Origin of the sequence: Microbacterium kribbense, from assembly GCF_039537285.1 — a bacterium.
Lineage (GTDB): Bacteria > Actinomycetota > Actinomycetes > Actinomycetales > Microbacteriaceae > Microbacterium > Microbacterium kribbense.
Window position 1 is genome coordinate 169,856 of sequence record NZ_BAABAF010000003.1, and the last position, 56,536, is coordinate 226,391.

The 56,536-nt window shown below is 70.6% G+C and carries 54 protein-coding genes and 1 tRNA gene (2 of these 55 cut by a window edge); 19 read left to right on the forward strand and 36 right to left on the reverse strand.

Annotated features, from left to right (window positions below; all coding sequences use genetic code 11):
* The 9 genes from ABD705_RS05335 to ABD705_RS05375 form a co-directional block, all read right to left on the reverse strand.
* Window positions 1-2,023, reverse strand: partial view of a bifunctional polysaccharide deacetylase/glycosyltransferase family 2 protein gene (locus tag ABD705_RS05335; protein ID WP_344781301.1) — the 5' portion only. Its footprint begins 74 nt before the window's first position; the window shows 2,023 of its 2,097 coding nt (coding positions 1-2,023); it begins with the start codon at window positions 2,021-2,023; the stop codon falls past the left edge of the window.
* Between the two features lie 50 nt (window positions 2,024-2,073).
* Window positions 2,074-2,601: a hypothetical protein gene (locus tag ABD705_RS05340; protein WP_344781303.1), complete on the reverse strand. Its 528-nt coding sequence runs from the start codon at window positions 2,599-2,601 to the stop codon at window positions 2,074-2,076.
* Window positions 2,598-4,667: an oxidoreductase gene (locus ABD705_RS05345; RefSeq protein WP_344781305.1), complete on the reverse strand. Its 2,070-nt coding sequence runs from the start codon at window positions 4,665-4,667 to the stop codon at window positions 2,598-2,600. Before ABD705_RS05345 ends, ABD705_RS05340 begins: the two co-directional genes overlap by 4 nt.
* A gap of 4 nt (window positions 4,668-4,671) precedes the next feature.
* On the reverse strand, window positions 4,672-5,517 hold the full coding sequence (locus ABD705_RS05350; RefSeq protein ID WP_344781307.1) for an SDR family oxidoreductase: 846 nt from the start codon (window positions 5,515-5,517) through the stop codon (window positions 4,672-4,674).
* Window positions 5,514-6,710: an acyl-CoA dehydrogenase family protein gene (locus tag ABD705_RS05355; protein WP_344781309.1), complete on the reverse strand. Its 1,197-nt coding sequence runs from the start codon at window positions 6,708-6,710 to the stop codon at window positions 5,514-5,516. The genes ABD705_RS05350 and ABD705_RS05355 overlap by 4 nt, the downstream gene beginning before the upstream one ends.
* Entirely contained in the window at window positions 6,655-9,726 is a 3,072-nt protein-coding gene (gene aroA / locus ABD705_RS05360; protein WP_344781311.1) for a 3-phosphoshikimate 1-carboxyvinyltransferase, read from the reverse strand. Before aroA ends, ABD705_RS05355 begins: the two co-directional genes overlap by 56 nt.
* A 143-nt stretch (window positions 9,727-9,869) precedes the next feature.
* On the reverse strand, window positions 9,870-10,367 hold the full coding sequence (locus tag ABD705_RS05365; RefSeq protein ID WP_344781313.1) for an HNH endonuclease: 498 nt from the start codon (window positions 10,365-10,367) through the stop codon (window positions 9,870-9,872).
* 295 nt (window positions 10,368-10,662) lie between these two features.
* A complete protein-coding gene (locus tag ABD705_RS05370; RefSeq protein WP_344781315.1) occupies window positions 10,663-11,547 on the reverse strand; it encodes a M23 family metallopeptidase in 885 nt (294 codons plus the stop codon).
* A gap of 221 nt (window positions 11,548-11,768) precedes the next feature.
* Window positions 11,769-12,470: an iron-dependent transcriptional repressor DtxR gene (locus ABD705_RS05375; RefSeq protein ID WP_344781317.1), complete on the reverse strand. Its 702-nt coding sequence runs from the start codon at window positions 12,468-12,470 to the stop codon at window positions 11,769-11,771.
* A gap of 116 nt (window positions 12,471-12,586) precedes the next feature.
* Here ABD705_RS05375 and serC point away from each other — a divergent pair, with 116 nt between their 5' ends.
* Window positions 12,587-13,705 carry a phosphoserine transaminase gene (serC, locus tag ABD705_RS05380; RefSeq protein ID WP_344781319.1) on the forward strand — a complete coding sequence of 373 codons (1,119 nt, stop codon included), beginning with the start codon at window positions 12,587-12,589 and terminating at the stop codon, window positions 13,703-13,705.
* Between the two features lie 9 nt (window positions 13,706-13,714).
* On the opposite strand, the gene ABD705_RS05385 is transcribed toward serC, so the two are convergent.
* Together ABD705_RS05385 and ABD705_RS05390 are read right to left on the reverse strand one after the other, a co-directional pair.
* The gene (locus ABD705_RS05385; RefSeq protein ID WP_344781321.1) at window positions 13,715-14,440 is read right to left on the reverse strand and encodes a DUF3027 domain-containing protein; all 726 of its coding nucleotides are present in this window, start codon (window positions 14,438-14,440) and stop codon (window positions 13,715-13,717) included.
* The gene (locus tag ABD705_RS05390) at window positions 14,424-14,804 is read right to left on the reverse strand and encodes a cold-shock protein (RefSeq protein WP_344781323.1); all 381 of its coding nucleotides are present in this window, start codon (window positions 14,802-14,804) and stop codon (window positions 14,424-14,426) included. Before ABD705_RS05390 ends, ABD705_RS05385 begins: the two co-directional genes overlap by 17 nt.
* 109 nt (window positions 14,805-14,913) lie before the next feature.
* Between ABD705_RS05390 and ABD705_RS05395 the strand changes: the two genes are divergently transcribed.
* From ABD705_RS05395 to ABD705_RS05405, 3 genes are read left to right on the forward strand one after another with little or no spacing between them, the layout of a single operon-like run.
* Complete coding sequence (locus ABD705_RS05395; protein WP_344781325.1) at window positions 14,914-15,180, forward strand: multidrug ABC transporter ATPase; 267 nt, start codon at window positions 14,914-14,916, stop codon at window positions 15,178-15,180.
* On the forward strand, window positions 15,181-16,953 hold the full coding sequence (locus tag ABD705_RS05400; protein ID WP_344781327.1) for a helicase-associated domain-containing protein: 1,773 nt from the start codon (window positions 15,181-15,183) through the stop codon (window positions 16,951-16,953).
* 11 nt (window positions 16,954-16,964) lie between these two features.
* Window positions 16,965-18,605, forward strand: a complete 1,641-nt coding sequence (locus ABD705_RS05405; RefSeq protein ID WP_344781329.1) for a DNA repair helicase XPB — start codon at window positions 16,965-16,967, stop codon at window positions 18,603-18,605.
* 21 nt (window positions 18,606-18,626) lie between these two features.
* On the opposite strand, the gene ABD705_RS05410 is transcribed toward ABD705_RS05405, so the two are convergent.
* Window positions 18,627-19,043 (reverse strand): hypothetical protein, encoded by a 417-nt coding sequence (locus ABD705_RS05410; protein ID WP_344781331.1) that lies wholly within the window; start codon window positions 19,041-19,043, stop codon window positions 18,627-18,629.
* A gap of 70 nt (window positions 19,044-19,113) precedes the next feature.
* Between ABD705_RS05410 and ABD705_RS05415 the strand changes: the two genes are divergently transcribed.
* On the forward strand, window positions 19,114-19,662 hold the full coding sequence (locus ABD705_RS05415; protein WP_344781333.1) for a TetR/AcrR family transcriptional regulator: 549 nt from the start codon (window positions 19,114-19,116) through the stop codon (window positions 19,660-19,662).
* Window positions 19,663-19,719: 57 nt separating this feature from the next.
* Here ABD705_RS05415 and ABD705_RS05420 read toward each other — a convergent pair whose 3' ends face one another.
* From ABD705_RS05420 to folE, 5 genes are all read right to left on the reverse strand, one after another.
* The gene (locus tag ABD705_RS05420; protein WP_344781335.1) at window positions 19,720-21,558 is read right to left on the reverse strand and encodes a bifunctional metallophosphatase/5'-nucleotidase; all 1,839 of its coding nucleotides are present in this window, start codon (window positions 21,556-21,558) and stop codon (window positions 19,720-19,722) included.
* Between the two features lie 144 nt (window positions 21,559-21,702).
* Window positions 21,703-22,410, reverse strand: coding sequence for a pyrimidine reductase family protein (locus tag ABD705_RS05425; RefSeq protein WP_344781337.1), 708 nt, complete (start codon window positions 22,408-22,410; stop codon window positions 21,703-21,705).
* Window positions 22,407-23,300, reverse strand: a complete 894-nt coding sequence (gene folP, locus ABD705_RS05430) for a dihydropteroate synthase (protein ID WP_425562035.1) — start codon at window positions 23,298-23,300, stop codon at window positions 22,407-22,409. The genes ABD705_RS05425 and folP overlap by 4 nt, the downstream gene beginning before the upstream one ends.
* On the reverse strand, window positions 23,300-24,523 hold the full coding sequence (locus ABD705_RS05435) for an NAD(P)/FAD-dependent oxidoreductase (RefSeq protein ID WP_344781339.1): 1,224 nt from the start codon (window positions 24,521-24,523) through the stop codon (window positions 23,300-23,302). The genes folP and ABD705_RS05435 overlap by 1 nt, the downstream gene beginning before the upstream one ends.
* A 60-nt stretch (window positions 24,524-24,583) precedes the next feature.
* Window positions 24,584-25,219 carry a GTP cyclohydrolase I gene (gene folE / locus ABD705_RS05440; protein ID WP_344781341.1) on the reverse strand — a complete coding sequence of 212 codons (636 nt, stop codon included), beginning with the start codon at window positions 25,217-25,219 and terminating at the stop codon, window positions 24,584-24,586.
* A gap of 103 nt (window positions 25,220-25,322) precedes the next feature.
* Here folE and ABD705_RS05445 point away from each other — a divergent pair, with 103 nt between their 5' ends.
* From ABD705_RS05445 to ABD705_RS05455, 3 genes are all read left to right on the forward strand, one after another.
* A complete protein-coding gene (locus ABD705_RS05445; protein WP_344781343.1) occupies window positions 25,323-26,027 on the forward strand; it encodes a helix-turn-helix transcriptional regulator in 705 nt (234 codons plus the stop codon).
* A 22-nt stretch (window positions 26,028-26,049) separates the two neighbouring features.
* A complete protein-coding gene (locus ABD705_RS05450) occupies window positions 26,050-26,742 on the forward strand; it encodes a response regulator transcription factor (protein WP_344781345.1) in 693 nt (230 codons plus the stop codon).
* Window positions 26,743-26,838: 96 nt separating this feature from the next.
* Window positions 26,839-28,515: a sensor histidine kinase gene (locus ABD705_RS05455; RefSeq protein WP_344781347.1), complete on the forward strand. Its 1,677-nt coding sequence runs from the start codon at window positions 26,839-26,841 to the stop codon at window positions 28,513-28,515.
* A gap of 55 nt (window positions 28,516-28,570) precedes the next feature.
* On the opposite strand, the gene ABD705_RS05460 is transcribed toward ABD705_RS05455, so the two are convergent.
* Window positions 28,571-29,449 (reverse strand): phosphosulfolactate synthase, encoded by an 879-nt coding sequence (locus ABD705_RS05460; protein WP_344781349.1) that lies wholly within the window; start codon window positions 29,447-29,449, stop codon window positions 28,571-28,573.
* 34 nt (window positions 29,450-29,483) lie between these two features.
* The gene (locus tag ABD705_RS05465) at window positions 29,484-30,866 is read right to left on the reverse strand and encodes an MmgE/PrpD family protein (RefSeq protein WP_344781351.1); all 1,383 of its coding nucleotides are present in this window, start codon (window positions 30,864-30,866) and stop codon (window positions 29,484-29,486) included.
* Between the two features lie 246 nt (window positions 30,867-31,112).
* Between ABD705_RS05465 and ABD705_RS05470 the strand changes: the two genes are divergently transcribed.
* A complete protein-coding gene (locus ABD705_RS05470) occupies window positions 31,113-31,400 on the forward strand; it encodes a WXG100 family type VII secretion target (RefSeq protein WP_344781354.1) in 288 nt (95 codons plus the stop codon).
* Window positions 31,401-31,462: 62 nt separating this feature from the next.
* On the opposite strand, the gene groL is transcribed toward ABD705_RS05470, so the two are convergent.
* The 4 genes from groL to ABD705_RS05490 form a co-directional block, all read right to left on the reverse strand.
* Window positions 31,463-33,082 (reverse strand): chaperonin GroEL, encoded by a 1,620-nt coding sequence (gene groL / locus ABD705_RS05475; RefSeq protein WP_344781356.1) that lies wholly within the window; start codon window positions 33,080-33,082, stop codon window positions 31,463-31,465.
* Between the two features lie 125 nt (window positions 33,083-33,207).
* On the reverse strand, window positions 33,208-33,777 hold the full coding sequence (locus tag ABD705_RS05480; protein WP_344781358.1) for a LytR C-terminal domain-containing protein: 570 nt from the start codon (window positions 33,775-33,777) through the stop codon (window positions 33,208-33,210).
* A 66-nt stretch (window positions 33,778-33,843) separates the two neighbouring features.
* Window positions 33,844-34,092 (reverse strand): DUF3263 domain-containing protein, encoded by a 249-nt coding sequence (locus ABD705_RS05485; RefSeq protein ID WP_344781360.1) that lies wholly within the window; start codon window positions 34,090-34,092, stop codon window positions 33,844-33,846.
* Window positions 34,093-34,101: 9 nt separating this feature from the next.
* Window positions 34,102-35,145, reverse strand: a complete 1,044-nt coding sequence (locus tag ABD705_RS05490; RefSeq protein ID WP_344781362.1) for a DUF2332 family protein — start codon at window positions 35,143-35,145, stop codon at window positions 34,102-34,104.
* Between the two features lie 73 nt (window positions 35,146-35,218).
* Between ABD705_RS05490 and msrB the strand changes: the two genes are divergently transcribed.
* Both msrB and ABD705_RS05500 read left to right on the forward strand, forming a co-directional pair.
* Window positions 35,219-35,626, forward strand: a complete 408-nt coding sequence (gene msrB / locus ABD705_RS05495; RefSeq protein ID WP_344781364.1) for a peptide-methionine (R)-S-oxide reductase MsrB — start codon at window positions 35,219-35,221, stop codon at window positions 35,624-35,626.
* Complete coding sequence (locus tag ABD705_RS05500; RefSeq protein ID WP_344781366.1) at window positions 35,623-36,159, forward strand: nitroreductase family protein; 537 nt, start codon at window positions 35,623-35,625, stop codon at window positions 36,157-36,159. Before msrB ends, ABD705_RS05500 begins: the two co-directional genes overlap by 4 nt.
* Before the next feature lie 162 nt (window positions 36,160-36,321).
* On the opposite strand, the gene ABD705_RS05505 is transcribed toward ABD705_RS05500, so the two are convergent.
* A tRNA-Thr gene (locus ABD705_RS05505) sits at window positions 36,322-36,394 on the reverse strand.
* 95 nt (window positions 36,395-36,489) lie between these two features.
* Window positions 36,490-37,455, reverse strand: coding sequence for a DsbA family protein (locus tag ABD705_RS05510; protein WP_344781369.1), 966 nt, complete (start codon window positions 37,453-37,455; stop codon window positions 36,490-36,492).
* A gap of 263 nt (window positions 37,456-37,718) precedes the next feature.
* Here ABD705_RS05510 and ABD705_RS05515 point away from each other — a divergent pair, with 263 nt between their 5' ends.
* Window positions 37,719-38,822, forward strand: a complete 1,104-nt coding sequence (locus ABD705_RS05515; protein WP_344781371.1) for an ABC transporter ATP-binding protein — start codon at window positions 37,719-37,721, stop codon at window positions 38,820-38,822.
* Window positions 38,823-38,894: 72 nt separating this feature from the next.
* Window positions 38,895-40,241 (forward strand): DUF4032 domain-containing protein, encoded by a 1,347-nt coding sequence (locus tag ABD705_RS05520; protein WP_344781373.1) that lies wholly within the window; start codon window positions 38,895-38,897, stop codon window positions 40,239-40,241.
* 35 nt (window positions 40,242-40,276) lie between these two features.
* On the opposite strand, the gene ABD705_RS05525 is transcribed toward ABD705_RS05520, so the two are convergent.
* From ABD705_RS05525 to ABD705_RS05545, 5 genes are all read right to left on the reverse strand, one after another.
* A complete protein-coding gene (locus ABD705_RS05525; protein ID WP_344781375.1) occupies window positions 40,277-40,918 on the reverse strand; it encodes an NAD(P)-dependent oxidoreductase in 642 nt (213 codons plus the stop codon).
* 73 nt (window positions 40,919-40,991) lie between these two features.
* Window positions 40,992-42,002, reverse strand: coding sequence for a 23S rRNA (guanosine(2251)-2'-O)-methyltransferase RlmB (gene rlmB, locus ABD705_RS05530; protein ID WP_344781377.1), 1,011 nt, complete (start codon window positions 42,000-42,002; stop codon window positions 40,992-40,994).
* On the reverse strand, window positions 41,995-43,407 hold the full coding sequence (cysS, locus tag ABD705_RS05535) for a cysteine--tRNA ligase (protein ID WP_344781379.1): 1,413 nt from the start codon (window positions 43,405-43,407) through the stop codon (window positions 41,995-41,997). Before cysS ends, rlmB begins: the two co-directional genes overlap by 8 nt.
* Before the next feature lie 49 nt (window positions 43,408-43,456).
* Complete coding sequence (ispD, locus tag ABD705_RS05540; RefSeq protein ID WP_344781381.1) at window positions 43,457-44,674, reverse strand: 2-C-methyl-D-erythritol 4-phosphate cytidylyltransferase; 1,218 nt, start codon at window positions 44,672-44,674, stop codon at window positions 43,457-43,459.
* 37 nt (window positions 44,675-44,711) lie between these two features.
* Complete coding sequence (locus tag ABD705_RS05545; protein WP_344781383.1) at window positions 44,712-45,194, reverse strand: CarD family transcriptional regulator; 483 nt, start codon at window positions 45,192-45,194, stop codon at window positions 44,712-44,714.
* A 159-nt stretch (window positions 45,195-45,353) separates the two neighbouring features.
* Between ABD705_RS05545 and ABD705_RS05550 the strand changes: the two genes are divergently transcribed.
* Complete coding sequence (locus tag ABD705_RS05550; RefSeq protein WP_344781385.1) at window positions 45,354-45,854, forward strand: DNA modification methylase; 501 nt, start codon at window positions 45,354-45,356, stop codon at window positions 45,852-45,854.
* Window positions 45,855-45,869: 15 nt separating this feature from the next.
* Here ABD705_RS05550 and ABD705_RS05555 read toward each other — a convergent pair whose 3' ends face one another.
* Together ABD705_RS05555 and ABD705_RS05560 are read right to left on the reverse strand one after the other, a co-directional pair.
* Window positions 45,870-46,553 (reverse strand): winged helix-turn-helix domain-containing protein, encoded by a 684-nt coding sequence (locus ABD705_RS05555; protein WP_344781387.1) that lies wholly within the window; start codon window positions 46,551-46,553, stop codon window positions 45,870-45,872.
* Window positions 46,550-47,773: a sensor histidine kinase gene (locus ABD705_RS05560; protein WP_344781389.1), complete on the reverse strand. Its 1,224-nt coding sequence runs from the start codon at window positions 47,771-47,773 to the stop codon at window positions 46,550-46,552. Before ABD705_RS05560 ends, ABD705_RS05555 begins: the two co-directional genes overlap by 4 nt.
* 168 nt (window positions 47,774-47,941) lie before the next feature.
* On the opposite strand from ABD705_RS05560, the gene phoU reads away from it, so the two are divergent.
* Complete coding sequence (phoU, locus tag ABD705_RS05565; RefSeq protein ID WP_344781391.1) at window positions 47,942-48,601, forward strand: phosphate signaling complex protein PhoU; 660 nt, start codon at window positions 47,942-47,944, stop codon at window positions 48,599-48,601.
* 3 nt (window positions 48,602-48,604) lie between these two features.
* On the opposite strand, the gene ABD705_RS05570 is transcribed toward phoU, so the two are convergent.
* The 4 genes from ABD705_RS05570 to ABD705_RS05585 all read right to left on the reverse strand — a co-directional run bounded on the left by ABD705_RS05570 (window position 48,605) and on the right by ABD705_RS05585 (window position 51,516).
* Complete coding sequence (locus ABD705_RS05570; RefSeq protein ID WP_344781393.1) at window positions 48,605-49,351, reverse strand: phosphoglyceromutase; 747 nt, start codon at window positions 49,349-49,351, stop codon at window positions 48,605-48,607.
* 9 nt (window positions 49,352-49,360) lie between these two features.
* Complete coding sequence (gene ygfZ / locus ABD705_RS05575; RefSeq protein ID WP_344781527.1) at window positions 49,361-50,452, reverse strand: CAF17-like 4Fe-4S cluster assembly/insertion protein YgfZ; 1,092 nt, start codon at window positions 50,450-50,452, stop codon at window positions 49,361-49,363.
* 5 nt (window positions 50,453-50,457) lie between these two features.
* On the reverse strand, window positions 50,458-51,060 hold the full coding sequence (locus ABD705_RS05580; RefSeq protein WP_344781395.1) for a nitrobindin family protein: 603 nt from the start codon (window positions 51,058-51,060) through the stop codon (window positions 50,458-50,460).
* Between the two features lie 165 nt (window positions 51,061-51,225).
* Window positions 51,226-51,516: a hypothetical protein gene (locus ABD705_RS05585; RefSeq protein ID WP_344781397.1), complete on the reverse strand. Its 291-nt coding sequence runs from the start codon at window positions 51,514-51,516 to the stop codon at window positions 51,226-51,228.
* A 74-nt stretch (window positions 51,517-51,590) separates the two neighbouring features.
* Between ABD705_RS05585 and ABD705_RS05590 the strand changes: the two genes are divergently transcribed.
* From ABD705_RS05590 to pstS, 4 genes are all read left to right on the forward strand, one after another.
* The gene (locus ABD705_RS05590; protein ID WP_344781399.1) at window positions 51,591-52,271 is read left to right on the forward strand and encodes a response regulator transcription factor; all 681 of its coding nucleotides are present in this window, start codon (window positions 51,591-51,593) and stop codon (window positions 52,269-52,271) included.
* 51 nt (window positions 52,272-52,322) lie between these two features.
* Window positions 52,323-54,491, forward strand: coding sequence for an RNA degradosome polyphosphate kinase (locus ABD705_RS05595; RefSeq protein ID WP_344781401.1), 2,169 nt, complete (start codon window positions 52,323-52,325; stop codon window positions 54,489-54,491).
* On the forward strand, window positions 54,488-55,426 hold the full coding sequence (locus ABD705_RS05600; protein WP_344781403.1) for an NUDIX hydrolase: 939 nt from the start codon (window positions 54,488-54,490) through the stop codon (window positions 55,424-55,426). The genes ABD705_RS05595 and ABD705_RS05600 overlap by 4 nt, the downstream gene beginning before the upstream one ends.
* A 121-nt stretch (window positions 55,427-55,547) precedes the next feature.
* Window positions 55,548-56,536 carry the 5' portion of a phosphate ABC transporter substrate-binding protein PstS gene (pstS, locus tag ABD705_RS05605; protein WP_344781405.1) on the forward strand. The gene runs 115 nt beyond the window's last position, so only the first 989 of its 1,104 coding nucleotides appear in the window; it begins with the start codon at window positions 55,548-55,550; its stop codon lies off the right edge, out of view.

Sequence of the window (56,536 nt, forward strand, 5' to 3'; positions counted from 1 at the left end):
CGACCGCGGTGAACACGGACTGGATCACCACGAGGTACATCAGCTGCCGGTAGACGAACTGCTGCAGCGGCAGCACCCACAGCACCCGCAGCGGTTCGCGATCGAGGACCAGCGCGTACGCGGCCATCACCACCTGCAGGGCCAGGAACGCCAGCCAGACCAGCGCGATCCGCACCGGGTCCAGGAAGATCAGGCCGTACACCGCGAACACATCCACGACGGGCGCGAACAGCGGCAGCAGCACCTGCAGCACGAGCAGGTAGCCCAGACCGCGGCGGCCGAGTTTGCCGGCCTGGCCTCCCTGCACGACGGCACCGCGGTGCTTCCACATGGCCTGCAGCGTGCCGTAGCACCACCGATACCGCTGCCGCCACAGCGCGCCCAGGGTCTGCGGAGCCTCCGTCCACGCCAGCGCGTCGTCCTGATAGACGATCCGCCAGCCGGCGCGCGACAGGGCCATGGTCAGGTCGGTGTCCTCGGCCAGGGTCTCGTCGCTGACCCCGCCCACCTGGGCCAGCGCCGTGCGCCGGAACGCGCCGATCGCGCCCGGCACCGTGGGCATGCACTGGGCGACGTCGAACATCCGGCGATCGAGGTTGAAGCCGACGACGTACTCGACGTGCTGCCAGGCGCCGAGGATCCCCTGACGGTTGGCCACCTTCGTGTTGCCGGACACCGCCCCGACGGCGGGGTCGGAGAACGGCTGGACGAGTCGGGCGACGGTCTGCGGCTCGAACACGGTGTCGCCGTCGACCATCACGATCAGGTCGTGCGAAGCCGCATGCAGTCCGGTGTTCAGCGCGGCCGGCTTGCCGGCGTTGGCCTGCCGGATGACCCGCACCTGCGGCAGTCCGAGCGCGGCGGCGCGCGCGGCGGTGTCGTCGGTGGACCCGTCGTCGACGACGATGATCTCCACCGGATGCGACGACGCCGCGATCGAGCGCACCGCCGCCTCGATCCCCGCTGCCTCGTTGTAGGCCGGGATGATCACCGTGACCGCCTCTGTCGTGACCGCCGGTTGCCGCCACCGGCGCCGGCGCCGGGACGTGCGCGCATGGCGCACAGCGGTGGTCATCACCAGGAGGGCCCGACCGAGGGTGATGAGCCCGCTGATCATCAGCGCCCAGACCAGCACCGTGACCAGGGCCTCGCTGACCCGGACCACCCACACCAGCGCCGTCGCCCCGATCTGCTCCCGCGGATCCGCCGGGTGCATCGTGTCCGCGACCCCGACGGCATCGCCCACCGTGGTGACGCGATAGCCGTGCTCGGCCCACTGCGTCAGCATCGCGTCCAGCGCGGCGACCGTCTCGGACCGATCGCCGCCCCCATCGTGCATCAGCACGACCGTGCCGGCTGTGCCACGCGGCTGCAGGTTGGCTTCGATCGCGGCCACGCCGGGGCGCCGCCAATCCTCGCTGTCCTGCGTGGAGAGCACCGTCAGATAGCCCCGGGCCGCGGCGTAGCGGATGGCGCTGTACGACGCATCGGTCACGGCGCTGTTGGTGGAGCTGTAGGGCGGGCGCAGCAGTGACGTGGTCTGGCCGGTCGCCGCGATCAGCGCCTGCTGCGCGCCTTGGAGCTCGATGGCCCGCTGCCACCCGGGCGCCTGCCCCAGATCGGTGTGGGTCAGGGTGTGGATGCCGATCTCATTGCCGTCCGCGACGATGGCGCGCGCGAGCTCGGGGTGGTCGATGACCTCGTTTCCGACGACGAAGAACGTCGCATGCACGCCGTGTCTGCGCAGCACCTGGAGGATCTGCGGAGTCCAGGTCGGGTCGGGTCCGTCGTCGAAGGTCAGCGCGATCGTCCGGCGCGCCGGTCCGGTGGTGCGCACCTGCGCGGCGCGCGCGTCGATCACCGCGCGCCCGTCGCGCACCGCCTGCGGCACCTGACCGGCGCTGGAGACGACGACGGCGGCATCGTCGGAGATGCCGGCACGGTGATGCAGGTATCCCTGCAGCAGCAGGGCGGTGGCCACGATGACCATCAGCACGGCCAGCGCGATCCAGTGCGCACGCACCCGGCGACCGTGCGTGCGCGTGCGACCGCGCGGCGACCGGGGAATCAGAGTCACGGGTGGGACGGCGGCGTCGGCCGCCGGGTCTGCCCGGGCGCGGCGGCGCTCTTGCCGCTGGTGCCCGGCGTGCTCCCGGGCGCGGGCGTCGCGCTCGGGGCCGGGCTGGCCACCGTTGCGGGCGCGGGCTCGGGCGTCGCCGACGGGGCCGTCGTCGCCGACACGATCTGCGGCGCGGCGGGTGGCGTGGCGGGGGTCGTGGCCGGCGGCGAAGCCGGTGTGCGGCTCTTCGGTGCGGCCGGGTGCGGGTGCGTGGCGCTCGGCTGCGGTGCGGGCGTGGTCGCGGTGCCCGCCGCCGACGGCGGCTGCGGCAGCAACGGTGCATCGATGGTCGGGCCGCCGACCATCGCGCTGACCAGCAGCACGGCGTAGCAGAGCGCGGCGGCGACGACCGCGCCCGCCGCGACGCGGACCCGACGCAGCCTGCGTCCGGTCGTGTCCAGGAACACCGGGATGCCGGCGGCCGGCCGCGCCGTGCTTGCGCTCGCGCGGCGGCTGCGGCGCGTCTGCGCTGTTCCTGTCATGTCACCTCCGCCGTCTGCACCCGGCTGGCCCGCGCGGCGGCGTCGCCGGCGCGCAGCCCCTGCTCGAACGCGGCGACCGCGTTCAGCCCCGCGGTCTCGCGCGCTCCGCCGACGAGCGTGTGCGCGATGCCGCGCTCGGCCAACTGGGCAGCCAACTGCGCCCGCGGTGTCTGACCGGCCGCGATCACGACGACGTCGGCCGCGATCAGTTCGGCGGCGCCGTCGATCTCGATGCGCACCCCGCCCGGTTCGATGCCGTGGTAGCCGACTCCGGTCAGCGTGCGCACGCCGCGACGGCGGATCGCCTGCACGGCCGCCCAGCGGGTCGACATCCCCATCCCCGCTCCGATCGGTCCCGACCGGCGCATGATCGTCACCTGCCGGGCCGGCGGGGACAGGATGCCGGTGCGCAGGCCGTTCTCGATCAGGAACCGGTCACGGTCCTGGGAGCCATCCGCGCCGTCCGGCGGCCTGCCCTCGACGAGCAGGTGCGCCAGGTCGACGGCGATCCCGCCCGCGCCGATCACGGCGATCCGCGCGCCCAGCTGCGCCAGGCCTGCGAACGCCTGGGCGTAGTCGATGACGTTCGGCCCGTCGGCGCCCGGCAGATCGACCCGTCGCGGCAGCACGCCGGTGGCGATGATGACGTGCGCGAACCCGGCCAGATCGGCCGCGGTGACCGCTCGGCCGCAGCGCACGTCGACGTCGAGCCGGTCCAGCACCCGTTCGAATGACTGGGCGGTCTGCAGGAAGTCCTCCTTGCCCGGCACGGCGCCGGCCAGCAGGAACTGCCCGCCGATGGCCGGTGCCGCCTCGAACAGTGTGACCTGCGCTCCGGCGAACGCCGCGGCGCGTGCCGCCTCCATTCCGGCGGGGCCGGCGCCCACGACGGCGATGCGCGCGCGGTGGCCGCGCGGGCGCTGCGGTGCGAGGGGGAACTCGAGCTCGCGCCCGGCACGGGGGTTGACGGTGCATGAGATCGGCTCCAGCCCGAACGAGCGGTCGATGCATGCCTCGTTGCAGCCGATGCAGACGTTGACGCGCTCCTGGCGTCCGGCGAACGAGTCTGCGACGATGTGCGGATCGGCCAGGAACGGCCGCGCCATCGACACCAGGTCGGCCGCGCCGTCGGCCAGCACCCGCTCGGCCTGGGCGAGCGCGTTGATGCGGTTGGCGGCGATCACCGGCACCGGCGCACCCGAGCGCGCCAGGGCGCGGCGGATGCGCGCGGACACGTCGGTGAACGCGCCGTGCGGCACCATCGACTGCACCGTGGGCACCCGCGCCTCGTGCCAGCCGATGCCGACGTCGAGGGCATCGGCGCCGGCGCCGGCCAGCGCGACCGCGAGCGCGTCGACTTCTTCGGGCGTGGACGAGCCGGGCACCAGATCGGCGCCGGAGATGCGCACGATCAGCGGCGCGGAGCCGATCGCCGCGCGCACCGCCCGGGTGACGGCCAGCGGAAAGGCGCGTCGCCGGACCGCGTCGCCGCCCCACGCGTCATCACGCAGGTTCGTCACCGGCGAGGCGAATTGGTTGAGCAGGTAGCCCTCCGATGCCATCACCTCGACGCCGTCGAAGCCGAGTGCGATCGCGGTGCGCGCCCCGGCCGCGAAGTCGTCGATCGTGGCGGCGATGCCCGCCTCGTCCAGCGCGAGCGGCATGGCGCCGGAGAACCGGCTGTGCACCGCCGACGGGGCCACCGGGGTGAGCGAGAACGACGACTCGAACGCGTAGCGGCCGGCGTGGAACAGCTGCAGTGCGATGCGCCCGCCGGCCTCGTGCACGGCATCGACCACGACGCGCCAGGTCGCCAGGTGCGCGGGATCGTCCAGCAGCGTGTATCCGGCGCTGCCGGCCCCGACCCGGTTCACCGCGGCGCCGCCGGTGATGATCAGCGCCGCGCCGCCGCGCGCCCGCTCGGCATAGAACGCGGCCAGGGCCGCGGCATCCCCGGTCTCACGGTTCAGGTGCATCGAGCCCATCAGCACCCGGTGCGGCAGCGTCAGCGCACCGATCGTCACCGGCGTCTGCGCACTCGGATAGCGCGCGGCGGTCCCGGACACCTCGCTAGTCCCGCGTCGGCCGCGGCGGCAGTCCGAGCGGGTCCGACGTGTCGTGCCAGTACGGCGGTGCCGCCACGGTCAGGCCGCCGTCGACGACGATGGTGTGCCCGGTGATGTAGCCCGCGCGGTCTGACAGCAGGAAGTCGATCGCGTCGGCCATGTCGGACACGGTGCCGGGCCGGCCCAGCGGAATCGCGTCGATCACCTTCTGCATCGGCGCCATCCCCGGCACCGAGTAGAAGTACTCCAGCGAGTCCGACTCGATGAGCCCGCCGTTGACGCCGTTGACGGTGATGCCGTAGCCGGCGAACTCCACCGCCATGAAGCGGATGAACGACTCCACCGCGGCCTTGTAGGAGCCCAGGGCCGCGTATGTCGCGAAGGCGCGCCGGCTGCCGTAGCTGGAGACGGCGACGATGCGGCCGCCCCGGTCCATCAGGGTGACCGCTTGCTGCGCGCCGAGCACGAACGGCCGCACGTTCATCGCGTACGAGCGGTCGAGGTGGTGCGTCTTCAGGTCCATGATGCGCTTGAAGGCGGCGGCGGCGGCGTTGTTGACGAAGAAGTCGAGCCGGCCGAACCGGTCGGCGACGGCGTCGAACAGCCGCACGATGTCTTCCGGGTTCTCCACGTCGGCCTGCACCGCGATGGCGTCGCCGCCGCGTCTGCGCGCCTGCGCGACGACCTCATCGGCCAGATCGGCGTTCGTGCGGAAGTTGACCACGACGGCGGCGCCCTTGGCGGCCAGCTCGAGCGCGAGCGTGCGGCCGATGCCGCGGGAGGCGCCGGTGATCAGGGCGACCTTGCCGGCGTACTCCCCCGCCTCGGGGTCTGCGGCCGGCGCGCTCACCGGGCGGCCTTGCCGGCGGCGCCGGAGAGCACGGCGCGGGCGATCACGGTCTTCTGGATCTCGTTGGTGCCCTCTTCGAAGCGCTGCGCGCGGGCATCCCGGTAGACGCGCTCGATCGCCGAGGTCTTCCAGTATCCGATGCCGCCATGGATCTGCAGCGCCTTGTCGGTGACCCGGGTGAGCATGTCGACCGCCGTGAGCTTCGCCATCGACGAGAGCGCCGGCGCCTCGGGGGCACCCCGCTCCCATTCCCGGGCGGCGTGCAGCGTGAGCTGCTTGGCCGCCTGGATGTCGGCTTCATTCTCGGCGATCATGAAGGCGATGGCCTGCCGTGATGAGATCGGCTTGCCGAACGTGACGCGCCCGGTCGCGTACTCGATCGCGAGCTCCTGCGCGCGCTCGGCCAGTCCCACGCAGCTCATCGCCACCGAGATGCGGCTGGGGGTGAGGAATCCGCCCAGCGCGATCTTCAGCCCGTCGCCCTCCTCGCCGAGCCGCTGCGCGACCGGCACCGGCGTGTCGACGAAGGTGAGGCTGGCGTGGTCGGTCCCGTGCACGCCCATCGTGTTCGACGTGTCCTCGACGGTCACCCCGGCCGCATCGCGGTCGACGAGCAGTCCGACGACGCCGTCCTTGCCGGAGGTGCCTTCCAGCCGCGCGAACAGCAGCCAATAATCGCAGTGCACCCCGAACGTGATCAGGTGCTTGCGTCCGTTCAGATAGTAGGTGTCGCCCTCGCGTCGCACCGTGGTGGTCAAGTCGGCACCGGTGCCGTTGCCCGGTTCGGTGAGCGTGAACGCCACGAGCAGCTCGCCGGCGATCATCGGGATGACGAACCGCTCGCGCTGGATGTCGGTGACGTGCGGGTTGATCGCGCGCCAGGTGCCGTTGAGCACGTGCACGAGCATCCGGATCGAGGCGTGCGAGCGGGAGAAGATCTCCATCAGCCCCATCCACTGGTCGAATGACAGGCCCCGCCCGCCCAGCTGCACCGGCGCGGCCATGCTCAGGTAGCCCAAGGCCTTCAGCTCGGCGAACAGCTCCGCCGGTACCGCGTCGGTCCGCTCGATCCGCTCGGCCCAGGCCTCGCCGGGCCCGCGCACCCACTCGGCGACCTCGGCCAGCAGTCGGTCGTATTCAGGCTCGCCGATGCGGCTTCCGCGTCCATCGGGCGTTATCGGGGTGTTCGTCATCGAGGGTTTCCTCCCGGTCGGTGTGGGGTACGGCAGCGAGCCGCTGTGGTGTCAGGCCGGCAGCCTGTTCGCGCAGCACGAACTTCTGCACCTTGCCTACCGCATTGCGCGGCAGGCTGTCGACGAGCTCGAGTCGCTCGGGCCAGTAGCTCTTGCTCACCTTGGCGTCATCGAGGTATCTCTGCATCTGGGTGAACGTCAGGGTGCGTCCCGGCTCCAGCACGACGAACGCGCAGGCGCGCTCGCCCAGCCGCGGGTCGGGCATCGCGACGATCGCGACGTCCCCGACGGCGTCGTGCCGGTAGAGCAGCTGCTCGATCTCCGAGACCGGCACTTTCTCGCCGCCGCGGTTGATCACGTCGCGCACGCGCCCGGTGATGCGGAGGTAGCCGTCGTCGATCGTAGCGAGGTCCCCGGTGCGGTACCAGCCGTCGGCGGTGAAGGCCTCCGCGGTCAGGTCGGGGCGCTCGAGGTAGCCGTCGAAGACGGTCGGGCCGGTGAGCTCGAAGTTGCCCTCGACCCCGTCCGGGCTCCGGCGTCCGTCGTCGTCGACGATGCGCAGCTGCACGCCCCGCAGCGCACGCCCGTCCGTGCCCCAGGCCTTGCTCGCGGGGTCGGCCGGGCTGCCCAGTGCGGCCAGCCCGGTCTCGGTCGTGCCGAAGGCACCGCACACGGTGGCGCCGAGCACCCGCGTGGCGCGCTCGGCGAGCGCACGGGGCACGGCGGCGCCGGTGGCCACGAAGATCCGCAGTGCGTGCGGCGCGGGCGCGCCCGCCTCGACTTCGCGGACCAGGTCGGTCAAGAACGGCGTGGCCGCCTGCACGAAGGTGCCCTCCCATTCGTTCAGCACCTCGAGGGCCTGGGTCGGGTTCCAGGTGCGTTGCACGATCTGCGGCACGCCGAGCACCCAGGCCAGCCACATGCCGTACAGGAACCCGGTCTGGTGGGCCAGCGGCGAGGGCACGTAGACGGCATCGGTGGAGTTCAGCGGCAGCTGCTCGATCTCCATCCAGGCCGCCCGGCTGAGGCTCTCGTGGCGGTGGATGACTCCCTTGGGCTCGCCCGAGGTGCCCGAGGTGAACAGCAGCTGGGCGGGGTCCTGCGGCTTCGGGGCACGGGCATCCAGCGCCGCCCGATCCACCTGCGCCCAGGCGGCGGCCCGGTGCCAGGCGTGCCAGGCCACATCCGGATTGGCGCACGAGGGCAGGATGTGCGCGACTCCGGGCGTCAGGTGCAGCACCAGCACCGTCTCGACCGCCAACTCGGCCTCGGCCGGGTCGTCGAGGATCTCGGCGAGCTCGGCGTCGTGCTGGCGTCCGCGGAAGTTGTCGGCGACGACCACGACCTTGGCGTGCGACCGCTTCAGAGCGACGGCGACCTCACGCTGGCGGAAGATCGGCATGATGGGGCAGATCACCGCGCCGATGCGCGCGGCGGCAGCCGAGATCACGACGAAGCCGCTGCAGTTGGGCAGCTGCACGGCCACGCGGTCGCCGGCGGCGACGCCGAAGTCCAGCAGCAGCGCGGCTGCTTTGTCGACGGCCCGGTCCAGCTCGGCCCAGGTCATCCGGGTGGTGCGCTCGGGCGCGGCATCGACCAGGGCCAGCGAGTGCGGGCGCTCCTTCGCCCAGCGGCGGATCCACTCGGCGCCGGTGACCTGGCCGGCGGCGGCGGCGGTGCCCACGGGCGGCAGCCGCCGGGCGGTGGGTCGGGCCGGACCCTGCTCGACCTGCATATCGACGTGGAGCTCGCCCATCGCGTCGAGGAACTGCGGATACGAAATGCGGTACGCGGTCGGAAAGGTCAGCGTGGATCGGCCGGATGCCGCGGATGCGGCCACGGCCAGCGACATCAGCACCCGGTGGTCGTTGAACGAGGACAGATGCGCGCCGTGCAGCCTCTCGACACCCTGGATGCGCAGGTCGGTGCCGTCGAAGTCGAGTCGGCCGCCCATCTCATTCAGCTGCAGCATGGCGTGCACCCGGTCGGACTCCTTCAGGCGCACATGCTCGACGTGGTGGAAGACGCTCTCACCCTCGGCCAGCGCCGCCATCGTCGACAGCACCGGCAGCATGTCGGGGACGTCACGGCAGTCGACCTCGACGGCCTGCAGCCGCCGGCCGTCGTGTGTGATGCGCACGCCGCCGGCCGCGGCGTCCACGGCCATCGGCAGGCCCATCTCGTGCACGATCCGGAGGAACTCGGCCTCGGGGTGGTCGATGTCGGCGGGGTCGATGCTGGCAAGGCCGGTCAGCAGCACGTCGGCGGGGCGGATGCCGGCCACGGCCAGCCCGAACGCCGCCGAGCCGATGTCGGGCGGCAGGTGCAGGTCGGCCGGATGCGCCCACTGGTGCGGTGCGATGTCGTACCGGCGCCCGTCGGGCGAGGCGACGACCTCGAGCCCGAACTGCGCCATCATCCGGACGGTCAGCTCGACATAGCTGCGCTCGTTGAACGGGCCGTCGACGATGACGGAGGTGGGCGCGGTCGCGAACGGCGCGATCAGCAGCAGCGCCGAGATCCACTGCGACAGGGTGCCGGCGATGTGCACGGTGCCGCCGGTGGGACGCCCGTGGCGCACTTGGATGGGCGGGCAGTCGGTGGGCGACGAGGCGTCCACGCCGATCTCGCCGAGCGCGCGCAGCAGCGGGCCGATCGGTCGGTGGTCGAAGTACTTCTGCCCGGTGATCAGGAGGTCTCGATCGGCCAGTGCCGCAAGGCCCACCATGAAGTACAGCGTGGTGCCCGAACTGCCGACGTTGATGTGGTCGCGGTGCGGACGGTACCGGCCGCCGTGGACGACGGCGGTATCGCCGTCGACCTCGACGGTGATGCCCAGCGCGCGCAGCACGCCGACCGTGTACTGCACGTGCCTGGCGTCGCTCAGTCCGGTGATCCGGCTCGTGCCCGGAGCCAACGATGCCAGGATCAGTGCCCGGTGCGCGTGGTATTTCGAGTTCGGCACCTGCACTGTTCCGTGCACCCGGTCGGCACTTCCCGCCACTGACAGATACATGAGTCGGCCTCCGTTCCGGCATAGATCGCCTACTGGTCATGCACCTCGGCAGTGAGCGTCGGCGACCTGCCAGCACCGAACATACTCTTCTGCGCGGGCGGGCGCAGGCACCCTCCGGCGGGCCGCCCGGGTCGTATTCGGGCTCAGGCGGCGAGCGCCAGATACGGCTCCCAGCACGGATCGGCGCGGTCCGCACCGCGCACCGTCCAGTGCGCGCCGCGCGGCGGATGCGGCGCCACATGCAGCACCCACGACATCTCCTGAGGGGTGCGCGCGCCCTTGGCGTTGTTGCAGCGCTGGCAGCACGCGACCAGGTTCTCCCACGAGTGGGCGCCGCCGCGCGAGCGCGGCACGACGTGGTCGACGGTGCCCGCTGTGGTACCGCAGTACGCGCATCGGAAGCCGTCCCGGCGCAGCACGCCGCGGCGGGTCACCGGCACGTGCCGCGCATCCGGCACGCGCACGTATCGGGTCAGGACGATCACCGCGGGTCTGTCGTAGGCGGCATGCGCGGCGCGGACGGGATCGCCCTCGACGTGCTCGATGACGGTGGCCTTCTCGTTCATCACCAGGACCAGGGCCCTGCGGAACGAGACGACCGCCAGCGGCTCATATCCTGCGTTCAGCACCAGTGTGCGCATCTGCCATCCTCACGAACGGTCCCCGACGGCTTCGGGGACATTCGACCAGCGGGCGCAGAGATCTCACCGAGGGCATGAAAAAAGGCGCCGTCTCACCGACGGCGCCGGTAGGCCGCACCCAGGGTGCGGCATCCGTTCTCCTGATGCCGAAGGACGAGCAGGCCGAGCGCATCCATGGTGCGAATGCGTGGTGTGCTGCCCATCGGCTTCCCTCCGCGTGATCCGAGCGTCCGGGAACAGACTAACCCTCGCGGTGCGGGGCAGGCCCCGCACCGACGCGTGTCGAACGGATGTGTCAGCCGGCGTTGGCGCGCAGCCACGCCAGCGGATCGATATGGGTGCCGTTGAGCATCACCTCGAAGTGCAGGTGGTTCGCGGTGGAGCGCCCGGTGCTGCCGACCAGCCCGATGAGCTGACCGACGTCGACGTGCTGACCGTGCGCGACCTGACGGCTGCCGTAGCGCATGTGCGCGTAGACCGTGGTGACCTTCGTGCCGCCGATCACGGTGTCGATCGTGATCGCCACGCCATAGCCGTAGTAGCTCTCGCTGGACACGTTCACGGTGCCCGACGTCGCGGCGAAGATCGGGGTGCCGCCGGGGGCGAGCAGATCGACGCCCTGGTGCTCGCCGCCGCGGGCGCCGAAGCCGTCGCCGATGTGGCTGACCGTGGCCAGCGGCCAGCGGATGGCGCCGGAGCCGGGCCCGGTCATGTTCAGGTTGAGGCGGGAGACCGAGGATCCCGACGACGAGCTCAACGAGGCCAGCCGTGCGGCCCGCTTGGCCCGTGCGGCAGCGGCTTCTTCGGCCTTCTGCTTCGAGATCTCGGCCGGTGTCGTGGCCGCATAGCTGTCGCGCGAGAGCGATGCCGTCGCATCGGCGGCGGAGGCGACGACCAGCGACTGCGCGTCGCCGGCGGCGATCTGCTGGATGGTCTGGGCCTCGGGGGCGGACCGGGCGGCGGCGATCGCCGGCACGGCGACGGTTCCGACCAGCGCGGCGACCACACCGAAAACGGCCAGGCGGCGCAGCGGAGACCTGCGGGTGCGGGTCTTCGGCGAGGCAGGGGTCCGCGTCGCCGGCGCGGCGGCGGCCGCGATCCGAAGTCCGCGGCGAGTGCGCGTCAGTGCGGTGTGTGATTCGTCGGGCTCGAGCGCGGATGCGCCGGTGTCTTCGGCCAAGCTGTCCTCCTGGCCTCCGCCTCCGGCCGGGGCCGGACACGGGCTCGTCGGAAATCATGAACACGCACATCGGGACGTACGTATCGCATTGACCGCAGGAACGACGAGCCGGAGAGGCAATCCTTGCGGCATCCAGTGGCGGGCTTCTCGCCGGTGGACTTTTCGAGGTTACCGGAAGGTAACGAATATGTCACGTTCCCGTGCCGGGAACACGCCGAGAGTCAGCTCGCCTCGTCGATCAGGAAGATGTGCGAGGCGACCTCGACGGGCAGCTCCAGCGCCTCGGCGCCGCCGTCCATCTGCACGAGCACGTAGCCCTCGCTGTATCGGTAGTCGCCGGTCGCGCCGGGCAGCACGCCCGCGCCGCGCAGCTGCTCCAGCAGCTCGGGGTCGACCTGGGCAGGCTCGGCGAGCCGGCGCACCGTGCCGCGGATGGGCCCGCCTGCGGCATCCAGCTTGCGGACCAGCCCGATCACGCCCTGCTCGAACTGGATCGAGGCGACGCCGCCCAGCTGGTCGAGCCCCGGGATCGGGTTGCCGTAGGGCGATTCGGTCGGGTGGCCGAGCAGCTCGATCAGACGCCGTTCGACCTGCTCGCTCATCACGTGCTCCCAGCGGCAGGCCTCTTCGTGCACGAACGCCCAGTCCAGCCCGATCACGTCCGACAGCAGCCGCTCGGCGAGGCGGTGCTTGCGCATGACATCGACGGCCTTCTGCCGACCGGCATCGGTCAGCTCCAGGCGCCGGTCGTCCGAGACCACCACCAGGCCGTCGCGCTCCATTCGACCCACGGTCTGCGACACGGTCGGGCCGGAATGCCCCAGCCGCTCCGAGATGCGCGCGCGCAACGGCACGATGTTCTCCTCTTCGAGCTCGAGGATCGTGCGCAGATACATCTCCGTCGTATCGATCAGGTCGGTCATTTCGATCTCTCCGTGTCAGCCATGTGTTGCCAGCCTAATCTGAGCCCCCGCCGGTCACCCGTGCGCGGCCCGTCATACGCCCGGAGCGCGCCGCCGTGCCCGCCTAGAATCGACCCATGACCCACGTTGTGCTGCCCACCGAGATCCTGCCCGTCGACGGTCGATTCGGCTGCGGCCCGTCCAAGGTACGCCCCGAGCAGGTCGCCGCCCTGGCCGGGCCGGGGGCGGCGATCCTGGGCACCTCGCACCGGAAGGCGCCGGTGAAGAATCTGGTCGGCAGCGTGCGCGAGCAGCTGGCCGCGCTGTTCCGGCTGCCGGACGGGTACGAGATCATCCTCGGCAACGGCGGCTCGACGGCGTTCTGGGATGCCGCTTCGTTCGGCCTCATCTCCCACCGTGCACAGAACCTGGTGTTCGGTGAGTTCGGCGGCAAGTTCGCCAAGGCCGCCGCCGCACCCTGGCTGCAGGCGCCGGAGGTGCGCAGCGCCGAGCCGGGCACCCGCTCCGAGGTCCGGGTCAGCGAGGGCGTCGACGTCTATGCGTGGCCGCACAACGAGACCTCCACGGGCGTCTGGGCGCCGGTGCAGCGCGTGCACGGCGACGACGGCGCGCTGACCGTGATCGACGCGACCAGCGCCGCCGGCGGCATCGACTTCGACATCGCCGACGCCGACGTGTACTACTTCGCGCCGCAGAAGAACTTCGCCTCGGACGGCGGGCTGTGGTTCGCCGCCGTCTCGCCCGCGGCGCTGGAGCGGATCGCGCGCATCGCCGCGTCGGACCGGTACATTCCGGCGTTTCTGAGCCTGCAGACGGCGGTGGACAATTCGCGCCTGAACCAGACGCTGAACACTCCGGCGCTGGCGACGCTGCTGCTGATGGACGATCAGGTGCGCTGGATGAACGCTCAGGGCGGGCTGGCCTGGGCCGGTGCGCGCACGGCGGAGTCGTCGGGTGTGCTGTACGACTGGGCCGAGGCATCCGACTTCGCGACGCCGTTCGCCGCGAAGCCCGCCGACCGGTCACCGGTCGTGGTCACGATCGACTTCGACGAGTCGGTGGATGCCGCGGCCGTCGCCGCGAGTCTGCGGGCCAACGGCGTGGTCGACACCGAGCCGTATCGCAAGCTCGGCCGCAACCAGCTGCGCATCGCGACGTTCGTCTCGATCGAGCCGGACGACGTGCGTGCGCTCACCCGCTGCATCGACTACACCGTGGCGCACCTGGGCGCCTGACGGCCGAGGTCAGTCCTCGTCGTCCTCCTGGCCGGCGGGGTCGTCCGAGTCCTCGTCGTCCGAATCGTCCTCGTCGTCCGAGTCGTCCTCGTCGTCCGAGTCATCCGCATCCGAGTCGCCGTCGTGGGCGACGGAGTCGTCCAGCTCGTCGATGTCGACACCGTCGACATCGCCGGAATGCAGGATCGGCGAGCCGTCGTCATCGAAGTCGGCGGCATCCAGATCGTCCTCGTCGAGGTCGTCATCGTCATCGACGTCATCCGCCGCGCCGTCACCGGACTCGTCCTCGTCGGCCGCCTCCGTCCGGCCGGCGTCGGCGCCAGCCGCCTGCTGCGCCTGGTACTCGGCCAGCCGCACCGCCCACGGCACCCAATCCGGCGCCAGCAGCGCACCCTCACCGGGCAGCAGCTCGACCTCGAGCACGGTCGGCTCGGCATCGCCCACCGCCGCCAGGCTCACCGTCCAGAACCAGCCCGGATACCCCGGCATCGTGTTCGCGAAACGCAGCGAGACGACGCCGTCGGCCTCGACGCGGTGGCCCGCCGGCGCTCCGACGGTCTCGGGCCGGGTGATCTCGTGCAGTGCCGCCAGCGCCAGATCGTGCGCCTCCAGCAGCCGCTCGTCGGGCACGACCGGCTCCGCCTGCTCGGGCACCGGTGCCGCGGACACCTCTTCGGGCGCGTCCGATCCGGCGATCAGGCCCTCGTCCTCGAACTCCTCAGGCGTCGAAGTCATCGGCTACCTTGCGCAGCAGTGCGGCGACCTTCTTGGCGTGCGCGCCGGTCGGGTATCGGCCGGCGCGCAGGTCTCCGCCGATGCCGTCGAGCAGCCCGACCAGGTCCTCCACGATGATCGCCATGTCGTCGGCCGGCTTGCGCGAGCGCTTCGACAGGCTCACCGGCGCCTCCAGCAGCCGCACCGACAGCGCCTGCGGGCCGCGTCGGCCGTCGGCGAGTCCGAACTCGAGCCGACTGCCCTTCTTCACCACGACGCCGGCGGGGAGGGCGGAGGCGTGCAGGAAGACATCCTGACCGTCATCCGAAGCGATGAAGCCGAAGCCCTTCTCCTCGTCGTAGAACCTGACCTTGCCGGTGGGCATGAGTACCTCGCTGAAACGGGACGCCTGCCACGGCGGCAGGCGTCGAATTGGGGATGCGGACCCGCAGGTCCGCATCCCAGCCTACGGCACGGCGAGTAGGCTGAAACAGATGAGCGCGCCCACACCTTCCGCAGATGTCCCGGTCCGTCGCATCGACCGGATCCTCTCCTTCACCGCCCTCGGCCTGCTGGTGCTGTCCGTGCTGTGCTTCTTCGCGATCCTGATCGGCTCGGGCATGCACGCGCACTTCAACACCGGCATCTGGCCGGCCGTCGGCATCCTCGTCTACATCGCGCCAATCGTGGCGTTCCTGCTCATCATCACGGTGGTCGTGATGAGCTTCGTGCGGAGGGCGCGCGCGAACAAGGCGCACTGAGTGGCCGACATCTCCGACGCGCGTGCACTGGCGATCTCGCTGGCCGGCCAGGAGCCTGCCCGCCTCGCCGGGCTGCTGCATGCGCGCGGCGCAGCCGCGTCGGTGACCTGGCGGGACTGCTTCGACGCCGCCGAAGCGATGCTGGACGCTGCCTCCCTCGACCACGCGCTGGCCGCACTCGCGCGCCCCGCGGTGCGGGCACTGGACGCCGCTGCGAGCTCGGATGCGGCCGTTGCGGGCCCCGAGCTGGCGGTCCTGGCCGCCCTCGGCCTGCTGCGCGAGGACGGTCGCCCGTTCGGCGCGGTCGCCGTCCGGCTGCGCGCCGCACTCGCCGAGCACCCGGACGCGACGGCCGAGCCGCAGCCGTCGGCCACCGTGCCGACCGCCGAGCCGGTGGCCGCGGCCACGGCCGAACGCGCCGCAGCCGCCGTGCGGTCGCTGACCGACCTGGTCGCGCTCTGCCGCGACCAGCCGCTGCCGGTCACCGGCGCCGGAGCGGTCACCGCCGCCGAGCGGCGCCGCCTGATCGAGACCGGGGTCGTCGGCGGTGCCGACGAGCTCGACGACCTGCTCACCCTCGCCGCCGACACCGGGCTGCTCGTCTTGGTGGATCGCCACTGGCGGGTCACCGATGCCGGCGACGGGTGGCTGCCCGGCAGCCTCGGCGAGCGCTGGGCCGCTGTCGCGGCCGGCTGGCGGGACAGCCTGCCGCCGGCGCTGCGCACCACCGACGGCGGTTTCACCGCCATCGGCACCTGGCCCGGTGCGCTGCCGCTGGCCGCCGAATGGCCCGCTGCGCTGGCCCGGCTGCGGCGCCGCACGGTGCGCTGGGGTCTGGCTGCCGCCGACGGCACCGAGCCGGCCTGGACCGCCCCGCTGCGCGCCGGTGCGGCCGGCGACGCCGACGCCCTGACCGCGCACCTGCCGACCGAGATCGACACGATCTACCTGCAGGCCGATCTGTCGGCGATCGCGCCCGGTCCGCTGCGCTCTGCCCTCGATCTGCGGCTGCGCACGATGGCCGTGCGCGAGTCCGGCGCACAGGCATCCAGCTACCGGTTCACCGCCGAGTCCATCGCCGCCGCCGTTGCCGCCGGTGAGGATGCGGCGTCGCTGCGCGCGTTCCTGTCCGACCTGTCGCTGACATCCATCCCGCAGCCGCTGGATTACCTGATCGAGCAGACCTGCGCCCGGCACGGGCTGGTGCGGGTGGGCCCGGATGAGGCCACCGGCCGCACCCGCGTGCGCAGCACCGACGGGCACCTGCTGCAGACCATCGCCGTCGACCAGTCGCTGCGCTCGATCGGGCTGGTCGCCGATGGGGACGGACTGCTGTCGCGGGTCTCGCGCGACGCCGTGTACTGGACGCTGGCCGATGCCCGTTACCCGGTCGTCGCGGTCGGCCCGACCGGCGACGTCGAATCGCTGCGCCGGCGCCTGCCCCCGGTGCCGACTCCCGGGCGCACCGACCCGGCCGCGCGGCTCCTGCCCCTGGCCGAAGGGCTGCTGGCGCGCAGCCGCGGCGACGCGGACGCCGCGTGGCTGACGCGCGAGCTCGACCAGGCGGCGCGCAGCCACAGCGAGGTCACCGTCACGGTGCGCCTGCCGGACGGCTCTCAGCGCGAGTACACGATGGCGGCCACCGGTTTCGGCGGGGGCCGGCTGCGCGGGCGCGACCGCACCGGCGATGTGGAGCGCACCCTGCCGGTCTCGCACATCCTGGGGGTGCGTCCGGCCGGCCCCGATGTGCCGGTGCACAGCACCGACCGGTAGAATCGATCCTTATGGCTGATGGCCCCCTGATCGTGCAGAGCGATCGCACCGTGCTGCTGGAAGTGGCGCACCCCGACGCCGAGAGCGCCCGCCATGAGCTCGCCACGTTCGCCGAGCTGGAGCGCGCTCCCGAGCACATCCACACCTACCGGATCACCCGGCTCGGACTGTGGAACGCCCGCGCGGCCGGGCATCACGCCGATGACATGCTGGCGACGCTGGAGCGGTATTCGAAGTTCCCGGTGCCGCAGTCGGTGTCGGTCGACATCCGCGAGACGGTGCACCGGTACGGACGGCTGGTCATCGAGCGCGACGACGAGGGCACTCTGATCCTGCGGTCGACGGATGCCGCGGTGCTGGCCGAGGTCTCGAAGAACAAGCGGATCCGGCCGCTGCTGATCGGCCATCCCGCCCCGGACGCGTTCGTCATCGACGCCTGGGCGCGCGGGGCGATCAAGCAGGAGCTGCTGAAGATCGGCTGGCCGGCCGAGGATCTCGCCGGGTACACGCCGGGAACGCCGCACCCGATCGCGCTGGATGAGGCCGCCTGGCACCTGCGGCCCTACCAGAACCAGGCCATCGACACGTTCACGCACGGCGGGTCCGGCGTCGTGGTGCTGCCCTGCGGAGCGGGCAAGACGCTGGTCGGCGCGGGGGCGATGGCCCAGACGAAGACCACGACGCTGATCCTGGTGACCAACACCGTCAGCGCCCGGCAGTGGCGCGACGAGCTGCTGCGGCGGACCACCTTGACGGCGGAGGAAATCGGCGAGTACTCCGGCCAGGTCAAGGAGATAAAGCCCGTGACGATCGCGACCTACCAGATCCTGACCGCGAAGCGGAAGGGGCAGTATGCGCATCTCGCGCTGCTGGACGCGCTGGACTGGGGCCTGATCATCTATGACGAGGTGCATCTGCTGCCCGCGCCGGTGTTCAAGCTCACCGCCGATCTGCAGGCGCGTCGGCGCCTGGGACTGACCGCGACGCTGGTGCGCGAGGACGGCCGTGAGGGCGACGTGTTCAGCCTGATCGGCCCCAAGCGGTTCGATGCGCCGTGGAAGCAGATCGAGGCGCAGGGCTTCATCTCCCCCGCCGCGTGCTACGAGGTGCGCGTGGACCTGCCCGACGCCGAGCGGCTGGAGTACGCGGCCTCCGCCGACGACGAGCGCTACCGGCTCGCCGCCACCGCGCCCGCCAAGATCGGCGTCGTCAAGGACCTGGTGGCCCGGCACGCCGGCGAGCGGATTCTCGTGATCGGCCAGTACCTCGATCAGATCGACGTCCTCGCCGACGCGCTGCAGGCGCCGAAGATCACCGGCGCGACACCGGTGGACGAGCGCGAACAGCTGTACCAGGCGTTCCGGGTCGGCGAGATCGAAGTGCTGGTGGTCTCGAAGGTCGCGAACTTCTCGATCGATCTGCCGGAGGCATCCGTCGCGATCCAGGTGTCGGGATCATTCGGCTCGCGGCAGGAAGAGGCCCAGCGCCTGGGGCGCCTGCTGCGTCCGAAGACGACCGGGCACACCGCGAGCTTCTACACGCTGATCGCCCGCGACACCGTCGACCAGGACTTCGCGCAGAACCGGCAGCGCTTCCTCGCCGAGCAGGGCTACAGCTACACGATCCTCGACGCCGATCAGGTCGCCGCGTAGCGCAATCGGGCCGGCCCGCCCTCAGACGGCGGCGGTGGCCACGATCGCGACGGCCAGCGACCCGAGCCACACCACCGGGCTGAACCACATGTGGAAGTTCGTGCGCCGACCCAGCGCACCCGAGGTCGCCACCCCGATCGCCGGGAAGTAGTCGCGCAGTCCCCGGCTGCCCTCGCCGCGCAGCGCACGCGCCCGACGCACCATCGCCGCGTCGCCGAACCCGATGAAGGCGGTCAGCACGCCGAAGCCGACCCATGCCCACACGGACAGACCCGTCGCGACGAACGCCGTCCAGGGCGCCAGGAAGGCGACCATCATCAGCGCGTGCGGCAGCACCAGACCGCCATCCTGCCCGCGCGCGTGCCGCGCCCACGAGACCAGCAGCGTCACCCCGAAACTCGCCTGGATCACCCAGGCGACCAGCACCAAATACCCCATGCCGGAGAGAGTACTACGTCCATAGTATTTTGTCACTACATAGGTAGTGCGCCGTGCTAGAGTCCGGTTCATGGGGACGACCCGTGACCGCGCCCTCGCCGCCGCCGTCCGGCTGGTCGGCGAACAGGGCGTGCGCTCGCTCACGCACGTGCGCGTGGATGCCGCGGCCGGCCTGGCGAAGGGCTCGACGTCGAACTGGTTCCGCACGCGGGACGCACTCGTGGCCGGGGTGGTCGTGTGGATCGCCGAGCAGGAGCGGGCGGAGCTGAGCGCGGCCATGGCCCCGGCCCGCACTGCCGCCGAGATCGTCGACATCCTCGCGGGGCTCGTCGACGACGCGACCGGCCGGCATGCCGTGCGCACCCGTGCGCGCTACGCGCTGTTCTTCGAGACCACGGCCGCCCCGGGCGCACAGGCGCCGATGCGCACCCAGCGGTCGATGTTCGAGGAGTGGACGCGCGATCTGCTGGCAGCGCTCGGCGCGCCCGACCCGGACACTGCAGCCCGAACGGTCCTCGCGGTGTGCGCCGGCATCATCGTGAACCGGCTCACCGTGGCTCCCGGCATCCCGGTCCGGCCCACCCTCGAGCGGGCCGTGCTGGGATGCCTGGCCGCGTGAGGGCGGCACTCCGACGGGTGCCTCGCCGCAGCCGACGACGAGGCACCCGCGGCCGGCTCAGCCGGCGGTGATCCGCTCCAGCGCGCCCGCCGTGTACGGGCCGTGCGCGGTGAGGTAGGCGGCGAACCCGTCGATGTCGAGGCCACCGAAGTAGACGTTCTGCGCGTCGAGGAACGTCGGGAAGCCGTCTCCGCCGCCCGCGAGGAAGTTGTTCGTCACCACACGGTAGGTCGCGCCGTCCTCCAGCGGCTGCCCGTTCAGCGTCACCTCGCCGAGCGTCGTCCCCGAGTACGAGTAGGCGAACCCGACGCTTACCTGCAGGATCTTCTTGCCCGCGGCGTTCGGCCCGCTCCACTGCTCGGCCAGCAGCTGCCTGATCTGCGCGCCGGTCAGATCGAGCGAGACCAGGTAGTTGTTGAAGGGCTGGACGGTGAATGCCTCCTCGAAGGTGACGTTGCCCGGCGCCTCGCCCCAGGAGGACGCGAGATAGGTCAGATCGGCGCGGATCCCGCCGGGGTTCATCATCGCGATCACCGGCGCGCCGTATGGCCCGACGACACTCGGATCGGCCAGCTGCGCATCGGCGATGAGGTCGCCGAGCGCCGATTCGCCGGCGTCGTTCTGCAGTCGGGTGACATCGGCGGTGATCTGTCCGATCACCTTGCTGGCGATCGGCGCGACGAGCTCCCGGTAGCGATCGATGATCGCGGTCTCGGCACGGTCCTTGGCGACATCCCGCGTCACGAGCATGTTCTCACTCTTGACGGAGGTGCGCACGATGTCCTGCGTGCGGCGGTCGTACGTGAGCGTCGTGTCGGTGTACAGCCGCCCGAACGACGACGCCGAGGTCACCATGCGGTCGTGGCCGGCGGGGTCGGTGATGGTGCAGACGTACGGCTGATGGGTGTGGCCCGAGACGATCATGTCGATCGCCGGGTCGAGGTTCTTCGCGATCGGGATGATCGGGCTGCTCGGGTCGAGCTGTGCGCCGTTCGCGCACGCCGCATCGTACGACGGGTTCACCGTGTACGCCGTGCCGTCGTGGTACCAGGTCTGCTGGCCGGGCGCACCACCCTGGTGGACGAGCACGACGATCGCGTTCACCCCCTGCTCGCGCAGCACCGGCACCAGGGCGTTGGCCGTCGCGACCTCATCGCGGAACTCGAGTCCGGCGACTCCCGCGGCGGTCACGATCGACGGCGTGTCCTTCAGCGTCATGCCGATGAAGCCGATCTTGACGCCATTGATGTTCTTGATCGCATAGGCGGGCAGGATCGTCTCGTCCGTGCCCGATTTGACGACGTTCGCGGCAAGGTAGTCGAAGCTCGCACCGGGGAAGACCCCGTCGGGGCACGAGTTCTGGTTGTTCGCACCGTCGCCGTCGGCGATGCAGCCGCCGTTGGCCATCCGCTGCAGCTCTTGATACCCCTCGTCGAATTCGTGATTGCCCACGGCCGACACATCCAGCTTCAGGGTGTTCATCGCCAGGATCGACGGCTCGTCGTGGAACGCCCCCGACAGCAGCGGCGAGGCGCCGATCAGATCGCCGGCGGCGACGGTGAGCGAGTACGGATGCCCCTGCCGCGCCTGAGCGAGATGCGTGGCGAGGTACTCCACGCCGCCGACGTTCGCCGTGACGTCTGTCGGCGTCGTCGCGCCGTCGGCGAGCCTGTGGTCGACCACGAGCCGGCCGCTGGAGCCGCCGGGCGCCTCGAGGTTGCCGTGGAAGTCGTTGAACGACAGCAGCTGGATGTCGACGGTCGGGCCGTTCGCCGGATGCGGCGCCTTCGGCGCAGCCTGCGCGGGCGCGGCCATCGTCAGCGCGAGGACCGCGGCGGCCGCGATCGCGGCAGCCGAGGCGAGCCGTTTGGGGCTGGGCGTGATGCGAGATACCACGGGTTTTCTCCGTTCTGTTCCGCACCCGGCCGACGGGTTGTGCCGGCGGTGCAATGGATCAGAACCTAACGCACTCAGAGCCGAAACTGAACCTCGGTTATGAGAACGCCCATAAAACACTGAACGGACTTTGGGTGCTTGGCCTCAGCGCACGTAGCGCAGCAGCACGTAGCCCTCGTCGTCGCGCAGCACTCCGTGCAGGTCGAATCCGCGATCGGCTTCGCTCGCGCCCTGCACGATGCGCCCGGCCGCACCGCCCACCAGGCGCGGCGCCAGGGTCAGGCAGAGCTCGTCGACCTGGCCGGCGTCCAGCAGCGAGCCGAACAGGTGCGGGCCGCCCTCGCAGAGCACCTGCGGCAGGCCGCGCGTCGCCAGCTCGCGCTTCATGACACTCAGATCGACGGCGTCCTGACCGCAGTCGACGATGTCGGCCACCTCGGCCAGGGCCCGGCGCCGGTCGGCAGGGGCCTCGGCATGCGTGATCACCAGCGGGCGGGTGGATGCCTCGGTGAACACCGGTGCGTCCGGCCGCAGATCGAGCCGGCCCGAGACGACCGCCAGACGAGGCTGGGCCGACAGCCCGTGTGCGCGCCGCCAGGCGGCATCCCGCTCCTGCGGCACCAGGCCGCCGTAGCCTTCGACGCGCACCGTGCCGGCGCCGACCAGGATCACGTCGGCCAGCGCCCGCAGCACCTCCATGGCGTCCCGGTCGCTCTGCCCGCCCAGGCTCCCGCTGTGGCCGTTCAGCGTGACGGCGCCGTCGGCGCTGGCCACGAAGTTCATCCGCACCCGCGGCCGGGTGCGATCATCCAGTGCATACGCGGCGAACAACTCGTCACGGGTGAACCTCATTCATTGCCCTCCGGTCGGGTGTTGTGCAGCGTGAAGACCGGCTCCCGCCAGCCCAGGATGGCCTCGACCATCCGCAGGGCGTCCACCGTCTCGCGCACATTGTGCACGCGCACCAGGCGCGCACCCTGAGTGGCACAGTACACGGCCGCGGCCAACGACCCGGCCAGCCGGTCGTCGCGGTCCCGGCCCAGCGCCTCGCCGACGAAGTCCTTGTTCGACAGCGCCACCAGCAGCGGCAGGCCGGCGTCGGTGAGCTCGCCCAGGCGCCGGGTCAGCTCGAGCGAGTGCCGGGTGTTCTTGTTCAGATCGTGGCCGGGGTCGATGATGATCCGGTGCCGCGGCACGCCGTGGGCCACGGCGCGGTCGACGCGCTCGCGCAGGAACGCGGCGACCTCGGCGACGACGTCGTCGTAGTGCGGCTGCGGCAGCTGGGTGCGCGGTGCCGCGCGGCTGTGCGCGATGACCAGGGTGGCATCCGAATCGGCGACTATGTCGGCGATCCGCGGATCGTGCACACCCGTGGTGTCGTTGATCACCGCCGCCCCGGCGGCGATCGCCGCGGCCGCGACCTCGGGATGGAACGTGTCCACGCTGACCGGGCCCGCCGCGGCCAGCTCGCGCACGACCGGGACGACCCGCTCGATCTCTTCGTCGATGGGCAGCGGCGGGCCGGGTGCGAACTTGACGCCGCCGACGTCGACGAGGTCGGCGCCGGCGTCGAACGCGGCCACGCCCGAGGCCACCGCGGCCTCGAGCGTGTAGGTCGCGCCCTTGTCGTAGAACGAGTCCGGCGTGCGATTGACGATCGCCATCACTGCGATCCGGCGCGAGAAGTCGATCTCGCGCCGGCCGAGGGTGCGCACCGGCGCATCCAGTCGCGGTGTGGTGATCACGCAGTGACCAGGCTGTCCAGGGGAACCTCAGGGTTCGCCAGGGCCTCGAGGTCGACATCGGCGTGTGAAGCGACGAGCTTCTGCACCGTCTCGTTCACATCCCAGACATTCACATTCATGCCCGCGATGACCTTCTTGCCATCGACCCAGAACACGATGAATTCGCGCCCCGCGACGTCGCCGCGGATGACCAGCTGCGCATCGCGCATCAGCGGCGGGTAGCCGGACAGCTCCATGCCCAGATCGAACTGGTCGGAGTAGAAGTACGGGATCATGTCGTGCACGGCGTCCTGGCCGAGCATCGCCTTGGCCGCGACCGGCCCGGCGCCCAGCGCATTGGCCCAGTGCTCGCTGCGCATCCGCTGCCCCAGGATCGGGTGCATGGCGTTGGCGACGTCACCGGCGGCGAACACGTCCGGCGCGCTGGTGCGCAGCGACGCATCCGTGAGGATGCCGCGTTCCACGTCGATGCCGGCGTCCTCGGCCAGCTTCGTGTTCGGAATCGCACCCACGCCGATCAGCACGAGATCGGCGGGCACCGTCGCACCGTCGGCGATGACGCCGGTGGCGCGGTCGGTGCCGGCGATGCTGGTCACGTTGACCTGCGTGCGCAGGTCGATGCCGTTCTGCTCGTGCATGCGCCGGAAGACGTTGCCCATGTCATCGCCCAGCGCGATCGCCAGCGGCACCGGGTCGCGCTCGAGGACCACGACGTCGTTGCCCAGCTGCTTCGCGGTCGCGGCGACCTCCATGCCGATCCAGCCCGACCCGATCAGCACGAGCTTCTTGCCGCCGGCCGACAGCTGCTCCTTGAGCGCCTCGGAGTCGTCCAGCTTGCGCAGCATGTACACACCGGGCAGGTCGGCCCCGGGGATCGGCAGCTTGCGCGGCGAGGATCCGGTGGCCAGCAGCAGCTTGTCGTAGGCCAGCGTCGACCCGTCCGAGAGGGTCACCTGATGCGCGGCGGGATCGATCGCGGTGGCCGCGGTCGAGGTGCGCACGTCGATATTCTGCTCGCGGTACCAGTCGTCCGGATGCAGGATGACGGCATCCAGCCCCTCGTCGCCCTTGAGGAACCCCTTCGACAGCGGCGGCCGCTGGTAGGGACTGTGCGGCTCGTCGGCGATGATCGTCACCTCGCCCTGATAGCCCTGCTCGCGCAGTGTCTGCGCCGCTGTTGCGCCGGCGAGTCCCCCACCGATGATGACCATGCCTGCCATGACGTTCTCCTGTATCTCGATAGTTCTGGACGTACTTGTGTGAATGCCTGATCTGCGAACTCAGTGCGCCCGCGGGGCGAACGCCGCCCGCAGGTTCTCATCGTCGCGCAGCACGCCGCGGAAGGCGCTGGTGACGGTGGTGGTGCCGACCGCCCGCACGCCGCGCAGCGTCATGCACATGTGCTCGGCTTCGAGCACGACACCGACCCCGCGCGGGGCCAGGTGGTGCTGCAGGTGATCGGCGATCTGCGCGGTCAGGGCCTCTTGCACCTGCAGATCGCGCGAGAAGGTCTCGACCACGCGCGCCAGCTTCGACAGCCCGACGATGCGTTCGCCGGGCAGATAGCCGACGTGCGCCACCCCGCGGAAAGGCAGCATGTGGTGGGCGCACAGCGAGATGAACGGGATGTCCCGCACCAGCACCAGCTCGTCATACCCCGAGTCATTCGGGAAGGTGGTCATCGCGAATGGGCGCGGCTCGATCATCTCGCGCAACCCGGCGACCACCCGTCGCGGTGTGTCGCCCAGGTGCGGACCGCTCACATCGCGCCCGAACGCGTGCAGCAGATCGGCGACGGCCCGTTCGGCGAGGGCGACATCGACGGTGGAATCCTCGAACCGGTCGGCGACGTCGATATCGACATCACCTTCGACGGCAGCCAGCAAGGATTCTGGAGTCTGGACTGAGACGGACATAGGATCGTACCTTCCCACACCGGCACGATGTCGGCGCCTGATTTCACAGTAGAACCGTAGAATTCTTTTGTCAAGATCAACGGTTTTAGAGTATGCTGAGGGCATGAACGTGATCGCGGACAACCGTGCGGCCGCCTTGGCGGCGCTGGCGGATCCGGTGCGCCGACGCATCTACGACGTCGTCGTGCACTCGGCAGACGCCGTCGGCCGTGATGCCGCAGCGGCAGCAGCCGCCGTTCCGCGGTCCACGGCCGCCTTCCATCTGGACCGGCTGGTGGACGCCGGGCTCCTGGAGGTCGAATACCGCCGGCTCTCCGGCCGTACCGGGCCCGGCGCCGGGCGGCCCGCGAAGCTCTACCACGCGACGGTCAGCGAGGTGATCGGGTCGTTTCCCGAGCGCCACTACGAGATCGCCGGCGAGCTGCTGGCCTCGGCCGCCGAGCGCGCCGATCGCGACGGCACCAGCATGAGCGCCGCGGTGGCGACCGAAGCGCGCGAACTGGGCGAGAGCATCGGGCGCGAGAGCCCGTCCGTCGAGGAGGCCCTGACGGCGTGCGGCTACGAGCCGCGGTCCAACGGCTGCGGCGGCGTGATGCTGGGCAACTGCCCGTTCCACGCCCTGGCCACCCGCCACACCGAGCTGGTCTGCACGGCGAACCTGGCACTGGTGCGCGGCATGATGGCGGGCGTGGGCGACTCTCGCGCGCCGCAGCTGATCCCTCGGGACGGACACTGCTGCGTCGAGATCCGGGCTCAGGATGCGGCATCCGGCGACACCGCCGAACGCGAACATCCCACATCGGCATAGCCCAGGTCGCCATAATAGGCACATGACCGCACCGCGCATTCTTGTCGTCGACGACGAACCGAACATTCGCGACCTGCTGATCACGAGTCTGCGATTCGCCGGCTTCCAGGTCCGTGCCGTCGCCAACGGCGCTCAGACGATCTCGGCCGTCCTCGAAGAGGAACCCGACCTGATCGTGCTGGACGTGATGCTGCCCGACATGAACGGGTTCAGCGTCACCAAGCGCCTGCGCGGCGCCGGCTACACCGCGCCGATCCTGTTCCTGACCGCCAAGGACGAGACCGGCGACAAGATCGAGGGGCTCAACGCCGGCGGCGACGACTACGTGACCAAACCGTTCAGCCTCGACGAGATCGTGGCCCGCATCCAGGCGATCCTGCGTCGCACGATGCAGACCGACGAGGAGTCGGTGATCCGCGCCGGCGAGCTGACGATGGACCAGGACACCCACGACGTGTTCGTCGCCGACGCGCAGATCGACCTCAGCCCCACCGAGTTCAAACTGCTGCGCTACCTGATGCTGAACCCGAACCGGGTGCTCAGCAAGGCGCAGATCCTCGACCACGTCTGGGAATACGACTTCAACGGCGACGCGGGCATCGTGGAGAGCTACATCTCGTACCTGCGCCGCAAGATCGACCCGCACTCCACCGAGCCGCTGATCCAGACCAAGCGCGGTTTCGGCTACATGCTCAAGGCGGGCAAGTCCGCCTGACCGCGGTACCGACGGCAGGAGCGCGCACTGTCTGACAAGCCCGATGCGGTCACCGGATGGTGGCGCAGCCTGAGTCTGCGCGCCAAGGTCACCGGCGTGACCGTCGCGCTGCTGGCGATCGGGCTGGTCGCCGCGGGTGCCGGCACTATGGTCTTTCTGCGCAACGCGCTGGATGCCAACCTCGACGCGCAGGTGCAGCAGCTGGCCCTGGCCGACGTCGCCAAGAGCGCGTTCGAGATCACGGTCTCAGGCGACGACGTGACGTTCACGCCGAACAGCTCGACCTCGATCGGGTTCTCGGGATACTACGTCGCGGTGTATGCCGCGGACGGCGTGAAGCTGGCGTCGGTCGGTCCGCGCAGCGAGAACCAGCCGGTGTTCCCTGCGACGATGGCCGCTCGCCAGACCACGATCCAGGGCACCGCGCCGCTGACCATCGCCGGCTCGACCGGCGTGCCGTTCCGCGGCAGCGCGTCGCTGTTCCAGATCGAGTCGCGCAGCGCGCTGTACACCCAGCTGGTGGCGCTGCCGACCTCGACGGTGAGCCGGGTGGTGGGCACGTTCCTGGGCATCTACAGCATCCTCGCCGCCCTCATCATCGTCATCGGCGCACTCGTGACCCGACTGCTGGTAACCCTCGCCTTCCGCAGCCTCGGCCAGGTCGAGTCCACCGCCATGTCGATCGCGGCCGGCGACTTCAGCCAGCGCATGTCGAAGATCGAGCCGGAGCACACCGAGGTGGGACGCCTGAAGATCGCGATCAACGCGATGCTCGCGCGTCTGGATGCCGCCATCGGGCAGCGCGACGCCGCGGTGCGTCAGATGCGCCGGTTCATCGGCGACGCCAGCCATGAGCTGCGCACCCCGCTGGTGACGGTGCGCGGCTACGCCGAGCTGTACCGGATGGGGGCGATCGGCACCGACGAGGAGGTCGCGCAGTCGATGGAGCGGATCGAGAAGGAGGCGATCCGGATGGGCGTCCTCGTCGAAGACCTGCTGGCCCTGACCCGGCTCGACGAGCACCGCGAAGAGGTCCCGATGCTGCCGGTCGATCTCCGGCCGATCGCCCGCGATGCCGCGCTGGACGTGCGCGCGGCGTCACCGCGGCGCCAGGTCACCGTCGAGGACACGACCTCCTCCTTGCCCGGCAATCTGCTGCCCGCACTGCTCGTGCCCCAGACCTCGCCGACCGCCACGCTGCGGCATCGTGCGCAGTCGGGGCACAGTCGGGCCACCGGACCGCTGTCGCTGCTGCGGCGCCGATCGCGGCCGGCGGCATCCGAGGCGGACGCCCCGCAGCCGGCTCCGGTGGCGGCGCCCGGGCCCGCGGTCGCGCAGCCGATCGTGCTCGGCGAGGAGAACCGCATCCGGCAGGTCGTGACAAACCTGCTGGCCAACGCCCGCCGCTACACCCCGGACGACTCTCCCATCGAGCTGTACCTCGGGGCCGATGCCGCCACCGGCACCGGCTGGATCGCGATCGCCGATCACGGCGACGGCATCCCGCCGCAGATCCGCGACCAGATCTTCCAGCGGTTCTGGCGGGCCGACACGTCGCGCACCCGGGAGACCGGCGGATCGGGACTGGGCCTGTCGATCGTGGCGTCCATCGTCGAGACGCTGCACGGCAGCGTCACCGTCGCCGACACCCCTGGCGGCGGCGCGACCTTCCGGGTCGCGTTCCCGCTCGCGCACGCCCGGGACGAGCATCTGCTGATCCAGACGCAGCCGCTGAAGCCCCCGCGGCCGCACGCCGGCGACGACGCGCACTAGCGTCCGGTCCGCCGGGAGCCTGCGGGCACTCCGACGGCGGTGACCCGCAGCACGTTCAGACGGCCGGGGCCGGATTGATGACGCGACCCCAGGTGGACTTGTTGCCCCAGATGTTCTGACGCAGACCCTCCAATTGCAGGATCTGCGAGTGGTCGACGAACAGGTTCACCTCATTGCCGTAGTTCTTCACGTACCACTCGAACACCGGGCCGTCGGCCGCCTCGAACATGACGTGCTCCAGGCCGAGGCCGTTGATGATCGACGCCGCCGCCGACGTGTTCCACTCCGCGACGTTCTCGGTGATGCCCTCCGACTCGATCATGATGATCGAGGCGCCGGCCGCCAGCGCCCGCGTGCCGCGGTCGACGAGGTCGCCGATGTCCTTCTTGGTCTCGGCGGCCAGTTCCGCTTCGCCCGAGTCGCCGCCGGATCCGATCTGGATGCCCAGCTCCGGCTTGGCCTTCAGGCCCGCCTTGACGACCTTCTCCACGAGCCGCTCCAGACCCGAGGTGGGCAGCATGATGAAGCCGGTGGAGATCTCGATGACATCGAACCCGACGCTCTTGGCCTCGCGCAGATAGTGGTCGACGGCGTCATCTCCATAGCGGAGCACGGTTTCGATCCACCCGCCGGAGGACACGTACGCATCATGCTCGTGGGCGATGTCGCTGAACGCGCGCACCTGGTCGGGCGGCACCAGCGCGAACGACCCGCCGGCCCACTTGATGCCGTCGACCCAGGCGCCTGCGACGTCGAAGACGTCGGCGAGGTGCCGGGTGCCGAAGGTCGAGTAATACGGCGCGCGGATCTCGGTCAGACCCACCGTGCGCGGCTTGGGTGCGCGGTACGCGCGCGGGATGAAATTGAACGCGACGTTCTGCTCGATCGCATGGCGCAGCGAGCCGTCAGTGACGGCAGCGGTTGCAGTGGTCATGGTGTGACCTGCTTTCTCTCTTTTTCCAGTGAAGTCAGAACGCGGCGGACGCCGCGGTGCGCACCTGCGCGAACAGGCGCGTGAGATCGCGCACGCGGCGGTGCTCGAGCTCGCGCACGACTGCGGCGATCTCATCGCGCAGCGCGCCGGAGGCGAACGGCGCCGCGACGGCGTCGAACTTGGCCCGGGCGACATCCCAGCTCATCGGGTCGGTGTGGAAGCCCTCGTACCCGCTGCGGGTGGCGCGCAGCACGGTGCCGCCGGCCAGGGTGACCTCCAGTTCGGCGGGCATCTCGGCGGGGAAGCGCGCCGAGAAGCCGTCGTCGCCCGTGACCTCGACCAGGGCGAGCAGGCGCTGGATGTCGCCGGCGACGATGCGTTCGGGCGTGAACTGCGCCGGGGTGACCACGCCGTCCAGCAGCGCCGCCGCCAGCAGGTACGGCAGCGAGTGGTCGGCCTCCTCCTTGGTGCGGATGCGGTGCTTGTCGCCCTCTTCACCGCCGCCGATGATCGAATAGGCCACGCCGAACGTGCGCAGTCGCACCGAGGTGACGCGTTGCGGGTCGAACCCGGCCTGAGCGCGGACGTCCAGCGCGGCATCCAGCGCCGACTGCGAGTGGATCTCGGCATTGTGCTTCTTCACGATGCTCATCCGCACCCGCTCCAGGTCCTCGGCCGACCAGTCGATCTCGAACGGTCCCGCGATGGACTGATGGAAGCCCTTGTTGCCCTCGAACACGAGCTCGGGCCCGGTGATCCCGCGCGAGGCCAGGAGTGCCGCGAAGGTGCCCTCCTTGGCCGTGTTCGGGTAGGCCAGGCCCTTCCAGTTGCTCAGGTTGCCGGTGCGGGTCACCCGCAGCGCATTGTTGGCGGTGCCCGAGATCGCGATCGCGTTGGCCGTCTGCTGCGGTGTCAGCCGCAGTGCCTTGGCGACCGCCGCGGCGCTCGCGTACGCACCCTGCACGGTGTGGTCGAAGCCCTTGGCCCGCACCGGCGCGACATCCGACAGCCGCGACTGCACCTGGTAGGCGACGGCCAGCGCGGTGAGCAACTCCGCCCCGGTCGCGTCCACCGACTCGCCGGCGGCCAGCACGGCGCCGAGGTTGTCGGACGGGTGGCAGGTCTCGCCCTTGGCCAGGTAGGCGTCCATGAAGTCCAGATAGCGGCTCAGCGCGACGTTCACGAACGCGACCCGGTCGATCGACGACATCCCCCCGCCGATCATCGTCGCCTGCGGCGTGCCGCCCAATTCCTCGACCAGCGCGCGGACAGCCACCATGGGCGGGGCACCCAGCGCGCCGATCGCGACCCCGATCGTGTCGAGCACGCGGATCTTCAGCTGCGCAACCGCGTCGGCGCTGAGCTGGTCGAAGGATGCCGTGGCCACGAATTGCGCCAGCTCCTGCACCTCGGTCATTGTCGTCTTCCTTTCGCGCTATGGGACGGATTCGACTCGATCTCAAGTAAGGGTTGCCTAACCAAAGTCTAAGCACGTATCGCACCAACTATCTCGATATCGAGATAAATTTCCGCGCCGGTTCATCGTGCGGCCGTTCCTCCCCCGCGGCCCGCGGGCAGCCGTTGTCCACAGATCGAGCTGGATGCCGCGGCCGGTCGCGCGCGGCGACCTAGCGTGGACGCACACCGACGAAAGGAAGATCACATGGCCGTCTACTCCGTCGACAGCGACGCCGTGCTGTCTGCAACCGCCGCCGTGCGCGGCACGATCGACCGCGTGCAGTCCGACACGCACGCCATGCTCGCCCAGCTCACCCAGCTGCAGTCGAGCTGGACCGGTTCCGCGTCCGCCGCCTTCGGCGTCGTCGTCGACCAGTGGCGCGCCACCCAGCACCAGGTCGAAGAGGCGCTGGCGTCGATCAATCAGGCTCTGGCGGCGGCCGGTGCGCAGTATGCCCAGGCCGAGCAGTTCAGCGCCGGCCTGTTCCGCTGACGTGCGGCCGGAGACGACGAAGCGCCCCTCCACAGGGAGGGGCGCTTCGGGTCAGGACCGGATCAGAAGTCCATGCCGCCGGTCGGGTCGGCCGGCGCGGCCGACGCCCTCTCCGGCTTGTCGGCCACAACGGCCTCGGTGGTCAGGAACAGCGCGGCGATCGATGCGGCGTTCTGCAGCGCCGAGCGGGTCACCTTGGTCGGGTCGATGATGCCCTGTGCGAACAGGTCACCGTACTCGCCGGTGGCCGCGTTCAGGCCGTGGCCGTCCGGCAGCGACGACACCTTGTGCGCCACGACGCCCGGCTCCAGACCTGCGTTCAGTGCGATCTGCTTCAGCGGCGCTTCGATGGCGACCTTGACGATGTTCGCCCCGGTTGCCTCGTCGCCCTCGAGCTCGAGATTCGCGAACGCGAGCTTGCCGGCCTGGATCAGCGCGACGCCACCACCGGCGACGACACCCTCTTCCACGGCGGCCTTGGCGTTGCGGACGGCGTCCTCGATGCGGTGCTTGCGCTCCTTGAGCTCGACCTCGGTGGCCGCACCCGCCTTGATGACGGCCACGCCGCCGGCGAGCTTGGCGAGGCGCTCCTGCAGCTTCTCGCGGTCGTAGTCGCTGTCGGTGTTCTCGATCTCACGACGGATCTGGGTCACGCGACCCTCGATCTGCGCCGACTCGCCGGCACCTTCGACGATGGTCGTCTCGTCCTTGGTGACGATGACCTTGCGGGCGCGCCCGAGCAGGTCCAGCGTGGTGTTCTCCAGCTTCAGGCCCACCTCTTCGGTGATGACCTGGCCGCCGGTGAGGATCGCGATGTCCTGCAGCTGCGCCTTGCGACGGTCGCCGAAGCCGGGGGCCTTGACGGCGACCGACTTGAAGATGCCGCGGATCTTGTTCAGCACCAGCGTCGCCAGCGCCTCGCCCTCGACGTCCTCGGCGATGATGACGAGCTCCTTGCCGTCCTGGATCACCTTGTCGACGATCGGCAGAAGATCCTTGATGTTCGAGATCTTCTGGTTCGCGATGAGCACGTACGGGTCCTCGAACACCGCCTCCTGGCGGTCGGGGTCCGTCACGAAGTAGGGGTTGATGAAGCCCTTGTCGAAGCGCATGCCCTCGGTGAGCTCGAGCTCGGTGCCGAAGGTCTGCGACTCCTCGACGGTGACCACGCCCTCCTTGCCGACCTTGTCGATCGCCTCGGCGATCAGGTCGCCGATGGTGGAGTCAGCGGCCGAGATCGATGCGGTGGCAGCGATCTGCTCCTTGGACTCGACCTCCTTGGCGCCGGCGTGCAACTGCTCGATGACGGCTGCGACGGCCTTCTCAATGCCGCGCTTGAGCGAGATCGGGTCGGCACCGGCGGCGACGTTGCGCAGGCCCTCGCGCACGAGCGCCTGAGCGAGCACGGTGGCGGTGGTGGTGCCGTCGCCCGCGACGTCGTCGGTCTTCTTGGCGACCTCCTTGACCAGCTCAGCGCCGATCTTCTCGTACGGGTCGTCGAGCTCGATCTCCTTGGCGATCGAGACGCCGTCGTTGGTGATGGTGGGGGCGCCCCACTTCTTCTCCAGCACGACGTTGCGACCACGCGGACCCAGGGTCACCTTCACGGCGTCGGCCAGGATGTTCAAGCCGCGCTCAAGACCGCGACGGGCCTCTTCGTCGAAAGCGATGATCTTTGCCATGTGTTGTCGTCCCTCCCGGACGTTGGGTGACAGTCTGATTAGCACTCACCGAACGCGAGTGCTAACTCATTCTGGCACTCGACCCCATCGAGTGCAAGCCGACGGGTGCAGGCGGATGCCGCAGCCTACGGCGTATGCGACGGTGAGGGCGCAGCGGCCCGGTCGGCGCCCAGCACGATGGTCAGCTGCCGCGCCTCCGGGTCCCCAGCGGGCTGGTACCGGTCGCTCTGCACGACGGCCGCGCCGCCGATCAGCTTCGCGAGCCCGGCCGCCGCTCCGGCATCCTGCGGCAGCGTGTAATAGACCGTCGTGGTCGGGTAGGTCGACCCGGCGTCGCCGGGCGAGACGCTGGACCGGTTCCACCCTGCGGCGACCAGGGCGCTCGTGACCGACGTGGCGGCGCCCGGCGTGCCCGTGGCGTTGAGGATCAGCACGTTGTAGGACGTGTCGACCACCGGGGTCACGGTCGACGCTGCGGACTGCGTCGGCCCCGCCGCGGGAAGCGGCGCCAGCCGGCCCGACACCAGCAGCGTGCCGACGATGCCCAGGGCGATCAGCAGGATCGTGGCGAGGGCCGCCCAGGCGAAGATCACCCAGCCGCGCAGGTGCGGGTTCTCGGCCCGATGCGCGCCGACCCGTTCGCCGTCGGCTGCCGCCTCGTCGAAGCTGTCACGCGGATAGGTCGATCTCGGCACCCCACGATGCTACCCGTCGCGGCACCGGGAATCCGCCTCGGATGCGCAGCTTCGGCGCGCGGGACGTCAACGCGTGCCCGACACCCGCGCCAGCCGCGTTCGTCTGCGGTCCTCGTGAATGCGCTGCAGTCGGGTGACCAGCAGCGGGTCCCGCTCCAATGCGTCCGGGCTCTCGATGAGCCGCCCCAGCAGCTGATAGTAACGGGCCGGAGCCAGGCCGAGCTCGGTGCGGATCGCCTCCTCTTTCGCGCCCACGTGCCGTCGCCACCGCGCCTCGAAGTCGAGGATGGCGCGATCGCGGTCGGACAGGGGCACCTCTTCAGATTAGGCGCGCGCCGCGGCGGTGGGCGGATGCCACTCCCGGCCGGGACCGATCGGCTCCACGATCGCGCCCAGCGGGTCGACCGCGGCGAGCACCCGCCCGTCCAGCGCGAGCGCGAACGCGCCGTCCGGCCAGTCCGCAGCCTGAACCGCCGGGTGCCAGGCGCCGGCCAGCGCCGCGTGCAAGCCCGGGGCATCCATCGTGATCCAGCGCCCCGCCGCACCGGCCGCCGCCGCGATCTGCTCGCGCCCGGCGCGCGGCACGTGCGCGAGCACACCGGGGGTGGTCACCACCAGGGTCGCATCGGCGGGCGCCTGTGCGGCCAGCGCCGGCAGCAGCTGCACGGCGTCGCCGGCGATCAGGTGCGGCGGGTCGGCCGCGGCGATCTGCAGCGCGGTCCGGATGCGCGCGGCGCGCCCGTGCTCCCCCGGCCAGACCAGACCGGTCAGCCACGCGCGGTCGGTCTCGTCGCGTGCGTCGCGGGGCTGCAGATCGATGCCCGCCCGCCACACCACCTCGGGCAGCCGCAGGGGCTCGGGTGCGCCGCGCCACCGGGCCTGCAGGACGAGCGCGCTCGGGCCGTCCGGCGGATCGAGCGCGACCGGCCCGGCGTCGGTGGCATAGCGGTACGAGTACCGGTCGGGAAAGAGGCAGAGTCCCGCGCTGGCGCCGACCTCCAGCAGCGCGATCGGTCCGGCGATGCGGCTCAGCGCCGGCAGCAGTGCCGCGCAGCGCAGCGGCTCGTTGGTCTGCACGCCGCGCGCGCCGCACTCGGCCACGACCGTCTCGGCGTGGCGATGCAGCCACTGCGACCAGGCCGCGTAGCCGACCAGGCCGCAGCCGAGCATCCGGGTCACGGCGAACACGAGCGGCGGCTGCCGATGGGTCGGGGCGATCCGGGCGAGCACGGCGGCCGCACCCGGATCGGCGGCGACGCCGGCCGCCCACTGCGCATACAGCGGCGAGCGGTGCGGCGCCTCGACCTGCGCGAAACGGTCGTAGCGGGTCTGCACGTCGGCGATCTGGGACTGCGTGTCATCCGGCACGCCTCCATTCTGCGAGAGAAGTGGAACATGCACGGCAGTTGTCGGGTTGAATGGGAGGACAGGAGGATTTGTCATGGCGTATGACGTGAGCAAGACCGAAGAGCAGTGGCGCGCCGAGTTGGGGCCCGACCAGTATGCGGTGCTGCGGCAGGCGGCCACGGAACGGCCGTGGACCGGGCAGCTGCTGGACGAGCACCGTGCCGGGCTGTACACCTGTGGGGCGTGCGGGGCGGAGCTGTTCCGCAGCGGCACGAAGTTCGAGTCGGAGTGCGGCTGGCCGAGCTTCTATGAGTCGGTGCGGCCCGAAGCGGTGCAGCTGCTGACCGATGATTCCCTGGGCATGCAGCGCACCGAGGTGCGCTGCGCGAGCTGCGGCTCGCACCTGGGACACGTGTTTCCGGACGGGTTCGGCACACCCACGGGCGACCGCTACTGCATGAACTCGCTGTCGCTGGCGTTCCGCCCGGAAGCCGACGGGTGAGCGCATTCGACGCGGTGCGGGCGCGCCGATCCTGGTCGAAGGTCACCGACGACGCGCCCACGCACGACGAGCTGCTTCCGCTGGTGGCGGCCGCCGGACGGGTGGCCGATCATTCCGCGTTGCGGCCGTGGCGGCTGATCGAGCTGCGCGGCAGCGACCGTGAGCGCCTCGGCCGTGCACTGAGCAGGGCGGCCGGTGACAAGGACGCGTCGGCCAAGCCGCTGCGCGCGCCGTTGCTGATCGCGGTGGTGGTGAGCTTTCGGCCGAGCGAGAAGGTGCCCCGCTGGGAGCAGGCGGCCGCTGCGGCCGGTGTCGCGCACACGCTGAGTCTGCTGCTGGACGAGGCGGGATGGGGCGTCATGTGGCGCACCGGGCATTACACGCGCACCGAGCCGGTGACCCGGTTGCACGGGCTGCGCGACAACGAGCGGCTCCTGGGCTGGCTGTACGTCGGCGGCAAGCCGGCGGGTAAGGATGCCGCCCACCGCAAGGAGCTCGACGCGGCCCGCTACCTGTCGGCGCTGCCCCGCTAGGCCGTTTTCGGCGGGTCTCCGCCGAAAACGCGCGGACTGCGCCGAACCGGCCGCTGGCGCGCGGTTTGCGCATTCTCGACCGGCTGCCGGGACAGCCCCGCGAGGCACCGCAACCCGCCTGCGCCTCGCGACCGAACCATGCCCCATCGGCCGGGGCGACCGAGCCGACTACGGGACTTGAACCCGTAACCCCCTAATTACAAGTTAGGTGCGCTACCAATTGCGCCAAGTCGGCAGGCTGTCCAGTCTAATGGGACGATGCCGCGCCCACGCAGAGCATGCCACACGAACAGACCGGCCCGCGAACCGACCGGCCCGCCAGGGCGGGACTCAACCCGCCGGAGTCGCGGTGGGGGTGGGCGACGCCGACTTGTAGTACGCGTCGCTGGAGAGCGTCAGCACGAACTGCGCGAACTCCTTCGGGTCATCCAGCGCTCCCGCATACGGGTTGCCGTTGACCAGCACCATCGGAGTGCCGGTCAGGGCCACCCCCTTCGTGTCGGGGATGCCCTCCAGCGCCCGATCCGTCGCGGACTTCACCCAGGTCGCATAGTTCTCGTTCTCGATGCAGTCGCGCACCACCTTGGGCCGATCCGCCCCCGATGCGATCGCAAGATCGGCGAGCTGCTGGTCGGTCAGGCCGTCGGTGCCCTGTTCGGGCTGCTGCGACAGCAGCGCGTTGTTGAACGCGAAGAACGCGTCCGGCGAGTGCGTGGCCACGCACGCCGAGGCGCTGGCCGCACGAAGCGAGTACTTCGTCCCGTTGGACTTCGCCGACAGCATCGCGACGGGGTAATAGCTCAGCGTCGCGGCATCCTGATTCACCCAGCGGGTCAGCTGCTGCGCGTTGGCGATCTGGAACTGCTTGGCGCCGGGCGCGAAATAGTCCACATAGATGCGGATGTCGACGGAGCCGGCGGTCGTCGGCGCGGGTGTGGGCGCCGGTGATGCGCTCTCGCTCGCGGGGGAAGCGCTCGCACTGGGCTGCGGCGTGGGGGTGGCATCCACCGTCTGGGCGGCCGCCGGATCGGTGGCGACCCCGTTGACGCTGGTCACCGTGAACCCGTCGTCGACGACGTTCGCCGGTGCCATGTCGGGGCGCGCAGCCTGCGACTGCAGTGCCATCGCAACTCCGGTACCGACGATCGCGATGAACGCCACGGCGCCGACCGCCCAGCCGGTGCGTCGCAGCGTGCGGGCGCGCTTCTGCCGCGCATGCACCAGCTGCGCCTTCTCGCGCACCGCACTGCGCCGACCGTTCGGATCGGGAACGTTCGATGAATCGTCGTTCGACATGGGACCTCTTGACAGACTGCTGGCCGGATGCTTCCGGTGCGCCGCGCGGGTGCCGCGGCCGAATCGATGCTATCCAGGCACCCTGGGAAATCCCCACAGACTCGGGCCCTCGCGCATGCGGACTCGGGCCTTCGCGCATGCGGACTCGGGCCTTCGCGCATCTGGCATACTGGCACTGTGCCCGTCGTCGGGCGCATGGGACCCTGGTCCATCCATCACAACGGATCGTCCGGCACGTACCTGCCGGTGAAGGAGAAGAACGCATGGCATCAGTGACTTTTGACAACGCCACTCGCCTGTATCCCGGGGGCACCCGCCCCGCGGTCGACAAGCTGAACCTCGAAGTCGCCGACGGCGAGTTCCTCGTTCTGGTCGGCCCGTCGGGCTGCGGAAAGTCCACCTCGCTGCGCATGCTCGCCGGCCTGGAAGAGGTCAACTCCGGCAGCATCATGATCGGTGACCGCGACGTCACCGACGTGCCGCCGAAGGACCGCGACATCGCGATGGTCTTCCAGAACTACGCGCTGTACCCGCACATGACCGTCGCCGAGAACATGGGCTTCGCCCTGAAGATCGCCGGCGTCAAGAAGGAGGAGCGCGCCGCGCGCGTGCTCGAAGCCGCGAAGCTGCTGGACCTCGAGGAATACCTGACCCGCAAGCCGAAGGCACTGTCGGGCGGCCAGCGTCAGCGCGTCGCCATGGGTCGCGCGATCGTGCGCCAGCCGCAGGTGTTCCTGATGGACGAGCCGCTGTCGAACCTGGATGCGAAGCTGCGCGTGCAGACGCGCACCCAGATCGCCTCACTGCAGCGCCGCCTCGGCGTCACCACCGTCTACGTCACGCACGACCAGACCGAGGCGCTGACCATGGGCGACCGGATCGCGGTGCTCAAGGACGGCGTGCTGCAGCAGGTCGGCACCCCGCGCGACCTGTACGAGCAGCCGAACAACGTGTTCGTCGCCGGCTTCATCGGCTCGCCCGCGATGAACCTGTTCCCGGCCGACCTGACCGACGGCGGCGTGCAGTTCGGCACCACCGTGGTCCCCGTCGAGGCGCACACGCTGGCCAAGACCGAGCACGCTCAGGTCACGATCGGCGTCCGCCCCGAGGACATCCAGCTCAGCGCCGCCGGCAACCAGGGCCTGTCGGTCATCGTCGACCTGGTCGAAGAGCTCGGCGCCGACGGCTACCTGTACGGCCACGCCGAGGTCGGCGGTGCGCGCACCGACATCGTCGCGCGTGTCGACGGGCGTCAGCACCCGAGCGCAGGCGAGACGGTCGTCCTCACGCCGATCCACGACCACGTGCACGTGTTCGACATCAACAGTGGCGAGCGCCTCACCGACAAGGCGATCGCCTCGGCATAAGCCGGTCGCAGCGAGGCGGCGCGGGCTCGGATCTCCGGGCCCGCGCCGTTCGTCTGATCGGCCAGGGAACACATGAGCGAAGCATTGAGCATCACGGCGAGCGCCGTGGACCCGGGTCTGCTCGCGCTGCCGTGGTCGACGCCGCTGGCCGAGTGGACCAGCCGCGACACGGTGTCGCTGCCCAAGGGCATCTCGCGCCATCTGGTGCGGTTCGCGAATCTGTCCGGCCGAGTCGTGGCGGTCAAGGAGACCACCGAGGCGATGGCGCGGCGCGAGTACGACATGCTCGGCAACCTCGCCCGCCTCGACGTGCCGTGCGTGGAGCGCGTCGCCGTCATCGCGGGGCGGTGGACCCATTCGCCGCAGGCCTCCGCGCAGCGCGGCGACGGCGCGGGGGAGGATGCCGCGGGCCAGCCGCTGCCGGCGGCCCTGGTCACGGCGCACCTGAAGTTCTCGCTGCCCTATCGCGCGCTGTTCACCCAGGTGCTGCGACCGGACACCGCCGGCCGCCTGGTCGATGCCCTGGCGGTGCTGCTGGTGCGGCTGCACAACGTCGGGTTCTTCTGGGGCGATGTGTCTCTGTCGAACACGCTGTTCCGTCGCGACGCCGGCGCTTTCGCCGCCTACCTGGTCGACGCCGAGACCGGTGAGCTGCACGAGGGCGGTCTGTCGCGCGGGCACCGCGAGCACGACCTCGAGGTCGCGCACACCAACATCGCCGGTGAGATCCTCGACCTCGCCGCCGGCGGGCGGCTGGAGGGCAGCCTGGATGCCGTCGAGATCGCCGACGGCATCATCGCGTCGTACCGGTCGCTGTGGGCTGCGCTGACCGACCGCGAGACCTTCGCGGCGAACGAGTCCTGGCGCATCACCGAGCGGGTGCAGCGCCTGAACGCGCTCGGCTTCGACATCGGCGAGATGTCGATCCAGACCACGCCCGACGGCACGCGGGTCGCGATCGAGCCGAAGGTCGTGGATGCCGGTCACCATCAGCGCCGGCTGCTGCGCCTGACGGGGCTGGACGTCGAGGAGAACCAGGCGCGCCGCCTGCTGAACGACCTCGACGAGTATCGGGCCCGCGCGGGCGGTCTGGCCGACGATGAGGAGATGCTCGCGCACGAATGGGTCACCCGCGTGTTCGAGCCGATCGTGCGGGCGATCCCCTACGAGCTGCGCGCCAAGCTCGAGCCGGCCGAAGTGTTCCATCAGGTGCTCGAGCACCGCTGGTACATGTCGCAGCGCAGCGGCGCCGCGGTGCCGCTGGCCGAGGTGCTGACCAGCTACGTCGACGACGTGCTGCGGCACCGGCGCGACGAGGCCACATTCATGGGGCCGGCCACCGAGACGATGACCCTGCCGATCCCGACCGTCCCGGCATCCGATGACGACGACGCGGTCGACTGGCGCGACCTGGTCTGACCGCGCCGGCCCGGCTCAGTGCCGCCCGGTGCGGCTCAGTAGCCGACGGTGAAGCGCGCGCGGTGGTGCGCAGGTGTGTCGATCTCATCGACGACGGCGATCGCGAAGTCGGCGCCCGAGATGTAGGAGCTGCCGTCGGCCGCCTTCACGACGACCTCGCCGCCGGTCCGATAGTGACCGGTGCGCTCCCCCGGCTCCCAGGCGCCGAACACCATCGGCGGGTGCACGAAGAACCAGTCCAGGCCGGCACCGGATGCCTCGAGGAGGGCCAGCGAGTCGATGCCGACCTGCGCCTCGTGCGCATACTCCTCGGGGACCCCGAGGTCCCACAGCCGCGGGCCGTCGGGCTCGCTCAGGCTTCCCATCGCCCCGCCGATCACGCCGAGCCGGGTCGACGTGACCTCGAGCTTCGCGATCAGCGCGCGCAGCGCGTCCGGCACCTCGTCGGTCATGTCGCCGCGCGGGGAGAGCGCCGAGACGACGACATCGGCCCCGTCGAAGACGTCGCCGAGGCCGGACAGGTTCAGGACCGAGCCCTGCACGTACGTCACGCCCGGCGTCGGCGTCTCCGGCGCCTGTCGCGAGATCGAGACCACGTCGTGACCGCGGGATGCCGCCTCTGCGACGATGTTCCCGCCGGCATAGCCGGTGCCTCCGATGACAACGATGCGTGCCATGTGCTGATCCTTCCGATCGCGAGATGCGCCCGCTGCCCGGGCGCCACCGAATTAAATCACCCGCGCGCGGGAATCATTCCCGCGCGGAACCGGCCCGCATCGTGGCGACCTGGTAGAGCGCGACCGAGGTGGCGATGCCGGCGTTGAGCGACTCGGTGGCCGCCTCGATCGGGATCGACACGATCTGGTCGCACGTCTCGGTGACCAGGCGCGAGAGCCCCTTGCCCTCCGAGCCGACCACGATCACGATGGGCCGGTCAGCCAGTGCCAGCTGCGGCAGCGAGACGTCTCCGCCGCCGTCCAGACCGAGCACGAACACGCCCTGCTTCTTGAAGTCCTTCAGCGTCGCGGTGAGGTTCGCCGCGAGTGCCACCGGCGTGCGCGCGGCCGCCCCGGCGCTGGTCTTCCACGCCGCCGAGTTCACGCCCGCCGAGCGCCGCTGCGGGATGATCACGCCCTGACCGCCGAAGGCGGCCGTGGAGCGGATGATCGCACCGAGGTTGCGCGGGTCGGTCACGCCGTCCAGTGCGACCAGCAGCGGCAGCGCGCCGGCGGCGACGACCTGCTCGAGCAGATCCTGCGGGTGTGCGTACTCGTACGGCGGCACCTTCAGCGCGACGCCCTGGTGCACGCCGTCGAAGCCGGCCATCCTGTCCAGCTCGGGCCGAGTGACCTCCAGCACCGGGATCTCGCGGTGCCGGGCGATCGACAGCATCTCCTTGACGCGATCGTCCACCTCGACCCGCTGCGCGATGTACAGCGCCAGCGCGGGGATCTTCGCGCGCAGCGCTTCGAGCACCGAGTTGCGCCCGGTGACGGTCTCGGTGTCGTCGTTCTGCTTGGCCCGGCCGCCGCGTGCGGCCCCGGCGCCTGGCGAGCGCTGGCCGGGCTTGCCCTTGCCGCCCGCGGCGGCGTACCGCTCCGCCGCCGCCTTGCGCTTGCCGGCGACGTGCCAGCTGCGGTCTTCGGCCTTGGGCGTGGGCCCCTTGCCCTCCAGCGCCTTGCGGCTGTGGCCGCCGGTGCCCTTCTGCGGCCCCTTCTTGGCCTTGCCCCGGCTGGCGCCGGGTCGTGATGGCTTAGTCATGCTGCACGCTCCAATGAGTCCCGTCGGGACTGTCTTCCAGGACGATGCCGGCCGCCGCGATCGCGTCGCGGATGCGGTCGGCACTGCCCCAATCCTGTTCTGCTCGCGCCGTGGCGCGCTGCCGGATCATGGTGTCCACGAGCGCACCGAGAGCGGATGCCTCGGGGCCGGCGTCGGCAGCCTGCCACTGCGGATCGAGCGGATTGATGCCGAGGACGCCGGTCATCGCCGTCACCGCGCCCAGTGCGTCGTCGGCGGCGGCGCCGTCGCCGGCGTCCAGCGCGGCATTGCCGGCGCGCACCGTCTCGTGCAGCACGGCCAGCGCCTGCGGCACGCCGAGATCGTCGTCGAGGGCCGCGACGAACGCGTCCGGCAGCCGGTGGCCCGAGATCCCGACGCCGTCGCCGTGGGCACGTCCGGCGCGGACCAGGAACGAGCGGATCCGCTCGAGTGCGGACTCGGCCTCGTCCAGCGTCTTGTCGGAGATGTCCAGGCTCGACCGGTAGTGCGCCGCGCCCAGCGCGTAGCGCACCACGAGCGCCGGGCGCTGCGCGAGCAGATCGGCGGCGAGGATGAAGTTGCCCAGCGACTTCGACATCTTCTGCCCGTCGACGGTGACCAGGCCGTTGTGCACCCAGTACCGCGCGAAGTCGAGGCTGGCGGCCGTGGACTGCGCGAGCTCGTTCTCATGATGCGGGAAGCGCAGGTCGAGACCGCCGCCGTGGATGTCGAAGGTGTCGCCGAGATAGCGGCGCGCCATCGCCGAGCACTCGATGTGCCAGCCGGGCCGGCCGCGTCCCCACGGGGCATCCCACTGCGCGGTGGCGGGTTCGCCGTCCTTCGCGCCCTTCCAGAGGGCGAAGTCGTGCGGATCGCGCTTGCCGCGGGGATCGGCGTCGACGGCCGCCTCCATGGCATCCAGGCCCTGGTGGGTGAGCGCGCCGTAGGCCGGCCACGACCGCACCTCGAAGTACACGTCGCCGGACCCGTCCGGGGCGGCGTACGCGTTCCCCCGTGCGATCAGAGTCTCGATCAGCTCGATCATCTGCGGGATGTGCCCGGTGGCACGCGGCTCATAGGTCGGCGGGCGGATTCCGATGGCGGCATATGCCGCGGCGAACTCGTGCTCCATCCGGTAGGCCAGCGCCCACCACGGCTCGGTCTCGCTCGCGTTGGCCAGCACCTTGTCGTCGATGTCGGTGACGTTGCGCACCAGGGTGACCCGCGCGAACCGGTGCTCGAGCCAGCGCGCCAGGAGCTCGAAGCTCAGCGCCCCCCGCAGATGGCCGATATGCGGGCCGGACTGCACGGTGGGGCCGCAGACGTACATCGTGACGTTTCCGGGGTCGCTCGGCACGAAGTCGCGAAGCGACTGCGCTCTGGTGTCATAGATCCGGACGGTCACCGGTCCAGCCTACCGGCGCGCGTGCCCCGAACCTGTGTGCGGATCCGCGTCAGAGCGGGTGCACCAGGGCGACCGCGAACGCCGTGACGCCCTCGCCGCGGCCGGCGAACCCCAGTCCGTCGGTCGTGGTCGCCGCGAGCGACACGGGCGCACCGCCGAGGGCGGCCATCAGCGTCCGCTCCGCCTCGGCCCGGCGCGCGGCCAGCTTCGGCCGGTTCGCCTGCACCTGCACCGACACGTTGCCGACGACCAGTCCGGCCTCGGCCAGCAGCGCGCGCGTGCGCTCCAGGAAGGCGGCGGCGTGGGCCCCCGCGTATTCGGGCCGTGCGGCGCCGAAATGCGTGCCGATGTCGCCGAGTCCGGCGGCGGACAGCAGCGCATCCACGATCGCGTGGGCCACGGCATCCCCGTCCGAATGCCCCTCCAGCGCCGGCTCGCCCGGCCAGGACAGACCGGCCAGCCACAGCGTTCCGGCGCCGCCGAACGCATGCACGTCGGTGCCGATGCCCACCCGCGCGCCGGCGGGCCGGCGGTCGGCGGCGCGCATCGGCGCGCCGGCCACGAGCGCGCGGGCGCGCTCCAGGTCGGCCGGGCCGGTGATCTTGAACGCCCGTTCGTCACCGGGAACCGTCTGGATGCGATGTCCGGCGGCCGCCACCAGCGCGGCATCGTCGGTGTATTCGCGGTCCGCGCTCCGGTATGCGGCGTCGAGGATGTCGCGGGCGAAGCCCTGCGGCGTCTGCGCGCGGGCGAGATCACTCCGATCCACACCGGTGACGACGAAGTCGGCATCCACTCGCTTGATCGTGTCGACCACCGGCAGCACCGGCAGTACGCCGGGAGCGCCGGCGCGGACGGCGGCGATCACGCGCGTGAAGACCTCCGGCGGGGTCAGCGCACGGGCCGCGTCGTGCACCAGGACGACCTCGACGTCCGACCACACGGCAGACAGGCCCGCGCGGACGGAGGCCTGCCGGGTCGCGCCGCCGGTGACCACGCTCACCCGTGCGGCGGCGCCGGATGCCTCGGCCTCGGTGCGCGCCTGGTCCTCGCGTCCGGCCGGAGCGACGACCACCACCTGGGCGCGCGGCACTGCGAGCACACCGCGCAGAGCGTGCGCGAGCAGGGAGTGCGCGTCGATGCCGACGAACGCCTTCGGCGCGGCGGCCTGCAGCCGAGTGCCCGAGCCCGCGGCGACGACGACGACCGCGACCCGTGCGACGGCGCCCTCCGCGGCAACGTCACTGGGGTCAGAGGCGATGCTCACGCCCCGAGACTAACGCGTCGGATTCAGCCGCGCGAGATCAGGAGGCCAGGACCTCGTCCAGAACGACGCCGGCCTGCTCCTCATCGGTCTTCTCGGCCAGAGCCAGCTCCGAGATCAGGATCTGCCGGGCCTTCGCGAGCATCCGCTTCTCGCCCGCCGACAGCCCGCGGTCCTGATCGCGGCGCCACAGGTCGCGCACGACTTCGCTGACCTTGATCACGTCGCCGGACGCGAGCTTCTCGAGGTTCGCCTTGTAGCGGCGCGACCAGTTCGTAGGCTCTTCCGTGAACGGCGCACGCAACACCTCGAACACCTGCTCGAGGCCTTCTTTGCCGATGACATCGCGCACACCCACCAGGTCGATGTTGTCGGCCGGGACCTCGATGGTCAGGTCGCCTTGGGTGACGCGGAGCTTCAGGTAGACCTTCTCTTCGCCCTTGATGACTCGGGTCTTCACTTCAGCAATGGTGGCCGCACCATGGTGGGGATAAACGACCGTTTCGCCAACCTCAAAAAGCATGCAGTTATATCCTTTCGGCAACCTCAAGGATACCACATGCAGAAATGCACTAAGGTTCCGCCCCGCACCCGCCGAGCACCCCTGGCCGCACCCCGCTCCGCGCGCGCGGCCGTCACCCCGTAGACTGCAGGTGCACATCGAATGCCTGTGGGAGGAACCGTGAAATCGCGACTGTTCGCGTCCGTCGCCGTCTGCGCCGCCGTCATGCTCGGAGCGAGCGGCTGCGCCATGATCTCCCCCCAGGGTACGACGATCCCCTACTCCCCCGGTGACGGCGTGAACGTCGCCGACGCACCGGGCGCCGCACTGCTGGTGCGCAACGCGCTGATCGTCGCCAACGAGGACGGCACGGTGGGCAACATGATCGCTGCCGTCGTGAATCTGACCGGCGACCCGCAGACCCTGAACGTGCAGGTGGGCACCGGGTCCTCGGCCATCAACGAGACCGTGCCGGTGCCGGCCCACTCGGTGGCCAGCCTCGGCGGCAGCGCCGACCCGCTGCGCTTGGACGGCCTGAACGTGAAGCCGGGCGCGACCGTGTCGGTGTACTTCCAGTCCGGCAACGCCAGCGGCGAGACGGCCAACGTGCCGGTGCTCGACGGCTCGGAGGAGTACCTCGCCAGCTATGTGCCCGCACCCGCGGCCACGCCCGCACAGTAAGCGGCAGGCCGCCGCTCAGGCCTCGAAGCGATAGCCCAGTCCGCGGACGGTGACCAGCATCACGGGGTCGCGCGGGTCGGCCTCGATCCGCGAGCGGATGCGCTTGATGTGCACGTCGAGCGTCTTGGTGTCGCCGAAATAGTCGGCGCCCCACACCCGCTCGATCAGCTGGCCGCGCGTGAGCACGCGCCCGGCGTTGCGCATCAGCAGCTCGAGCAGCTCGAATTCCCGCAGCGGCATGCGGATCTGCTCACCGTCGACGGCGACCGTGTGCCCGTCGATGTCCAGCCGCACCCGGCCGGCCTCGAGCACCCGCTCGTCGAGCTCCGCGTCGGCGGCGGCGGTGCGCCGCAGCACCGCCCGCATGCGGGCCAGCAGCTCGCGGGAGGAATAGGGCTTGGTGACGTAGTCGTCCGCGCCCAGCTCGAGGCCCACCACGATGTCGACCTCGCTGTCCTTGGCGGTGAGCATGATCACCGGCACGGCGCTGGTGGTGCGGATCTGCCGGCACACCTCGGTGCCGGGCATGCCGGGCAGCATCAGGTCGAGCAGCACGATGTCGGCCCCGCCCTCCTCGAACGCCGCCAGCGCGCCGGGTCCGTCGCCGGCGATCCGGGTCTGAAAGCCTTCCCGCTCCAGCAGATAGGCCAGCGGCTCGGCCAGGTCCGGCTCATCTTCGACGATCAGTACTCGCGTCATGCGCCGGTGTCCTTCCGCCCTGCGGTCTTCGTGCTGCTCTTCTTGGTCTTGGCCTTGCCGCCGTGCGCAACCTTGCCGCGGTGCTTGCCCGGCCGATTCGGCTCGGGCGCCGGCGCCTCGGGCAGCCGGATCGTGAAGGTCGACCCCTGGCCGGGACGCGACCACAGCCGCACCTCGCCGCCGTGCCGCTGCACGGCGTGCTTGACGATCGCCAGGCCCAGTCCGGTGCCGCCGGTGCGGCGTGAGCGAGCCTGGTCGGCGCGGTAGAAGCGCTCGAAGATGCGCTCTTGGTCGTCTTCGGCGATGCCGATGCCCTGGTCGGCGACGGCGATCTCGACGACGCCGTGCTCGACCTTCACGCCGATGCCCACATGGGACCCGGCCGGCGAATACGCCACGGCGTTGGCGATCAGGTTGTCGATCGCCTCGCCCAGTTCCTGTGCGTCGCCGCGCACGAACGCGCCGCTGTGGGCGCCGCGCACCAGTTCGACGCCGGCGGCCGCGGCCGGCAGCCGCTGGGCGCCCACAGCGGCATCGACGAGTTCGTCGATGCCGACATCGTGCATCTGCACGGGCTGGTCGGACTGCAGCTGCGACAGGCTCATGATGCGCGTGATCAGACCTGCCAGGCGCTCGGCTTCGGCGCGCAGCCGCTGCGCGAAGTCGCGCACCCGATCCGGCTCGTCGGCGGCCGACTCAACCGCTTCGGCGAGCAGGCTGACCGCGCCCACCGGCGTCTTCAGCTCGTGACTGGTGTTGGCCACGAAGTCGCGGCGCATCTGCTCGAGGCGCTCCTGCTCGGTGACATCGCGCAGCACCAGCAGCACCAGTCGCCCGCTGATGGCCTGTGCTCGCGCCGAGACATCCCGCACCTGCGTGCGCCCCCGATGCAGGCGCATCATGAGAGGTGCGGACGCCGTGCCGGCCCGCGCCGCGCGCAGCAGCAGCATCAGCTGATCGTCGGGCAGGTTCTTGCCCACGACCAGTCCATATGCCTCCGCCGGCATGGACGCCGCCAGCACGGTGCCGGACGGGTTGACCACGACGGCGGCGTCATCCATGCCCGCCAGCACGTCGCGCGCGCCGGGCGGGATGTCTTCGGTGGCCTGCACGGCCGCGCGGTCGCGCATGCGGTAGGCGGTGGCCACCAGCAGGACGGCACTGCCGCCCAGGATCACTCCGATGAGCAGCGCGAAGACGGCGAGCTGCGCGGGGTCCATACGAACAGCGTAGGGTGTGCTGCACGGCCGCGCCCGCAGCCTTCGCGCATCCGGCGCCGACTGCTGCCAGTGTTCACCTGCTCGGCACCGTGCGTTAACCTTCGATGGCGAAGATCACTGCGTCGCGGATGCTGCCGCCGACCGCTGAGACCAAGAAACGGTGCCCCCATGCGCGAAGTGTTCCACCAGTCCCTGGAAGAGGTCCAGGCCCGACTCGTCGAGATCGCCGAACTGGTCACCACGGCCATCGAGAAGGCGACCACCGCGTTCGGCACGAGCGATGTGACGCTGGCCGAGGAGGTCATCGAGGCCGACAGCACGATCGACGACAAGGCGCTGGCGCTGGACGAGCTGGCCATCGAGATCCTCGCGCGCCAGCAGCCGGTCGCGCGCGACCTGCGCATCGTCGTGATGAGCCTGCGGGTCAGTGCCTCGCTGGAGCGGATGGGCGATATCGCCGAGCACATCGCACAGCTGACCCGGATGCGCTTCCCCGAGCGGGCGATCCCGAAGGGGCTGCGTTCGACGTTCACCAAGATGGGGCGGCTGGATGTCGAGCTGGCCCATGCGCTGACCGAACTGCTGCGCACGCAGAACCTCGACCTGGCCGATCAGATCCGCAACGCCGACGACGACGTCGACGAACTGCACATCGCCGTGTTCGAGAAGGTGCTCAGCGACAGCTGGCAGGGCGAGGCCGGCGCGACCGTGGACGCCACCCTGGCCAGTCGGTACCACGAGCGGTTCGCCGACCACGCCGTGTCGGTGGCCAAGAAGGTCGTCTACCTGGCCACCGGCGACTGGACCGAGGCCATCACACAGCCGTAGCGGCTACCTGCCCTGGTTCGCGACCGCCGCAGCCCCGGCCGCGGCGGCCTCGGGGTCGAGGTACTCCCCCGGGCCGAGGGGCATGAGGTCCTCGCCCAGCCGGTAGACCAGCGGGATGCCGGTGGGGATGTTCAGCGCCGCGATGTCGTCGTCGCTGATCGCGTCCAGGTGCTTGACCAGGGCGCGCAGCGAGTTGCCGTGCGCGGTGACCAGCACGGTCCTGCCCGCTCTCAGGTCGGGCGCGATCTCGCCCTCCCAGTACGGCAGCAACCGGTCGATCACGAGCTTGAGGGACTCGGTGCGCGGCACCTCCCCGTCGATGCCCGCGTACCGCGGGTCACCGACCTGGCTGTATTCGCTGTCGTCGGCCAGTGCGGGCGGCGGCACATCGAACGACCGGCGCCACAGCATGAACTGCTCCTGGCCGAACTCCGCGAGCGTCTGCGCCTTGTCCTTGCCCTGCAGCGCGCCGTAGTGCCGTTCGTTCAGGCGCCACGAGCGCTTGACCGGGATCCACAGCCGGTCCGCGGCATCCAAGGCGATGTCGGCGGTCTGGATGGCGCGGCTGAGCACCGAGGTGTGCAGCAGATCGGGGTGCAGGCCGGCGGCGGCGAGCAGTTCGCCGCCCCGCTGCGCCTCGGCCTTGCCCTGATCGGTCAGGCGCACGTCCACCCACCCGGTGAACTGGTTGGACTGGTTCCACTCGCTCTGACCGTGGCGGAGCAGGATGAGCGTGTACGGGGCCGTCATGGCTCCAGCTTATCGACGGCGGCCCAGGCGCGGAATTCGCGGGACGGACGCCGTGGCTCCGGCGCCGGGCGGGATGATGACCTCCTGCGCGGCGGCGACCGGACCGTCCTGCGTATCGACGACGAGCTCGGCATCCAGCGGAGTGCTGCGGCGCACCAGCGCGAGCGCGATCGGGCCGTCCTCGTAGTGCTGCGCGGCCGCGATGACGACCCCGACCGTCGTGTCCGCGGCGCGGACGCCGTCGCCTCGCGCCGGCAGATTCGTGTCGCTGCCGTCCAGCTGCAGCGACACCAGGCGACGGGGCGGGTGCCCCAGGTTGTGCACCTTCGCGACGGTCTCCTGGCCGCGGTAGCAGCCCTTGTGCAGGTGCACGGCGGTGCGCAGCCAGTCCACCTCGTGCGGCAGCAGCTTCTCGTCGGCATCCGCGATGCGCGGGCGCCAGGCCGCGATGCGCAGCGCATCCGCGGCGATCGACCCGGCCAGCCGCTGCCGGCCTGCGGCGGCCTCGCCGGCCAGCCGCGCCAATTCCGCGGGCAGCACCAGCGCCTCAGACCAGTCCCAGTCCTGCCCGGGGTGACCCGCGTCGACCGCATACGCCCAGCCGCCCGTGCCCACCTCGGGCCACGGGTCGTGCCAGACCAGTGGCACACCCGCGGGCGCCGCCGCGGCCAGCGCGGCGACGGCGGCGGCGGTGCCGCCGACCACGACGAGCTCGTCGCGGGCATCACGCGGGTCCACCCGCAGCCGGAAGCGCATCTTGACCAGCCAGCTCAGCAGCCCGTCGGCATCCGCCCGGTCCACGACCAGCCATGCGGTAGCGCCGTCGTCGACGACGGCCGCGGCGTGCTCCACGCGCCCGTTCGGGTCGAGGATCAGAAGCTCGCTGCTCTGCCCCGGAACCAGCGCACTGATCTGCTGGGTCGACAGCGACTCCAGCCAGGTGAGCCGGTCGGCACCGCCCACCGCCAGCACGACGCGGTCGCCCAGCGGTGCGAGCGCGCGCCCGCCGGCGAGGTCGCGCTGCTCGGCGATCGGGTTGCCGGCGTGCTGCAGGATGCCGTCGGCGATGACCGCGCCGGAGACTGCGGCCACCGCCGCCATCGGGTTCATCCGGAGACCTTCGCGAGGCGTGCCGAGGCGTGCGAGGCCAGGTCATGGCCGAGCGCGGCGATGTCCCACGCCCACAGCAGATGGCCGTCGACCAGGCCGTACATGCGGGTCGCGGCGGTGTAGTCCTTGGCGCCGGCCGGACGCACGACGGCGTCGGTGGACAGGTCGATGCGAGGGCCGCGGATCTGGCCGAGGTACAGCTCGCTGGTCCCGTCCGAGTGCACCACGGCGGCTTCGATGTCGAAGCCGTTCTCGGAGTTGCGCAGTGTCTCGACATCGGCGGCGGTGCGGGCGGCTGCCGCGGCGCGCGGCGGCAGCAGTCCGGGGCCTGCGTCGGCGCCCTGCAGCGGGCGCGCGAGCCGCCAGTAGCCCAGCTCGCCGACCAGACGGGTGCGGTCGTCGCCGGCGCCGATCCAGGCGTCGGCGGAATAGTTCAGGAAGTCCCCGCCATCATGGCTGAAGCTGACCCGCTGGGTGAACTCGCCGCTGTAGCGGTGGTCTTCGGTCGGGTAGTCGATGACTCCGGTGCCCTCCCAGACGCCGATCAGCCACGACAGCGGCACGAGATCGGCGGGCAGGCCGGTCGGCAGTTCGATCACGGCACGCCGATCAGCGCTGGCCGCGATACAGGTTCTTGACGACGACGACGCCGACGAAGAGGATCGCGAGCGAGGCAAGGCCCAGCAGTCCCACGAAGAAGAGTTCAAGCGCGACGAGGTCCATACCCACACTCTAGTACGGGTTGGCGTTGCAGCCCCGGGATGCTACGCGCCCAGCGCGGCCAGACCGAACCCGGCGCTGATCACACCCAGCAGGAACAGCGAGCCCAGCATGCTCAGTGCGACCCGCGCCAGGAAGCGCCGCGGGTGCCCGAACCACAGCTGCACGATGAACGAGGCCACGAGGCTCCCGGCGAGCCCGACGAGCAGCCAGCCGGCGCGCTGTGCGACCGGCGCGAAGATCCCCACGGCGACGCCGATGAGCACGGCCACCACCCAGACGGCGACGACGCCGAGGAACGTTCCCCGCGGCGGCGCGAGCTCGGGCGCAGACATACCGCCATTGTCGCACGGCGAATGGCCATAAAATGAGCTGTCGACGGTCCGCAAGACGGATCGGGAGGATCCCGGTGGCACAGCTTCTCGTTCTCAGCTCTGCGAGCGACGACGCCCTGCCCGCGCTCGAACTGCTCAGCCACCGCGTGCACACGATCCCCGCCGACCCCGCCCATCTGGTGAACGCGCCCGCCGCCGATCTCATCTTCCTGGACGGGCGCACCGACCTCGCCGGCGCGAAGTCGCTGTGCCGCATCCTGACCGCGACCGGACTGGATGCCCCGCTGGTGCTGATCGTCACCGAAGGCGGGATGGCGGCGGTGGCCGCGGACTGGGGAGTCAGCGACGTGCTGCTGACCACGGCCGGACCGGCCGAGTCCGAAGCCCGCATCCGGCTGGCACTCGGTCGCGGCGCTGCCGCGCATCCCGAACTGGAATCGATCCAGACGTCGGGTCTGACCATCGACGAAGCGTCGTACTCGGCCAAGCTGCACGGCCGCGTGCTCGACCTGACCTACAAGGAATTCCAGCTGCTGCACTTCTTCGCGGCGCACCCGTCCCGCGTGTTCACCCGCGAGCAGCTGCTGAGCGAAGTGTGGGGTTACGACTATTTCGGCGGCACCCGCACGGTCGATGTGCACGTGCGGCGGCTGCGCGCCAAACTCGGCGAGTTCGAGCAGCTGATCGGCACGGTGCGCAATGTCGGCTACCGGTTCAACGCCGCCGACAACGAGCAGCAACCGGCACGGTCGTAGTCCGGCGGCTGCGGGGGTACGCACCCGGCCGCATCCTGCAATGATGAAGGAATGATCGAACACGAGGTCCTGGACACCGGGCTGGATGACGGCGAGGACGATGACTTCGACCTCGAGGAGGTCTACGACTCCGAGCTGCCCGAAGGCCGCTACCTCGATCGCGAACTGAGCTGGCTCGCCTTCAATCAGCGGGTGCTGGAGCTGGCCGAGGATCCGTCGCTCCCGGTGCTGGAGCGCGCCAACTTCCTGGCGATCTTCGGCAGCAACCTCGACGAGTTCTTCATGGTGCGCGTGGCAGGGCTGCGCCGGCGCATCATGACCGGGCTCGCCATCCCGACCAACGTCGGCCGGGCCCCGCAGGACGTGCTGGCCGACATCTCGGCCGAGGCGCACCGACTGCAGCTGCGACACGCGGACGTGTGGACCAATCAAGTCAAGCCCGCCCTCGCCGAGGCCGGCATCGACTTCCTCACCTGGGCGGATGTCACCGAGCCCGAGCGCGCCGACCTGTACCGCTACTTCCAGGAGCAGGTCTTCCCGGTGCTGACGCCGCTCGCGGTGGACCCGGCCCATCCCTTCCCCTACATCTCCGGGCTGTCGCTGAACCTCGCCATCCGCATCCGCAACGCCCGCACCGGGCGACAGGAGTTCGCCCGGCTCAAGGTGCCGCCGATGCTGCCGCGCTTCGTGCGCGTCGAGGACGAGTCGAACCGGATCCGGTACCTGCCGTTGGAAGACCTGATCGCGAACAACCTGGACGACCTGTTCCCGGGCATGGAGATCCTCGACCATCACACCTTCCGACTCACCCGCAATGAGGACGTCGAGGTCGAGGAGGACGAGACCGAGAATCTGATCCAGGCGCTGGAGGCCGAGCTGCTGCGCCGCCGGTTCGGCCCGCCGATCCGGCTGGAGATCACCGAGGACATCGACGACATCACGCTGAACCTGCTGATCGACGAGATGTCGATCACCGAGCAGCAGGTCTACCGACTGCCCGGCCCGCTGGATCTGCGCGGCCTGTTCGATCTGGGGCGCATCGACCGCCCCGAGCTGCGCTATCCGCCGCACGTGCCGGTCACCACGCTGGGCTTCCAGCCCGCCGATCCGCACGGCCACGCCGACCTGTTCGCGGCGATCCGCAAGGGCGACGTGCTGGTGCACCACCCGTACGAGCCGTTCGCGACCAGCGTGCAGGCGTTCCTGGAGCAGGCGGCCAAGGACCCGCATGTGCTGGCCATCAAGCAGACCCTGTATCGCACCTCCGGCGACAGCCCGATCGTGCAGGCGCTGATCGACGCCGCCGAGGCCGGCAAGCAGGTGCTCGCGCTGGTCGAGGTCAAGGCGCGCTTCGACGAGGCCAACAACATCAGCTGGGCCCGCAAGCTCGAAAAGGCCGGCGTGCACGTGGTCTACGGCCTGGTCGGGCTCAAGACGCACGCCAAGCTCGCCCTCGTGGTGCGCGAAGAGGAAGGCGCCCTGGTCAGCTACGCACACATCGGCACCGGCAACTACAACCCCAAGACCAGCCGCATCTACGAGGACTTCGGCCTCTTCACGATCGACGCGCAGGTGGGCCGCGACCTCATCCGCCTGTTCAACGAGCTCAGCGGCTATGCCATCGAGAAGAAATTCAAGCGGCTTCTGGTCGCGCCTCGGCACCTGCGCAAGGGGCTGACCCGGCTGATCGACACGGAACGCCGCAACGCGCTGGCCGGGCTGCCGTCCCGCATCCGGATCAAGGTCAACTCGATGGTCGACGAGCAGATCATCGACGCACTGTACCGTGCCAGCCAGGCCGGAGTGACGGTCGAGATCTGGGTGCGCGGAATCTGCAGCCTCAAGCCCGGCGTGCCCGGGATGAGCGAGAACATCACGGTGCGCAGCATCCTGGGGCGCTATCTGGAGCACTCGCGGATCTTCTCCTTCGCCAATAACGGCGATGTGCAGGTCTACATCGGCAGCGCCGACATGATGCACAGAAACCTCGACCGCCGCATCGAAGCTCTCGTGCGGGTGACCGCCGACACGCACATCACACGGCTGGAAGGCCTGTTCACCCTGGCGATGAGCGACACGGTCAGCTCGTGGCACCTGCAGCCCGATGGCGAGTGGGTCCGGCACAGCACGACCGACAGCGGCAAGCCCTTCATCGACCTGCAGGATAGGACGATGCAGAACATCATGCGTCGCCGTCGCGCCCGGGTGGTGCGGCGATGAGCGAGACCGCCGTCTATGCGGCCGGTGGCGTCCTCTGGCGCCTGATCGACGGAAAGCTGAAGGTGCTGGTGATCCACCGCACCCAGTATGCCGACGTGACGCTGCCCAAGGGCAAGGTCGACCCCGGCGAGACGCTGGCCGAGACCGCAGTGCGCGAGATCGTCGAAGAGACCGGCATCGCGGTGCATCTGGGGGTGCCGGTCGGCGTCTCGCGCTACAAGCTGCCCAACACCCGCACCAAGATCGTGCACTACTGGGCGGCGCACGCCACCGACGACGCCATCCGGGTATCCCGGTTCGTACCCAACAAGGAGATCGCCGCGATCGAGTGGATCTCGCCGAAGAAGGCCCGCTCCCGGATGAGCTACCCGGTCGATGTCGAGATCATCGACAACTTCCTGCAGCTGGTGGACGACGGTGTGCTGCAGACCTTCGCCGTGATCGCGCTGCGACACGCCAAGGCCGCCGGCCGCGATGAGTGGTCGGGTGAGGACGCGCTGCGGCCGCTGACCGCCCGCGGCGCGAAGCAGGCCGCGGCCGCCGCCGGTCCGCTGCAGGCGTTCGGGGTGCGCAAGATCATCTCCTCGGACGCGGTGCGGTGCGTGGCCACCGTCGCCCCGCTGGCCGCCGCGCTCGGGCACAAGGTGCACCGCACCGCCGCGGTCAGCCAGGACGCCTGGGACGAGGGCACCTCCGACGTGCGCACCGTGGTCGGCCAGCGGGTACGGGCGGGCAAGTCCGCCGTGGTGTGCAGCCACGGCCCGGTGCTGCCCGAGATCATGCGCGAGCTGGCCCTGGCCACCGGCACGATGCAGGGCTCCTACCTGGGCGAGGCGGCCGCCCTGCCAGTAGGTGCCTTCTCGGTCGTGCACCTGTCGGCAACCAACCCCGGGTCGGGAATCATCGCGATCGAGACGCACGAGCCCAAGGTCTGATCCGTCGCAGCGTTCACCTTCCGTTCACCCGCACAGCGCACCCTGGACACCAACGCGCTTTACGGTCTTGCCGAGCCCCGCACCGGGGCCGACATCCCGAACATGTGAAGGACTGCACACAGTGAAGCTGAATCGCATTGCACCGCTGGGCGTCGTGGCCGTCGCCGCGGCACTCGTCCTCGCCGGCTGCGCCTCGAACGAGGCCGCCGCCGACAACACCACCCCGGCCGGCAGCGCCGCGCCGACGACGCTCTCGGGCACCATCAACGGCATCGGCTCCTCGGCGCAGGGCACCGCCCAGCAGTCCTGGATCGCCGGCATCCAGACGGCCAACCCCGACCTGAACATCAACTACGACCCGCAGGGCTCCGGCGCCGGACGCAAGAGCTTCATCTCGGGGGCGGCCGACTTCGCCGGCTCCGATGCCGCGCTGAAGGACTCGGAGCTCGCCGGCTCGTTCGCGATGTGCGCCCCCGGCACCAAGGCGATCGACCTGCCGGTCTACATCTCGCCGATCGCAATCGCCTACAACGTCGAGGGCGTGACCGACCTGAAGCTGGATGCCGCGACCATCGCGGGCATCTTCTCGGGCAAGATCACGACCTGGAACGACCCCAAGATCGCCACCCTGAACAGCGGCACGACGCTGCCGAGCGCCCGGATCATCGTCGTGCACCGCTCGGACGACTCGGGCACGACGCAGAACTTCACCGAGTACCTCGCGGCCAACGCGAAGGACGTCTGGACCCAGCCTTCGGGGCAGACCTTCCCGTACCAGATCGGAGACGCCGCCAAGGGCACGTCGGGTGTCGCCGAGGCCACCAAGAGCGCGAAGAACTCGATCACCTACATCGACGAGTCCGGCGCCGCCGGACTGCAGGTCGCGCAGCTGAAGGTCGGCGACGCGTTCGTGAAGATCTCGGCCGCCGGTGCCGCCGCCGTGGTCGCCGACTCGCCGTCGGTCGCCGGCCGCGAGGCGAACGACCTCGCCATCGACATCAACCGCACCGACACGCAGGCGAACGCCTGGCCGCTGGTGCTCGTGTCGTATCTGATCGCCTGCCAGCAGTACCAGGACGCCGCCACCGGCGCCTTGGTCAGCAGCTACAT

Bases quoted from the DNA above. Each gene is read 5' to 3' on its own strand.
- ABD705_RS05555 (WP_344781387.1), bottom strand. From the start codon at position 46,553: ATGACGCGAGTACTGATCGTCGAAGATGAGCCGGACCTGGCCGAGCCG.
- ABD705_RS05570 (WP_344781393.1), bottom strand. From the start codon at position 49,351: ATGACGGCCCCGTACACGCTCATCCTGCTCCGCCACGGTCAGAGCGAG.
- aroA (WP_344781311.1), bottom strand. From the start codon at position 9,726: ATGTATCTGTCAGTGGCGGGAAGTGCCGACCGGGTGCACGGAACAGTG.
- ABD705_RS05600 (WP_344781403.1), top strand. From the start codon at position 54,488: ATGAGCGAGACCGCCGTCTATGCGGCCGGTGGCGTCCTCTGGCGCCTG.
- serC (WP_344781319.1), top strand. From the start codon at position 12,587: ATGACCCACGTTGTGCTGCCCACCGAGATCCTGCCCGTCGACGGTCGA.
- ABD705_RS05415 (WP_344781333.1), top strand. From the start codon at position 19,114: ATGGGGACGACCCGTGACCGCGCCCTCGCCGCCGCCGTCCGGCTGGTC.
- folE (WP_344781341.1), bottom strand. From the start codon at position 25,219: ATGTCCGTCTCAGTCCAGACTCCAGAATCCTTGCTGGCTGCCGTCGAA.
- ABD705_RS05510 (WP_344781369.1), bottom strand. From the start codon at position 37,455: ATGTCGAACGACGATTCATCGAACGTTCCCGATCCGAACGGTCGGCGC.
- ABD705_RS05425 (WP_344781337.1), bottom strand. From the start codon at position 22,410: ATGAGGTTCACCCGTGACGAGTTGTTCGCCGCGTATGCACTGGATGAT.
- rlmB (WP_344781377.1), bottom strand. From the start codon at position 42,002: ATGACTAAGCCATCACGACCCGGCGCCAGCCGGGGCAAGGCCAAGAAG.
- ABD705_RS05365 (WP_344781313.1), bottom strand. From the start codon at position 10,367: ATGCGCACACTGGTGCTGAACGCAGGATATGAGCCGCTGGCGGTCGTC.
- ABD705_RS05460 (WP_344781349.1), bottom strand. From the start codon at position 29,449: ATGACCACTGCAACCGCTGCCGTCACTGACGGCTCGCTGCGCCATGCG.
- ABD705_RS05595 (WP_344781401.1), top strand. From the start codon at position 52,323: ATGATCGAACACGAGGTCCTGGACACCGGGCTGGATGACGGCGAGGAC.
- ABD705_RS05585 (WP_344781397.1), bottom strand. From the start codon at position 51,516: ATGTCTGCGCCCGAGCTCGCGCCGCCGCGGGGAACGTTCCTCGGCGTC.
- ABD705_RS05545 (WP_344781383.1), bottom strand. From the start codon at position 45,194: ATGCTTTTTGAGGTTGGCGAAACGGTCGTTTATCCCCACCATGGTGCG.
- ABD705_RS05470 (WP_344781354.1), top strand. From the start codon at position 31,113: ATGGCCGTCTACTCCGTCGACAGCGACGCCGTGCTGTCTGCAACCGCC.
- msrB (WP_344781364.1), top strand. From the start codon at position 35,219: ATGGCGTATGACGTGAGCAAGACCGAAGAGCAGTGGCGCGCCGAGTTG.
- ABD705_RS05390 (WP_344781323.1), bottom strand. From the start codon at position 14,804: ATGCCCACCGGCAAGGTCAGGTTCTACGACGAGGAGAAGGGCTTCGGC.
- groL (WP_344781356.1), bottom strand. From the start codon at position 33,082: ATGGCAAAGATCATCGCTTTCGACGAAGAGGCCCGTCGCGGTCTTGAG.
- ABD705_RS05340 (WP_344781303.1), bottom strand. From the start codon at position 2,601: ATGACAGGAACAGCGCAGACGCGCCGCAGCCGCCGCGCGAGCGCAAGC.
- ABD705_RS05375 (WP_344781317.1), bottom strand. From the start codon at position 12,470: ATGACCGACCTGATCGATACGACGGAGATGTATCTGCGCACGATCCTC.
- ABD705_RS05385 (WP_344781321.1), bottom strand. From the start codon at position 14,440: ATGACTTCGACGCCTGAGGAGTTCGAGGACGAGGGCCTGATCGCCGGA.
- ygfZ (WP_344781527.1), bottom strand. From the start codon at position 50,452: ATGGCGGCGGTGGCCGCAGTCTCCGGCGCGGTCATCGCCGACGGCATC.
- ABD705_RS05515 (WP_344781371.1), top strand. From the start codon at position 37,719: ATGGCATCAGTGACTTTTGACAACGCCACTCGCCTGTATCCCGGGGGC.
- ABD705_RS05405 (WP_344781329.1), top strand. From the start codon at position 16,965: ATGGCTGATGGCCCCCTGATCGTGCAGAGCGATCGCACCGTGCTGCTG.
- ABD705_RS05445 (WP_344781343.1), top strand. From the start codon at position 25,323: ATGAACGTGATCGCGGACAACCGTGCGGCCGCCTTGGCGGCGCTGGCG.
- phoU (WP_344781391.1), top strand. From the start codon at position 47,942: ATGCGCGAAGTGTTCCACCAGTCCCTGGAAGAGGTCCAGGCCCGACTC.
- ABD705_RS05525 (WP_344781375.1), bottom strand. From the start codon at position 40,918: ATGGCACGCATCGTTGTCATCGGAGGCACCGGCTATGCCGGCGGGAAC.
- ABD705_RS05410 (WP_344781331.1), bottom strand. From the start codon at position 19,043: ATGGGGTATTTGGTGCTGGTCGCCTGGGTGATCCAGGCGAGTTTCGGG.
- ABD705_RS05465 (WP_344781351.1), bottom strand. From the start codon at position 30,866: ATGACCGAGGTGCAGGAGCTGGCGCAATTCGTGGCCACGGCATCCTTC.
- ABD705_RS05520 (WP_344781373.1), top strand. From the start codon at position 38,895: ATGAGCGAAGCATTGAGCATCACGGCGAGCGCCGTGGACCCGGGTCTG.
- ABD705_RS05560 (WP_344781389.1), bottom strand. From the start codon at position 47,773: ATGGACCCCGCGCAGCTCGCCGTCTTCGCGCTGCTCATCGGAGTGATC.
- ABD705_RS05395 (WP_344781325.1), top strand. From the start codon at position 14,914: ATGAGCGCGCCCACACCTTCCGCAGATGTCCCGGTCCGTCGCATCGAC.
- ABD705_RS05355 (WP_344781309.1), bottom strand. From the start codon at position 6,710: ATGACGAACACCCCGATAACGCCCGATGGACGCGGAAGCCGCATCGGC.
- ABD705_RS05435 (WP_344781339.1), bottom strand. From the start codon at position 24,523: ATGGCAGGCATGGTCATCATCGGTGGGGGACTCGCCGGCGCAACAGCG.
- ABD705_RS05450 (WP_344781345.1), top strand. From the start codon at position 26,050: ATGACCGCACCGCGCATTCTTGTCGTCGACGACGAACCGAACATTCGC.